Origin of the sequence: Streptomyces prunicolor NBRC 13075 (assembly GCF_000367365.1) — a bacterium.
In the GTDB taxonomy this organism is placed as follows: domain Bacteria; phylum Actinomycetota; class Actinomycetes; order Streptomycetales; family Streptomycetaceae; genus Streptomyces; species Streptomyces prunicolor.
On record NZ_BARF01000096.1, the window covers coordinates 1 to 57,671 of the forward strand.

A 57,671-nucleotide genomic window follows, 5' to 3' on the forward strand; every position below is an offset into this window, starting at 1 on the left:
CGGTCTTCGGCGGCGGCCGTAGGGATGAAGAGAAGGCCCGGGCGAAGGAGCGGGTGTTCTCGTTGCGGGACGAGTTCTCGCAGTGGGACCCGCGTCGGCAACGCCCCGAGCTGTGGAACCTCTACAACGGGCGGCACGCGGCCGGTGAGCACGTCCGGGTGTTCCCGCTGTCCAACTGGACCGAGCTGGACGTCTGGCAGTACATCGCCCGCGAAGGCATCGACCTCCCCCAGATCTACTTCGCGCACGAGCGTGAGGTGTTCGCGCGGGACGGCATGTGGCTGACCGCCGGTGAGTGGGGCGGGCCGAAGGAGACCGAGACGGTCGAGAAGCGGCTCGTCCGGTACCGGACCGTCGGTGACATGTCCTGCACGGGCGCCGTCGACTCCGAGGCGGTGACGCTGGAGCAGGTCATCACCGAGATCGCCGCCTCCCGGCTGACCGAGCGGGGCGCCACGCGCGCCGACGACAAGATGTCCGAGGCCGCGATGGAAGACCGCAAGCGCGAGGGGTACTTCTAACCATGAGCACCATCACGACCGAGGAGCTCTCGGCCACCACGCTGCTGCGGTTCGCCACGGCGGGCTCCGTCGACGACGGCAAGTCCACTTTGGTCGGGCGGCTGTTGCACGACTCCAAGTCGGTCCTCACCGACCAACTCGAAGCCGTACAGCGGGTGTCGGCCGACCGCGGCCAGGACGCACCCGACCTCGCGCTGCTCACCGACGGCCTGCGGGCCGAGCGGGAGCAGGGCATCACGATCGACGTGGCGTACCGCTACTTCGCCACGCCCCGGCGCCGGTTCATCCTCGCCGACACGCCCGGTCATGTGCAGTACACCCGCAACATGGTGACGGGTGCCTCCACGGCCGAGCTGACGGTGATCCTCGTCGACGCCCGCAACGGTGTCGTCGAGCAGACCCGGCGCCACGCGGCGATCGCGGCGCTGCTGCGCGTCCCGCACGTGGTGCTCGCGGTCAACAAGATGGACCTGGTCGAGTACAAGGAGACCGTGTTCGCCGCGATCGCCGAGGAATTCACCGCGTACGCCAGCGAGTTGGGCGTCCCGGAGATCACCGCGATCCCGATCTCGGCGCTGGCCGGCGACAATGTCGTAGAACCGTCCGCGCACATGGACTGGTACGGCGGGCCGACCTTCCTGGAGCACCTGGAGTCGGTGCCGGTCGCCCACGATCTCAGCCACTGCCACGCGCGACTGCCCGTGCAGTACGTGATCCGGCCGCAGAGCGCCGACCTCCCGGACTACCGGGGGTACGCCGGTCAGATCGCGGCCGGTACCTTCCGCGTCGGCGAGGCCGTGACCGTCCTGCCGTCCGGGCGGGCCACGAAGATCTCCGGCATCGACCTGCTCGGCAAGCCGGTCAGGACCGCCTGGACCACACAGTCGGTGACCCTCCTCCTTGAGGACGACATCGACATCTCGCGCGGCGACCTCATCGTGCCCAGCAAGGACGCCCCGGCGACCACGCAGGACGTCGAGGCGACCGTCTGCCATGTCGCCGACGCGCCGCTGACCGTGGGCCACCGGGTACTCCTCAAGCACGGCACCCGCACGGTCAAGGCGATCGTCAAGGACATCCCGTCCCGGCTCACGCTCGACGACCTGTCCCTGCACCCGCATCCGGGACAGCTCGTCGCCAACGACATCGGCCGCGTGAAGATCCGCACCGCGGAGCCACTGCCGGTGGACTCGTACGCCGACTCGCGCCGTACGGGCTCGTTCATCCTGATCGACCCGGCGGACGGCACCACGCTCACCGCCGGCATGGTCGGCGAGTCGTTCGCGGCGCCGGAGCCGGTCAAGGACGCGTCGGACGACGACGGTTGGGACTTCTGACATGACGTCCAGGGACTTCTACTCCACGTTCGCGAAGGAGGGCGGCCGCGTCGGCAGCGGCGCCCTCGGCAGCGGGCAGGGCGGAGTGGCGCGATGTGCGGGCTGACGTACGCGCACCGCTCGCGCGCCCAGTCCCCCCACCCGCCGTCCCGGACACGACGAAGACGAAGACCTGCCGACCTCCCGGCCACGAGCTGAGACCGTGACCGCCGGGCCAACGAGAGGAACACCTCCCGTGCCTGCCAACCGCTCGACATACCTGCGTCGCGGCATCGCCGTGATCGCCGCGCTCCCGCTGCTCACCCTCGCCGCCTGCGGTTACGGGTCGGACTCCAAGAGCACCAACACCAAGGAGAAGGTCGCCGCCGGGTCCTCGAAGATCGAGGGCCTCGACACCGTGAAGATCGGCTACTTCGGCAACCTGACCCACGGGACCGCACTGGTCGGCCGTGAACAGGGCTTCTTCCAGAAGGCGTTGGGCGCCACCAAGGCGTCGTACGCGACCTTCAACGCCGGCCCGTCCGAGATCGAGGCGCTCAACTCGAACTCCATCGACATCGGCTGGATCGGCCCCTCCCCGGCGATCAACGGCTACACCAAGTCCGACGGCAAGAGCCTGAAGATCATCGGCGGTTCGGCTTCGGGCGGGGTGAAGCTGGTCGTCAACCCGAAGAAGATCAAGTCCCTGAAGGACGTCAAGGGCAAGAAGATCGCGACGCCTCAGCTGGGCAACACGCAGGACGTGGCGTTCCTCAACTGGATCGCGGACCAGGGCTGGAAGGTCGACGCGCAGAGCGGCAAGGGTGACGTGACCGTCGTCCGCACCGACAACAAGATCACGCCGGACGCCTTCAAGGCCGGCTCGATCGACGGTGCCTGGGTGCCGGAGCCGACCGCGTCGAAGCTGGTCGCCGAGGGCGGCAAGGTGCTGCTCGACGAGTCGACGCTGTGGCCCGACAAGAAGTTCGTGATCACGAACATCATCGTGTCGCAGAAGTTCCTGAAGGCGCACCCGAAGGTCGTCGAGGCGGTCCTGAAGGGCTCGGTCGCGGCCAACAAGTGGATCAACGCCAACCCGACCGAGGCGAAGGCCGCGGCGAACAAGCAGCTGGAGGCCGACTCCGGCAAGGCGCTGCCCGCCAACGTCCTCGACCCGGCGTGGAGTTCGATCCAGTTCACCAACGACCCGCTGGCCGCCACCCTCAACTCCGAGGCGGAGCACGCGGTGAAGGCGGGTCTGCTGGCGAAGCCCGACCTGAAGGGGATCTACGACCTGACGCTCCTCAACAAGGTCCTCAAGGCGGACGGCGACAGCACGGTCGACGCCGCCGGCCTCGGCACGAGCTGATCGAGGAATCCCGATGACTTCCCAGGAGGTGACGACCATGGCCACGACCCTCGCCAAGGAGACCACCGCGTCGGTCGAGTACGCGACACGCCTTGAGCATGTCTCGAAGTCCTTCGCGACACCCGGTGGGCAGCAGCTCGTCCTGGACGACATCACCATCGATGTCGCGCCGGGCGAGTTCGTCACCCTCCTGGGGGCCTCGGGCTGCGGCAAGTCCACGCTGCTGAACCTGGTGGCGGGGCTCGACAGGCCCACCGCCGGGTCCATCACGACGGACGGCCGCCCGGCACTGATGTTCCAGGAACACGCTCTCTTCCCGTGGCTGACCGCGGGCAAGAACATCGAACTCGCCCTGAAACTCAGGGGAGTTCCGAAGGAGGAGCGGCGCGGCAGGACCGAGGAGCTGCTCGAACTGGTCCGACTGCAGGGCTCGTACGGCAAGCGCGTGCACGAACTGTCCGGCGGGATGCGCCAGCGGGTCGCCATGGCCCGCGCGCTCGCGCAGGAGAGCCGGATCCTGCTGATGGACGAGCCGTTCGCGGCGCTGGACGCCATCACGCGGGACGTCCTGCACGACGAACTGACCCGCATCTGGGGCGAGACGGGACTCTCCGTCCTGTTCGTCACACACAACGTGCGCGAGGCGGTACGGCTCGCGCAGCGGGTCGTCCTGCTGTCCTCCCGGCCCGGCCGGATCGCCCGCGAATGGACGGTCGACATTCCGCAGCCGCGCCGTATCGAGGACGCGCCCGTGGCCGAACTGTCCCTTGAGATCACCGATGTACTGCGTGGGGAGATCCGCCGTCATGGCCAGCAGTGAGACGAAGACGACGGACTCGGTCGGAGGGGCGGCGGCGGGCACCCTCGGGCAGATCATCTCCGTGGAGGCCGGTCTGGACGCCCTGGACCTCGTCGTCACCAGCCGTCCGACCTTCCGGCAGACCTTCGTCAACAAGATCTTCCCGCCGATCGTCGCCCTCGCGGTGGTCATGGTGGTCTGGTTCATCCTGACCCCGATCGTCGACGACCCGACCAAGCTGCCCTCACCGGGCGCCGTGGGCGGCGAGTTCAAGGACGCCTGGCTGCAGGGCAATCTCCTCGGCTACATCTGGACCAGCGTCTCGCGCGGTCTGCTGGGCTTCTTCTTCGCGCTGCTGATCGGTACCCCGCTGGGCCTGGTGGTGGCGCGGGTGAAGTTCATCCGCGCGGCGATCGGCCCGATCCTGTCCGGGCTCCAGTCGCTGCCGTCGGTGGCCTGGGTGCCGCCGGCCGTGATCTGGCTGGGTCTGAACAACTCGATGATGTACACGGTGATCCTGCTCGGCGCGGTCCCCTCGATCGCCAACGGCCTGGTGTCCGGCGTCGACCAGGTGCCGCCGCTGTTCCTGCGGGCGGGCCGCACGATGGGCGCGACCGGCATCAAGGGCATCTGGCACGTCACGCTGCCGGCGGCGCTCCCCGGTTATGTGGCGGGCCTGAAGCAGGGCTGGGCGTTCTCGTGGCGCTCGCTGATGGCGGCGGAGATCATCGCGAACTTCCCCGATCTCGGCGTGGGCCTGGGCCAGTTGCTGGAGAACGGCCGGACCGCCAGCGACATGGCCATGGTGTTCGAGGCCATCGTCCTGATCCTGTTCGTCGGTATCGCCATCGACCTGCTGCTCTTCAGCCCGCTGGAGCGGTGGGTGCTGCGCAGCCGCGGTCTGCTGGTGAAGAGCTGAGCCGAATCGTGCACAGGAAGCCGGTACTCCTCGTCATCGCCCACGGCAGCCGCGATCCGCGGCACGCCGCGACCGTCCACGCCCTCGTACGGCGGGTACGGTCGCGACGGCCCGGGCTGCGCGTGGAGACCGGCTTCCTGGACTTCAACCTCCCTTCCGTGCAAGGGGTCTTGGAGTCACTGGCGGCGGAGGGCGTCCAGGACGTCGTGGCCCTCCCGCTGCTGCTGACCCGCGCGTTCCACGCGAAGGCGGACATCCCCGCGGTCCTCGACGCCGCGCCGGCGCGGCTGCGGATCCGGCAGGCGGAGGTCCTCGGCCCGTCGCCGCTGTTGCTGCGGGCCCTCGAACGGCGGCTCTACGAGACCGGGTTGACGCCCGCCGACAAGTCCTCGACCGGAATCGTGCTGGCCTCGGCGGGGTCCACCGACCCGGAGGCGATCGCCGTGATCGCCGACCTCGCGCGGGCGTGGTGGCGCACCGGCTGGCGTGCCGTGCGGCCCGCGTTCGCGTCGGCGGCCCTGCCCCGCACCGAGGACGCGGTGCGCGAACTGCGGGCCCTGGGCTGCGCACGCGTCGCGGTCGCGCCGTACGTCCTCGCGCCCGGCTTCCTCCCCGACCGCATCGCGCGGGGCGCGGCCGAAGCGGACGTCCTCGCCGATGTGCTGGGCCCGGCACCGGAAGTGGCGCGGGTCCTCCTGGAGCGCTACGACGCGGCCCTCGCCCCGGCCCTCGTGACCGTCGGCGCCTAATACCTTCACGGTTCCTACCTGCCCCGATTCGCGAAAAAAGGTCTCCTCCGGCCCGCGAATCTGCTGGGATGGTTCCTCGCGGAGCTAGCGGGGGAGCAGTACACGTGGCCGGTCGGGACTTCGGGCATCACTTGGGGCTGCCCCGGGCGCTGTCGGGGCTGCCGCTGAGCCCCCTCGTCGCGTCCTACGGCGAGCTCGTCGCCGTCCAACACGGGCTCGGGTTACGGCACTTGGGCGAGGCGCTGCTGCCGCCGGGGGTCGGTGGGCTGGGTGTCCTCGACGGGGTGTACGTGCCGTCCGGGGGGCGTGGTCGCCGGCGGGTGGACGTTCCGTTCCTGGAGGATCTCGCCCGCGCACCGACCCCGACCGCCACACTCCCCGGGCTGTTGGCCGAGGTGCAGCGGCGTGATCCGCAGGCGGTGCGCAGGGTCGTGCTGTATCAGCTGATCGGGCTGTTGCAGGACCGGCCCGTGAAGGAACGCCCGCATACGGCGGCCCAGTTGGGGGTGCACGCCGACGAGGTCGCCGCTCTCGTGGCGGCGGCCCGGGTGCGGCCCGCGCTCGACCGGCGTGAGCGGCAGGCCGCCGAGTCCCTCGCCGGGGCCTGGGAGCAGCACCGGCTGCACCGGGTCCGCACCCTGCTGGAGCGGCTCCCGCACGGCACCGACGACCCGGCGCTACGGTCGCTGCGGACCGAGTCGGCCCGGCGGTTCGCGGTGGTCGACGGGGCGCTGCTCGCGGCACGGCGGGCCGAGGACGACCGGGACGCGGAGACGGCGGGTGCGGAGTATCTGCGCGCGCTGCGTGAAGTCGCCGACGACCGGCGGGCGTTGCGCGGACTGGTGCGGGTGCATCGGCCGCGGGCCGGTGAGCCGGCCGCCCTGGATGCCGAACTCGGCCTGGACCATGTGCGGTTGACGTGGGACGAGGCGGGCTCGGACGCTGACTGGCGGCTCCTGTGTCTGCACCGCGACGAGCGGGGTGCCCCGACCGTGCGTGAAGTCTCCGCGCGCGACGAGGCGTTGGTGCTCGGGAGCACCGTCCGCTATGCCGCCCTCCCCCTGCGCGACGGGCTCGCGGACGGCCCGCCCCTCGTCTCGCACCAGCTGCTCGTCACCCCGGAGGTGGAGGCGCTCACCCTGACGGACGGCCCGGAGCGGATCGAGGGCACCTGGAAGCGGCCCCCGGGCGCCACGGACGTGACCGTCGAGCGCACCGGACCGGACGCCACCGCCGAGCAACTCACCCTCCTTTCCGAGGGGTTCACCCTCACGGGCCTCCCGCCCGGCCGCCACGACATCCGCGTCGTCTGCCACTACCGGGCCCCCGACGGCCGACCGGTCACCTCCCCCGGTGTCCGCGCCACCCGCACCGTCCACCCCTGGCCCTCCCCCGTTCACACCCTCACCGCCCGGCCCGAGGGCGACACCGTCCGGTTCGCCTGGACCGGCGCCGAGGACGCGGACGTACGGCTGGTGGAGTGGCCCGGCGAGGCCCCGGCCCCCGGCGCCGAACTGCACACGCGGGACCTGCCCGCCGGGCTCGGCTGGGCCGAGCGGGACGGGGCGCTGTGTCCGCCGCCCGGCCTGCACGTCCGGGTCGCCGCCGTCGCCGTGCTCGGGGAGCGGGCGCTGGCCGGTCCCGGGGTGGAGGTCGAGGCGCTCCGGCCGGTGACCGGGCTCGCCGCGCGGCGGCTGCCGGGCGGGGAGGCGGAGATCTCCTTGGACTGGCCCGGCGACACCCCTCATCTCAGGGTGAGTTGGGACGCCGGTGAGCGGAGTGTCACCGCGCACGCCTACCGGCGGGGCGGGCTGCGGCTGTCGGTGGGGCAGCGGGCCGTACGGATCCGGGTCGCCGCCGCTGCCCAGGCGCCCGGCGCCGTCGTCGTCGAACCGGGCGCGGCAGAGGTGCTGTTGCCGCCCGACACGGCCATCGGCTATCAACTGGTGCGTGCGCCGCGCCGGTTGCTCGGCCGGGGGCGCCCGCTGCTGCGGGTCACCCTGTCCGCGCCGGAGGGCGAGGACCACGACGGCGCCCCCGAGTTCGTGTGTGTCGCGCGCAGCGGCACACTCCGGCCGCGCAGCGCGGCCGACGGCACGACCCTGCTGCGTATCCCCGGCACCGATCTGCTCCGACTCGGCACGGTGGAGCAGGAGTTGCCGGCCGCGCCCTGCCCGGCGCCGTACACCTTGCGCGGCTTTCTGCTGGGCGAACACGCGGCCTCCGTACGACTCGAAGAACCGTCCCCCGCGACCCTGGTGGTGCGCTGAGCCATGACGACCGTCATCTGCCCCTACTGCTTCGCCCGTACCTCGGCGGCCAAACTGCCCTACCGGTGTCTGATGACCCCGAGCGGGGTGCGCGGCGCCACGCCCTGCGGGCCCGAACGGGACGATGTCTGGGCCGGGTTCGTCGGTCCCGGCATGAATCCGGCGGCCCTGCTGCGGGGGCCGGTGTTCGCCCCGGCGCGCGGGATGGGCGCGCTGGTGTCCGGGCTGCGGGCCGGCTCCGGGAGCAGCGTGCCGTGCCCGGACTGCGGGGTGACCACGACCGTCCGGGTCTGCGCGTCCTGCCACAGCGACCTGCCGAGCGACTACTGCGACCAGGACAGCCGCATCATCGCGCTGGTCGGCGCGAAGGCCTCCGGCAAGAGCACCTATGTGTCCGTGCTGGTCAACGAGTTGAACCAGCGGGTCGGGCAGGCCTATCACGCCTCGCTGGCGGCGATGGGGCAGGCCACGCAGCAGCGGGACAAGGAGATGGCGGAGGACCTGTACGAGCGGCTGCGGCTACCCGACGCGACCCGCCCCGCAGCGCTCGGCTTCAACGACCCGCTGCTGTACCGGCTCAGCGTGCCGCGCCGCGGCAGACTCGGCAGCGGCACCCGGCACACCACGCTGGTCTTCTTCGACGCGGCGGGCGAGGACCTCGCGGGCGCCGAGGCGATGGACCGGTACACGCGCTATCTGAGCGCGGCCGACGGCATCGTCCTGCTGGTCGATCCGCTCCAACTCGGGTCCGTGCGCGACCGGTTGCCGCTCCAGGACGGTCCGCCGCTGCCCATGGTGGAGACACCGCCGCAGCAGATCGCCGCCGATCTGGCCGCCCAGTTGCGCGCCCACGGCAAGCGCGGTTCGCGGGGCCGGGTGAGCACGCCGATCGCGGTCGCGGTGACGAAGACGGACATGCTGAAGCCGCTGCTCGACGCGCACTCGCCGGTGCTGCGCAACGCCCCGCATCCGGAGGGCACGTACGACGAGGACGACCGGCTCGCCGTGCACGAGGAGATCCGCTCCCTGATGGCGGACTGGGACTCGGGGGCCCTGATGCGCCAACTGGAGCTGGACTTCGACCAGTTGTCGATGTTCGGGCTCTCGGCGCTGGGTGCGCCGCCGCCCGCCGACGCACCCGCGGACGTACCGAAGTCGGGGCCGCAGCCGGTGCGGGTGGAGGATCCACTGCTGTGGCTGCTCGCGCTGCGCGGAGTACTGCCGGTCCGTACCGCCGGGAAGGGACGAGCCAAGTGACCCTGGCCCAGCTGCACTACACCTCGGCGCCGCCCGGCCCCGACGGCTCCGGCTTCCGCTTCACCGCGGTCAGCGCGGGCGTTCCGCAGGGGCTGTTGCGGGAGGCCGAGCAGCTCATCGGGTACGAGCCGCCGCGCGACTGCCCCGCCCGGCCCGACGCGGAACAGCTCAAGAGCTTCCCGAAGGCCTTCAGCTTCAGTGAACTCGCGGACGGCGGGCGGCTGTTGAGCCGCTCGGTGTACATCGGCGCCGACTACAGCGGACGCTGGGGCAACTTCCACGCGCACGCCGTCCATCTCCCGTCCGGGACCCGGCTGCCGGACGGTGTGCTGCCCATCACCGCCTGGGAGTCCCCGCGTTGGGCGGACACGACACCCCCGGACGGCAGGCCCACGCCGGTGGACCGTATCGAGCCGTCCGGGCTGCTGCGCAAGGACGCGCTGGTCGCGTTCGCGGTGTCCCGGGCCGGGTGGCTCGCGCCGTTCTTCGCCGATCTGCGGGCGGTCGCCGCGGATCCGGGTGCCGGGCAGATCGTGGTCGTGGAGCACGACAGCGCCGACGTGGCCCAGTGGATCGCGCTCGCCTGCGCGGTCCTGCCCCGCGAACAGGCGCACCGGCTCACCTTCACGACGTACACCCGCCGCCCCCAACAGGCGCGCCAGCAGCTCGTCGGCGCGCTGCCGTCCTCCGAGTCGGTGGCCCACGACCACCGCTACCGCGTCCACGACTGCACCGGCCGGCAACAGCCGTCCGGCCCGGTCGCCGACACCTGGGCCGACCTGTGCGCCCGGATCTGGCGCGCGGGCCGCCCCGACCTGTTTCACAACACCCCCGAAGACCTCGGCCAGTTGGCGGTCACCGCGCTGACCGCGGGCGTCGACCTGCGCTCGGACGCCCGTACGGCGGCGGCCCGTTGGGCGACCGAGCGGGCGGGCGAACTGTCGGACGAGACGCTCACGGCGGTGGTCGCGGGGCTGTGCGCGGTGCCGCCAGCGGGGTCGGGGGCGGCATCGCGGTCGGGCTCGGGGTGGGCGGACGGCTCGAGGTCAGGCTCGGGATGGGCGGACGGCTCGGGGTCAGCGGCAGGGGAACAGGCTGTGCCGCCCACTCCGCGCTCGGCGGGCAGCGCACGGTCCTCGTCGGCCGCCTGGGATTCGGCTCAGGACACACGAACGGGACCGGGCACCCAGGGTTCGGCGGAGTACGGACGGACCGCGCCGGGCGCCCGGAGTTCGACGAACGACGCGCAGACAGGGCCGGGTGGCTACAGCTCGGCGGGCCACGCGCAGAGCGGGCAGGGCGCGTACAACTCCGCGGGCCACGCACAGACGGGGGCGGGCGCCTACAGCTCCGCAGGCCACGCGCAGACGGGGGCTGGCGCCCGCGACTCGGTGGGCCACGGACAGGCGGCACCGTCAGCCCCCGACCCGGCGGGCGACGAACAGGCCGCGCTCGCCGCCCTGTTGGTCCGCTTGGACGGGCAGGTACCGACCCACGTGTCGGCGCCGCTCGCCGCGTGGGTGCTGGCGTCGGCGGTGCTCGGCAAGGGCCCGGTGCCCGTGCTGCGGGCCGGTTCCCTGACTCCGCGCGCCCATGACGAGCTGGCCCGCGATCTCGCACCCGCGCTGCGGGCCGGGCTCGCCGACCCGACGGAACCGCCCGCCGGACGGCCGCTCGCGCTGTTGCGGGTCGCCGACCTGCTCGACATCGACTGCCAGGACCAACTCCCGGAGCTGGCCGGGAGGTTGGCCCGGGATCTGGTGAGCGGAACCCCGGTCGAGCCGGACGGCGACCGAAGCCGGTCACGGGACCTCCGCGCGCCTGGACAGCCGGGCCGGGACCAGCGGGCCCGCACGGGCGCCGATCCCCTGCCCGCCCCACCAACGCACGCCCCGCGCACACCCGGGTCCACCGATCCCTGGCAGGCCGGCACCCGCCCCACCCCACCCGCGCACAGCCCTCACACCCCCGGGCAGCCAGGCCCCACCGACCCCTGGCAGGCCGGCACCCAGCCCGCCCGACCAACGCACGCCCCGCGCACATCCGGGCCCACCGACCCCTGGCAGCCCGGCACCCAGTCCGCCCCACCCGCGCGCGGCCCGCAGCCCCCCGGGCAGCCGAGGCCCGCCGAAGCCCCGGAGGGCAACGCCCGTCCCGCCGGGGGCTGTCCGCCCGCGGTGCTCGACGCGGTGCATGCCCATCCCGGGTTGCGGGTGGCGCTGTTCGGGTCGCTCAACGCGCTCGCCGCCGCCGAACCAGCCGCCGTGGCACAGGCGTTGACGGGGTCCGGGCTGCCCATCGGTCTCCAACCCGGCTTCCCGCATCTGCGGATGTGCGTGACGCCCGTCGGGCCGGGCGACCGGCTCACGCAGTTCCACGAAGTGCACCGCGTCGCGGGTGTCTCGCTGCTCGCCGACCCGGCGGTACTCCGCACCGCCCTGGGGCTCATCTGGTCCGGCGAGCTGCCGACCGGCCTGGAGGCGAGCCTGCTGCTGAACGAGCTGGGGTCCGACGCCCACCGTGCGGCCGGCACCCGGGACCTGCTGATCGACGCGGCCCTCGCCGCACCCCCGGACGACCGTGACGTGCCGGCGCTCGCGGTCGACCTGTTGCGCTGCTTCCACACGGAGCTGCCGCCCGCTCCGCACGCGGCCCTGCTTCTTCTTGAGTTCACGGGGCAGTTGGGCACCGAGGCAGAGAGCGACGAGTGGGTCACGCGGGTACTGAGTCAGCTGGCCCGCGCCGGCGAGTCGGTACCGGACCCGGTCGTCGAGCGCGCCTTCCAGTCCCTCGCCCGGCGGCTTCTCGAAGGACAGGTGCCGCCCAACGAGCTGTACGCACTCGCCCGTTCGGGTGAACCTCGGCTCCTCGCGACGTACGAAAAAGTGGGCCGTTCGGACCGGGTGGGCGACCGGCTGCGGACCGTGCCGTCGTATGTCGCCGACCTGTTCTGCGACTGGACCGCGTTCCCGGAAACCCATCCGGCCTGGAACGAGACCCGGAACACCCTGCTCGGCAAGGTGCTGCGGCCGGTCGTACGGGCACTGCCCGCCGAGGACCAGACCGAGGTCGAGGCGGAGCTCGGCCGGGCGGGCCGGGGCAAGCTCGACGCGTACCGGGCCTGGAACCGACCCGGCGCCCTGGGGCGTCTCGCGGGACGGCTGTCCGGACGTGGACGGCGCGCCGACCAGACCGAGGTCTGGCCCGGCGACGTGGAACCGCCGACCGAGGGAGGCCGCCGATGACCGTCCTGTCACCCGTGACGTTCCTGGCCGTCTGGACCGGGATCATCGCGGTCGGGCTGTGCCTGGGCCGGGTGCTGTGGGCGTTCCTCTGGATCGGCGCGCGGGCCGTGTGGCGCGGCCTCGGACCCTGGCAGCCGGGCCGCACCGACCAGCGGGTGCCGCTGGTCGCCGCGGGCGCCGAACCCGCCCATCTCGGTTACTACTGGCGGCAGTTGTGGGTGGACTCGTGGACGGCCGGACGCTACGGGATGCAGGTCGTGTGGACGGCGTTCCGCGATCCGTGGCTGCACCGGATCGTACGGAACCTGTTCCGCGGCCGGCACCCGTCGGGCCGCCGCGGCCGGGCGCCGATCAACCGCTTCGGGTACGTGGTCCTCGTGGCGCCCGGCACCTTCGTGGGCGCGCTGCTCGGCGCGGTGCTCGCCACCGTCCTGCTCGCCGTGTCCCTCCTGTACTTCGGGCTGCTGGTCGGTCTGGTGTGGCTGGGCTGCGCGACGGCGATCCCGGTGCTGCGCGCGGTGGAGCGCGGCTGGGCGCTGACCCGCGGCATCCGCGTCAAGTGCCCCTACCCGGGCTGCTATCGGCCGGTCCCGCTGGCCGTGCACCGCTGCTCCGGCTGCCAGAAACCGCACAAGTCGCTACGGCCCGGACGGCACGGTGTGCTGGGGCACGGCTGTGTGTGCGGGCACCGGCTGCCCACGACCCGGCTCGCGGGGCGCGGCAAGCTCACCGCGCTGTGCCCGCACTGCGACCGGGTGCTGCCCGAGACGGTCGGCACCACCCGGGTCGTGCACGCGCCTTTGGTCGGCGGCACCTCTTCCGGCAAGACGATGCTCATGGCGGCCATGGTCGAGGGCCTGCACGCCTGGGCCCGGCACGGCGACCTGAGCGTCGAGTACGCCTCCGCCGACGACCGCCGCACGTTCAACGACCTCAACCAGGAGCTGAACAGCACCGGTTGGGCCCACGCGACGACCGGCGGCCAGCCGCGCGCCCTGATGCTGACGGTGGCGCGCGGCCGACGACGCCGACTGCTCTATCTCTACGACCCGATGGGCGAGTCGGTGAGCGAGGCCGAACGGGTGCGTGCCCAGAAGTACTTGGAGCACACGGACGGTGTCGTCCTGGTCGCCGACGTCCTGGCCGACCTCAAGGTGCGCGGACGGCTAGGCACCGAGGACGCCGAACGGGCCGGGGCGGCACGCCCGTCCACGCAGGGCCCGTGGGAGACGTACCAGCGGCTCACCGGTGAGCTCAACGCGCTGACCGGCCGTCGGCGCGGGCGGCTGTCCGTGGCCACCGTCGTCACCAAGCGGGACGTCCTGGACCGGCTCGTCACCCTGCCGGTGCCGGGGGCGCGGGTCGACACCTGGCTGGAGGAGATCGGCCTCGGCGGACTCGTCCGGGCCATCGGGCACGACTTCAAGGAAGCCCGCTACTGGGCGGTGAGCGCCCATGCCGCCACCGGCACCGGTCCGCTGGAGAGCGAGCAACGCCGGGCCGCGGAACCGGTGTTGTGGCTGCTCGCGGCCTCGGGACTGAAGACGCCCGCGCTCAGCGCGCCCCGCGCCGAACCGGAGAAGAGGTACTCCCCGGCATGACGAAGGTGACCCCACCGATCGGACACGGACGACGGCTGCTGGCGGGCCTGTTCGTCGCCTCTCTGGTGCTCACGGCGGCCACCCTGGCCTACTTGACCTATCTGCTCCTGCCTCGATCGTTCTGACCTGTTCCTCCCCAACTCCCAGAAAGGACACGGAGTGAGCGACATTCCCGGCGGGCCCATGGCCAACCGGCCGGTCCACTTCATCTGGCTGCTCGACTGCTCGTACTCGATGCAGGGCGAGAAGATCGGCCAGCTCAACTACGGGATCAGAGAAGCGATCCCGGAGATGCGGTCGGTGGCGCACGACAACCCGGCGGCCCAACTGCTGCTGCGGACCGTCACGTTCTCCACCACGGCCCAGTGGCTTCATCAGACCCCGGTCCCGGTCGACGACTTCACCTGGCAGGACGTCGAGGTGGACGGCATGACCAACCTCGGTGAGGCCCTGCACCTGGTCTCGCGCGAACTACAGAGCCCGCCGATGCCGCAGCGCGCGCTGAAGCCGGTGCTGGCGCTGGTGTCGGACGGGGTGCCCACGGACGACTGGCGGGCGGGCCTGAAGGCCATCGACGCGACACCGTGGGGCCGTAAGGCGGTACGGGTCGCGATCGCGATCGGCACCGACGCGGACCGCAGTGTGCTCCAGGAGTTCCTGGGCAACCCCGAGTTGCAGCCGCTGGACGCCAACAGCCCCAAACAGCTTGCGGCGGCGATCCGTTGGGCGTCGACGGCGGCGGTGAAGGCGGCCTCGCAGCCGGTCGCGGGCGACTCGTCCGGCCTGAACATGACCAAGCAGCCGTACGCGCCGCCGGTCATCGACGACGACGATGACGACGACGTGTGGTGACGCTCGGGGTGCGACGTTGGGAGACGCTGGCCGGGAGCGTGCAGGGCGTCGGGAAGAAGCGCAACCAGGACTGGTTCACCTGTCAGGGCACCGGTTCCGGCGAGGACCCGCTGCTGCTGGCGGTGGCCGACGGACACGGCTCGGCCGCCCACGCCCGCAGCGACCTCGGCGCGCGCTTCGCCGTGGACCGCTTCGTCGGCCGGGCCGAGCTGTTCGCCCGGGCCGCCCGCGACTGCCATGAACCGGGCCGCCTCGCCCGCCTGATGACCTACGCCCGCGACGACTTCCCGCGCGCCCTGGTCCAGGACTGGCGCGAGGAGGCCCTCGGCCACTGGTCCCGCCACCGCCCGATCGCCGACACGGGCACACCGGAACCCCACCAGAGCGAGAAACTCCTCCTCTACGGCACGACGCTGATCGGCGCCGTCCTCACGCCGTGGCTGTTCGTGGCCTGGCAGATCGGCGACGGCGATCTCGCGGTGGTCGAGCACGACGGCACCCTGAGCCGGCCGCTGGCCCCCGCCGAGGAGGATCTCGGCGACGAGACGGAGTCGCTGTGCGGCCGGGAGGCGTGGAGCGCGGTGCGGATGCACTGGGCACCGGTGTTCGACCAGTCCCGCACCCCGCGCCTGGTGGTGCTGTCGACGGACGGCCTGTCGAAGAGCTTCGCCTCGGGCGACGGCTACCGGCAGTTCGTGGCGGGCCTGGACGGCCGGCTCGCGTCGGACGGCAGCGAGGGGGTGCGCGAGGTGCTCCCCCACTGGCTGGAGCAGGCCTCGAAGTACTCGGGCGACGACACGACCCTGGCGGCGGCGCTGCGGCACGCGTCGACGGTGACGGGCGGCGGCCCACCGGACCTCCCGGACGTCTCACCGGCCGCCCCGCCCGACGCCCCGCCCATGGACACGGAACGGAACACGGAGACATAGATGAGCGGCATGCTCGACAGCGGCACGCGGCTGACCGCGCAGAACGGCGAAGAGATCCAGATCGTCGACATGCTGGGCGCGGGCGGCCAGGGCGAGGTGTACCGGGCCAAGACCCCGGGCGGGGACAAGGCCCTCAAGTGGTACTACCCGACCTGCGCGACCCCGGAACAGGACGCGATCGTACGGGAGTTGGTGGACCGGGACTTCGACGACGACCGGTTCCTGTGGCCCGAGGCGTATGTGCCCGCGTACAAGGGGTCGTTCGGGTATCTCATGGGGTTGCGCCCCGACCACTTCAAGGGGCTGCCCGCGCTGTTCCGGCGGCAACTGCGCACCACACCAAGGGCGTTGCTGACGGCGTGCCTGTACACGGTGGAGGCGTACCAGGCGCTGCACTCACGGGGCATCGCCTACCGGGACATCTCCTGGGGCAACATCTTCTTCGACCCGGACACCGGTGACGTGCTGGTCTGCGACAACGACAACGCGGTGGTGGAGGGGGACGTCAGCGGCATCTCCGGGACGATGGAGTTCATGGCCCCGGAACTGGTCCGCGCCGAGCCGGGCGCCCGCCCCGGCACCCAGTCCGACCTGCACTCCCTCGCCGTACTCCTGTTCATGTTCCTGATGAACCATCACCCGCTGAAGGGCAAGCGGGAGTTGGGCATCCACTGCCTCGACGAGGCGGCGGAGCGCAAGCTGTACGGCAAGAGCCCGCTGTTCGTCTTCGACCCGGCCGACGATTCCAACGAGCCCGACCCGATGGAGCACGCGACCGTGCTGGCCACCTGGAGCGCGGCGGCCGGGAAGCTCCAGGACCTGTTCCGGCGCGGATTCACGGTCGGGCTGCACGATCCGGCGGCCCGGGTCCGCGAGTCGGAGTGGCGGGACGCGCTGCGGGCCGTACTGGACTCGGTCGTGGAGTGCGCCTCGTGCGGGCGGCAGAACATGACGGAGCCCGGCGAGAACCCGCCGCCCCGCGCCTGTTGGGGCTGCCGCACCCAACTCGCGCTGCCACCACGCCTGGTGGTGACCACTCCCCCGCCGCGCGCCGAGCACCACATCCGGCTGGGCCGGGCGGCCCGGGTGCAGGCCCACCATCTGCGGCCGGAGCCGACCCGGCACGACTGCTCGGACGCGAGCCTGGTCGCCGAACTGGTCGAACACCCCTCGAAGCCGGGCCGGTTCGGCATCGCCAACCGCTCCCAGCAGACCTGGACGGGGACCCGCTCCGACGGCACCTCGCAGCAGATCGGTCCCGGTCAGACGGTGCCGCTGCGGTCGGGCCTCGAACTGGACCTCGGAGGCGGGGCGCGGGCGGTGGTCAAGGCCAAGTGAGGTGTAGGGGCGCCCTGTTGGTACCGGGCGCCCCTACCGCTTCACAGGCCCAGCGCGTGCTTCAGTTGCTCGGCCAGGGCGAGCCCGCCGCTGCCGGCCCCGACGCCGAGGGTGATGGTCTCCAGCGCGGCCCGGATACGACCCCGGTTGGCGGCCCGGCCCTCCTCACCGGCCTGGACCAACTCGCCCTGGATGACGTGGGCTTGAGGGACGAGGGTCGGGTTCTCGCCGCGCATCCGGTCGACGAGTTGTTCGGCGATGCGCAGGACGGTCGCGGAGTCCGTGCCGTGGTTCACGACGTGACCTTGGTCGCCGATGTGACTGTTGGTGATGTTGCCGCCGTTGAAGTTGAACGTGCTCATTGTCCCGTCCCCGTCCGTGTTCAGGGTTGTGGTGCCCCGCCGTGGCCCGAAGGCCCTTGGCCTTGTGGCCCGTTGTTGCTGACGTGGCCTTGGTTGCCCACGGCACTGTTGTGGATGTCCCCGGAGATGTTGTAGGTCTGCGTGCTGATGTTGGCCTGTGCCTTGTCGAAGGAACTGGTGTCGACGTTGTGGGCCTTGAGGAACTTCTCGGTGGCGACGAGGACACCGCCCTGGAGCCTGAAGAGGAAGTCCTGCGAGTCGATGCGTTCCGCGTAGCCCGCCTCGGCCCAGTCCCCGATCCGTTCGCGCAGGCTGTCGGTCGCACCGACGTCCAGGACGATGTGGTGGTCCAGGATCTCCCGCCGCCGCTCCGCCATGAACTTCTCGCGGGTGCGCCGCACCCTGCGCAGCGCCCGCAACCGCCCGACGGCTCCCCGGAGTTCGGGCCAGGTACGCGAGTTGGCGTACCGGAGCAGGCTCCACCAGCGCTTGGAAGGGGTCACGGGCAGGTGGTCCACCAGGTGGAAACGCCCGCTCAGCGGCGGGATCGCGTACGCGGCGACCTCCCAGGTGAGGCTCGGCCCGCTGAGGATCGCCCGCAGGTACATGGAGACGATGATCCGCCCGCCGTCGCCGACCCGCTCCAGGCACAGATGGGTCCGCATGCCGGCACCCGGGCTCTGCACGCCCGCCTGCACCAGTTGGCTGGGGATCTTCGGCAGCGGGCGGGCGGTGCGGTCGGGCAGCAGTTCCGGAAGCATGTAGGCGTTGCTGCCGAGGACGTAGAGCCGGTTCTTGGTCCGCAGTCCGTCGAGCCCGGAGAGCGCCTCCATCTCCTTGGCCACATAGGTGTGCAGCTCGACGGCGTCGAAGGGGCGGATGGTGAGCTTGCCGCCCTGCGGCGCGTCGGCCGGCTTGCTGACGTCGATCGGCTGCCAGACGACTTCCTTGATCTTTCTGCCGCTGCCGACGAACGGGTTGGTGAGGGCCGCCGCGTCGGCGTACGGCAGCACGTTGGCCCGCTTGTTCGAGTGTTCCTGAAGCCAGGTCTCCGCCGCCGCGTCCACCGGCGGCGCCAGCTTCTCCACCTTGTCGGGGTTGCGGAACACCTCCTGCGCCGTCTCGCGGGCTTGGGCCTCCGCACGGTGGACCAGCCACCACGAGGCGCCGAGGACGATGACGGGTCCGTAGACGCCCACCAGGACGACCGAGCCGAGGCCGTTCGCGAGTCCCCAGACCGCCACCAGCAGCGAGGCGCCGAACGCCGCGCTGAGCCAGGCGAGTTGGCGGTCCAGGGCCGCACGGCGGAGCAGGGCGGCGCGGGCGTGCCGGGCGAGCGCGACGAGGTTGATGCCGAGCGTGAGGCCCAGCGCGTGGAACCGGTCCCCGGTGAGCTCCTCGTCGACCTCGCGGGCGAACGCCTCGTCGAGATGCACCGACGCGCACAGCCGCCGGGTGACCCCGTCCTTGCGGTACTGCGGCAACGACGGTAGGACTCTCCCCGCCACGATGACCTGCCCTTCCGTCCGAACTCGCGCACTTCACCCTAGGGACAACAAGCCTGTTTTGTCCCGGAGTTCGGCGAGTCGGCGGGAACGTCAGCCGCCCATGGCCTGTTGTCCCGGGTTCCGTCCGCTGGCCGCGAGGGCACGGTCGAAGACGGGGGCGTCGTCCGGTACGGGTACCGGGTCGGCGAAGCCGTCGTACTGGCGGTAGAGGTCGCCGTGCTTCTCGACCACGGCGAGGACGAGTCGGGCCGCGCCGTCCGAGACGGTGTACCGCTGGCCGGTGGCGGTGGCGACGTCCCAGCCGTGCACCGCCAGCTCCTTGATGATCATCGAGGCGAGTTCGTCGGCCGGCATCTTCGCCATGCCGAGGTCGACCTCGCCCTCCCACACCGCCGGGTCGGCCCAGGCGGCGACGGCCCGGTCCAGCTGGGCGGCGTACGCCTGTGCCCAGTCCGGATCGGCGGTGAAGTCGCGCGCGGTCAGCTCCTCGGAGAGCTGCTTGCGCAGGGCGCGGTGCTCCATGCCGTGCGAGGTGTAGAGGACCCAGTGGTTGACCATCGCGCGGACGTCCCAGTCGGGGCAGTGCGTGCGGTCGTCGAGTTGGGCCGCGCCGACACCGCGCGCGACACGGGCCGCCTCGGCGGCGCATTCGATCATGTACGGGTGCAGGTCGTGGTTGCTCATGCCCGCCACGCTAGGGAGGGCACCGTCAGGACTCTTGAACAAACGCGACAGCCTCGTCGGCGAGCCGGACCAGCTCGTCGAACGGCAGCGAACCGGGCGCCCTGCGTTCGCGCGCGAACCCGTTCGCGAGCCGTTGCAGCAGGTCGTTGAGCGGTGTCGGTACGCCGTGCAGCCGCCCCAGCAGCGCGATCTCGCCGTTGAGATAGTCGGCCTCGATGGTGCCGGTGCCCCGGTTCAGCGACTGCCAGGAGGAACCGCCGCCGCGCGGGGTGCCGTCGATCTCCACGAGCTGGATCTTGTCGCCGCGTGCCGCCTTCTCCTCCTCGGCGCTCGCGTAGGCGATACCGGCGGCGTCGAGCACGGCGGCGCCCTCGGCCCGTACCCGCCGGTAGAGGGCCAGGCCCTCCTCGCCGCCGTTCGGCCCGGCGACCGCCTCGATCGCGTTGACCAGGTTGCCGAGCAGCTTGGCGTACTGCCAGCGCGTCACGTCCGGTACGACGGGCGCCTCGAACCTCGACTTCTCCAGGTCGGCGGCGATCAGCCGGGCGGTCTCGTCGGTGCCGTGCGGATAGCGGCCGAGGTGCAGGATGCCGGTGAGCGGGGTGCCTTCGGCGGCGACCACACCCGGTTCGACGAAGGTCGCGGGCAGCCAGACGCAGACGCCGTGGACCCGCCGGAAGCGGCGCAGCGCCAGGCGTTGGCTCTCCACGCCGTTCTGCGCGCAGACGATGGGGAGTCGCTCGGCAGCCGTGCCGCCACCGGCGACCGGTGCCGGGCCCCAGACCGCGAGCGCGGCCTCGCTGTCCTGCGTCTTGACCGCGAGCACGAGCACGTCGTCGGGCCTCAACTCGCCCAGTTCCGCGGGCTCTTCGACGACCGGCAGCCGGTACGTCGACTCCCCGTCCGGCACCTTGAGCCGAAGCCCGTGCTCGGCCAGCGCCGCCCGCTGCGTACCCCGGGCGACCAGGACGACCTCGCACCCGGCCCCGGCCAGCCGACCGCCGATGGCCCCGCCGACCGCTCCTGCTCCGATGATGATGTAGCGCATGGGACGAGCCTCGCACAGCACCCGCGGGCCGGCTCATCGGGTCCGGAGTCCGGTCAACTGCCGGTCATCTCCGCCAGTTTGACGACGGTGTTCCAGTTGCGGGTCGTGGCGATCAGGCCCTTGTTCAGCCGCGGCCGGGACAGTCCCACGGCGAGTTTGGAGCGGCCGAGGCCGTCCGGGGCGTAGAGGTACAGGGCGCGGTCCCCGAGGCGGAACTCCTCGGGGAGGTACGCGGACCGGTCCACCTCCGCGAAGCGGTCTTCGCCGGGCTCCGCCGAGTAGTAGGTGACGTGGAGTTGCTTGCCCTCCAACTCGGCGGCCGGGAAAGGGCAGTTGTCGGCGATCGCCTGGAGGTAGGCGTGGTCGCGGACGATGACGTCGACCGTGAATCCGAACCGCTTCTCGATCGCCTGCGCGAGTTCGGCGGCGAGGGACTCCTCGTCGCCGTGGCCGCTCGCGAACACGGCCTGGCCGCTCTGCAGATAGGTGCGGACGTCGTCGTGTCCGAGGCCTTCGAGGAGCGTGCGCAGCTCGGCCATCGGGAGCTTCTTGTTGCCGCCCACGTTGATTCCGCGCAGGAGCGCCGCATACGTCGTCGTCATCCGCACACCATAAAGCGGCCTTCGTGCCCCGTGGGGGTGGGCACGACGGCCGCTCCATGTGGTGTGCGGGTGTGCGGAAACTCTGGCGGATGAGGTGGCTCCGGATCAACACCTTCAGGCACACCTACCGACACCTGTGACTTGTTCAACAAGGTTTCGTAATAACAAAGCGGACCCCGGCCGACGCATCGGACACCCCTGGCACCCGGTCACCCTGATCACCACCCCCGAGCCGCCCGGATAGATGTAGGGGGCCGCCGTCCTCCCCAGTGGTGAGGGCCCGGGGTCCGTGCGGAGGAGCCGCTCGGCCGAGACCTCACCGGTCAGCACGAGGGGACGTTCTTATTCCGCGCATACCTTCGAACCACGAGGTGGCGGCAGGGGGCTGTCACCGTGCGCAAGGGGGCAAGCCCGTCATGGGGAACGGAGATTCGCGGGTACGGGGGCTCGCCGCCCGGGCCGGCGGCTGGAGTGCCCGGCACCGATGGGCCGCGGTCGGCATCTGGATGCTGTTCGTGGTGCTGGCGATGGGGATCGGCTCGGCGGCCGGCCGCGTCGACGTCGACGAGAGCGACCAGCTGAAGGGCGAGACGCACACCGCCGCCACGATCATCGACGACGCCGGGATCAAGGAACCGGCCGGTGAGACCGTCCTGATCCAGTCGAAGGACGCGTCGGTCACCTCCACCGACAGCGAGTTCCGCGCCACGGTCGCCGCCGTCGTCAAGGCCGTCGAGGGGACCGGCCGGGTCACGGACGTCACCTCGCCGTACGACACGAGGACCATCTCCAAGGACGGCCGGAGCGCGCTCGTCCAGTTCGACATGCGGGGCGACGCGGAGACCGCCGGTGACCGGGTGGAGCCGGTACTGAAGGCCGTCGCCGGGGTGCAGGAGGACCATGGCTCGCTGCGGATCGAGGAGATCGGCAGCGCGAGCATGGCGAAGCAGTACAAGGACGCCTTCGGCAACGACTTCAAGAAGGCCGAGTACTCCGCCCTGCCCGTCGCCTTCGGCATCCTGCTGATCGCCTTCGGCGCGCTGGTGGCGGCGCTGCTGCCGGTGGCGCTGGCCATGACCGCGATCATCGCGACGATGGGCCTGATGGGCCTCGTCAGCCACGTCCAGCCGATGAGCGACACCGCCAACTCGGTCATGCTGCTTGTGGGGTTGGCCGTCGGCGTCGACTACTGCCTGTTCTATCTGCGCCGCGAACGCGAGGAGCGCGAGGCCGGCCGCGACGCCGGGGCCGCGCTGCGGATCGCCGCCGCGACCAGTGGCCGCGCCATCATCGTCTCCGGTGTCACGGTGTGCGTGGCGATGGCGGGCATGCTGTTCACCGGGCTCGCCGAGTTCGAGGCGATGGGCCTGGCCTCGCTGATGGTCGTCGCGGTCGCCATGGTCGGCTCGGTGACCGTACTGCCCGCGCTGCTCTCGCTGTTGGGCGAGCGGGTCGAGAAGGGCCGTATCCCGTTCCTGCGCCGACGCAGCCGCCGGGGCAACGGCCAGAGCCGGTTCTGGACCGCCGTCCTGCGCCGCGTGCTCGCCAAGCCGCTGGTCTCCGTCCTCGTGGCGACCGGCGCGCTGCTCGCGATCGCCGCTCCCGCGGTCGGCATGAAGACCGAGAACCTCACCCTGGACCAGGAGTTCGGCAACTCCCTGCCCATCGTGGGGACTTACGACCGCGTCAACGACGCCTTCCCCGGCGGTTCCGAGCCGGCCGAGGTGATCGTCAAGGCGAAGGACATCAACGCACCTGAGATGAAGCAGGCGTTGGCCGACTTCAAGGCGCAGGCGGTCAGTTCGGGTGCCTCGCGTGGACCCGTCGACATCAAGTTGCACGACGCGCAGAACGTCGCCTTCGTCTACGTCCCGCTCGTCGGCGGCTCGGACCAGGACAAGGCCGCGAAGAGCCTGGAGAAACTGCGCGACGAGGTGCGCCCCGCCACCCTCGGCAAGGTCGAGGGCGTCCAGGCACCGATCACCGGACAGGTCGCGGGATCGAAGGACTTCAACGACCAGCTCCTCGGATCGGTCGTCCCGGTCTTCGCGTTCGTCGTGGTCTTCGCCTTCCTGCTGATGCTGCTCTCGTTCCGCTCGCTGACGGTCGCGATCACCTCGATCGTCCTCAACCTCCTTTCCGTGGGCGCCGCTTACGGCATCCTCGTCGCCGTCTTCCAACACGGCTGGGGCGCCTCACTGGTGGGCGCGGAGGGCGTCGGCGCGATCGTCACCTGGCTGCCGCTGTTCCTCTTCGTGATCCTGTTCGGCCTGTCGATGGACTACCACGTGTTCGTCGTCTCCCGTATCCGCGAGGCGCGGCTGCGTGGCCGTACGACACAGGACGCGATCCGGCACGGTGTGGTCACCACGGCGGGCGTCGTCACCAGCGCCGCGGTCATCATGGTCGCCGTCTTCGCGATCTTCGGCACGCTGTCCATGCAGTCCATGAAGCAGATGGGCGTCGGCCTCGCGGCGGCGGTCCTCATCGACGCGACGGTCATCCGGGGCGTCCTGCTCCCCGCGGTGATGGCCCTGCTCGGCGAGCGCAACTGGTACTTCCCGAAGTGGCTCCACCGCCTCCCGGACCTCACCCACGACGAGTCCCCGGAACCGATCACGCCCGCGGTGACGGACGAGGGCGAGCGCGTGCAGGTGTAACTCCCACCGGCTGAGGGCTTGTTGATATCTGCCGGGTAAGACAGAGGGACGTACGACCACCGGGTCCGGCCTGCCCAGACCCGGTGGACCACCAGCGGCAGTTGAGACCTTCGTCCGTCGCAGACGCAGTTACCGCCCTGGACTCGGCGCCCTCGGCGCAGGGGGCCGGTCCAGCAGTGAGTGGGCCCGTTCCAGGCATCCGCCCGGGTCGGGGGACGCCTGAAGGCCGGGGAGCAGCAGCGTCCAGAGGTCGACCACCGCCTGCTCGACGTGTCTGCGGTTGTTCAGGGCGTCGGAGAGGGTGTGGGTGCCGGAGAAGCTGGCGACGACGACGTGTGCGGCACGCTCGACATCGGTACCGGGAGCGAGTTCCCCGTTCTCCTGGGCCGCGGCCAGCAACTGTGTGCACGTGGAGATCCACCCCACGAACGGCTTCGGCAGCTCGGTGGAGATCGACCTGCTCTCGTTCGAGAGCCTGTTGCCCGCCCGGACGATCACGTTGTCGCGGAACTCACGGGCCACGGCCAGGCTCAGGCCCACCAGCCGCTCGAGTACCGGGCCGCCGAGGGAGTTCCATTTCTCCACCAGCCTCGGCCATTCGGCGAAGTGGGCGTCGTAGACCGCCTCGGCCAGTCCCTCCTTGCTGCCGAAGTGGAAGTAGATGGCACCGCTGGTATAGCCGCTCGTGCGCGCCACGTCGCTGATGCTCGTACCGACGTATCCGTGCTGTTCGAACAGCACGGCCGCAGCCGCCAGGACAGCCCGCCGGGTGGCTTCCGCGCGCTCTTGCATGATCCTCAACGCCTCTGCCTCTCTGGCTGAATCGCCTCTCCAGGCGAAATCTAGACGTCAGGGCATCGGCCATCATCGCTGTACCAGAAAATTACGCCTTCTCTTATTTTATGACCGCGGAGGTCACCGGATCAGAGAGAGCTGCGGCGGCCACAGCACGCCGTCGGCCATGAGCAACGACGGTCCGAGGTGAACCGGGCAGACGAGCAGCACGCGCTGCCGGTGGCGGAGTACCTGGAAGCGCGCGGTGGACGAGCAGTCCATCCCGTCGGAGGGGTCGCCGTACGGGCCCAGACACACCGCTTCAGATGTCCCGGGACGCAGGGCGTCGTTTGAGAAATGGCTGTTCATGGCATGCCTCGCCGCTTGTGAGTGTCGGCCTTCAACATAATGATCGATATGTACCTGCTTCAATCCTGTTCACCTTCAGGAACGAACAACGCGAGGGGGTTGACGAAGAGTTCCGTAACACCGGCGCCTACGGCCTGACAGCCGCCCCGCTCCGATACCTCTACGACGTCAGCTCCTCGTGCAGCCGTAGCCAGTGGTCCGGTGACACCTCGCCCACCAGGACACGTGGATCGAGGCGCGCGGCCCGGAACGCGGCGTCCACGCGGCGCCTCGGGTGGGCCCGGCGCAGGGAGGCGTGCAGCGAGCCGCCCACCCCGGAGAAGCCCAGCTCGACCAGGTGCCGCCAATCGCGCAGCGCTGCCGGTTCGAGCAACGGGGTCCGGCGTCGCTCGATCCGTACGATCCCGGCGTCGACGCGCGGTACGGGACTGAACCGGCGCCGGTCGACCCGGCCGACCAGCCGCCACTCGTAGCGAGGCCAGGTGCGCACCGTCAGCAGGGTCCAACTGCCGTAGTCCCCGGTGCGTTTGCGGGCGTATTCGAGCTGGGTGAGGAGGGTGGCGTCGGTGAGGGCCGGGGGCCCGCAGACACCAGTCGACGATGTCGGCGGTGCGGGAGAAGGGCACGTTTCCGGCGACCGAGAACGGGGTGCGTGGGGGCCGGGTGTCCATGAAGTCCCCGGCGACGACGTGCACTTGGGGTGTGGTGGAGAAGCGGGTGCGGAGTTTCGGTACGAGGCGGGGGTCGATCTCGTGGGCGTGGAGTTCGTCGCAGTGGGGGGCGAGTTTCGCGGTCAACGCGCCTTTGCCCGCCCCCACTTCGAGGAGGAGCGGTACCTGTCGTCCCTGCGGGACGGCGAGGCGGGCGACGTATTCGGCGGTGGCGCGGTCGGCGAGGAAGTTCTGCGAGAGCGCGCGGGAAATGTGGGTGGGGCGGGCCATGGCCTGCGGTCCTTGTCTTCCGTGAAGGGCATACGGGCAGACGAAGGCCTTGACCGGAAGAGCGGACGCGGACGCGCGTGGCGGGTCGGCGGGAGTGTCAGCGGGCGTGTGTGCCCGGGCCGGTCAAGGCACCGGGGCTGCGGCGGATGCGGATCGCATGCGTGCAGCTCCGGTTGAGACCGGAGTTGATGATCGCGTTCGCGGCTGACATGTGGGGAACGCTAGGGGGTTCGGGTGGGGTGGGCAACGGGATTTTCTTGGTGGGGAGCGCCATCCGGGGCCGGGGGGGGTGCGGTTGTTCGGCGAGTGCGCGCCTGTGGGGGCTGGTCGCGCAGTTCCCCGCGCCCCTAAAAGACAAAGAAGAAGGGGCATCAGCTCATCAGCGTTGGTATCTCGCCAGTACCAAGTTGCCGTCCCTCTCCAGGCGTTGGCGTAGTTCGGTGAGGGTGATCACTCCGCTGTAGTACTCCTGGAACGCCGGGGTTGCCACCTTGTCCTTCCATTCCGGGTAGCCGCGTACGGACTGTGCCGGTGCAGAGTTGAGGTCTCCGGCCAGGGCCGTACCGGTCGCCCAGTCGTCCTTGGTGGTGTGGAGGGCCGGGGACTTGAGGGCCTGGGTTCCGGTGGGGAGCATCCAGTCGCCCAGGGCCAGGCGGACCATGTTCTTGGGCTGGAGGAGGAAGTCGATGAACTCGGCGGCCTGCTTCTTGTGGGGGCTGTCCTCGGCGATGGACAGGGTCTGCGGGCTGACGCCCTGGGTGAGGCCGTCGGCGCCGGCCGGGGCGGGCAGGACCTGCCAGTCGAAGCCCTTCGGTGCCTGTTGCACGATCTGCTGGCGGTAGGAGATGCCGAGCGGGATCATCGCGTACTTGCCGCCGAAGAACCCGGGGAGCGTGTCCGAGCCGCCACTGCCCAGGGTCGTGGGTGAGGCGCTGTGGTCCACGTCCACCTGGTCGTGGATCGTGCGGGGGACGACCTGGTCGGCCTTATCGAAGCGGATGGTCACCTTGCCGTCCGTACCCCGGTGGAAGAGTTCACCGCCGGCCGACAGCGACAGGTTGAGCGTGGCGGACACCGGCTCCTTGAGCGGCCAGGCCACGCCGTACTTGCCGTCGCCGCTCAGCCGCCGGGTGATGTCCCTGAACTCGGGCCAGCTCCAGGGGTGTTCGGGGGTCGGGATGCGGACGCGGGCCTTCTTCAGCCAGGTGGCGTTGGCGATGAGTACGCGTGGCTCCTGGAGGAAGGGGACGCCGTAGATCCCGTCCCCGAAGGTCGCCGTGTCCCAACTGCGCTGCGGGATGTCGGACTTGAGTCGGGCGGGCAGCAGGTTCCGGAGGTCGGCGAGGTAGCCGCCGTAGGCGAAGTCCGCGAGGTCGTCGGAGGCGTCGTGGATGATGTCCGGCGCCTCGCCGCCCTCGAAGGAGGTGAGGAGTTGGTCGTGGACGCTGTCCCAACTGCCCTGGACGTACTCGACCTTGACGTCCGGGTGGGTCGCGTTCCACTCCTTCACCAGTTCCTTGTTGGCGGTGACGGACTCGTCCTGCCAGGCCAGGGACTGGAAGCGGAGGGTGATCCGGCCGTTCGCCGAGCCGTTTCCGCCGCCGCCCGTGCAGCCGGCGAGGAGCAGGGTCAGGACGAGGGCGAGGATCCAGCGGGTTCGCATCAGTTCTTCACCGCCCCGGTCAACATGCCGCCGGTGAGCCGCCGTTGGATCAGCGCGAAGACGATCAGCGAGGGCAGGGTCGCGAGGAACGCGGCGGCGGCCAGCGGGCCGAGGTCGGCGACGCCCTCCGCGCCGATGAAGTGGGTGAGGACGACCGGGAGGGTCTGTTTCTCCGGGGTCTTGAGGAGGACCAGCGCGAAGAAGAACTCGTTCCACGCGGTGACGAACGCGAACAGCGCCGTCGCCACGATTCCCGGCGCGAGCAGCGGTGCCGTCACCGACACGAGTGTGCGGAGCTTTCCGGCTCCGTCGACCGCTGCCGCCTCCTCCAACTCCGGTGGCACCGCGCGTACATAGCCGACCAGCATCCACAGCGCGAACGGCAGTGACCACACCACGTACACCAGCACCAGCCCGGCCAGGGAGTCGATCAGCCGCAGGTTCTTCAGCACCAGGAACAGCGGGATGATCACCAGCACGAACGGGAACGCCTGGCTCACCACCACCCACCCGGTCGCGGCCCGCGCGAGCAGTGTCCGACGCCGGGCCATGACCCACGCCATCGGTGTCGCGATCACCACGGCGATCAGTGCGGCCCCGAGCGCGGCGAGCAGGGAGTTCAACGCGGAGTGCAGCAGCGGCTGTTCGTCGAAGGCCTGGCGGAAGTTGGCGAGGGTGGGGTGCCTCGGGATCCAGGTGGGGTGCAGACTGCCCAGCTCTCGCGGGGACTTGAACGCGGTGGAGATCAGCCAGAGGAGGGGGAAGGCGAGGAAGACGAGGTAGGCGAGCAGGGCGATGTACTGGCCGGCGCGGGCCCCGGTGCTGGTCTTCATACCCGATGTACCGCTGGTCCTCATGAGTCGTCCCCTCCCCTCAGGCGGCCGACGAGGAAGACGGCCAGGAGCACCGAGATCACCGCGACCATCACGCATCCCATCGCCGCCGCGTAGCCGAACTGGCCGTAGCGGAAGGCCTCTTCATAGGCGAAGAGCATGGGCAGCCGGGTGCGGCCGCCGGGTCCGCCGTTGGTCAGGACGTAGACCAGGGCGAAGGAGTTGAAGTTCCAGATCAGGTTGAGCGCGGTGATCGCCAGCGCCACCGGTCTGAGGGCGGGCCAGGTGACCGTGCGGAAGCGGCGCCAGGCTCCGGCGCCGTCGACCGCCGCGGCCTCGTGGAGTTCGCGCGGAGTGTTCTGCAGTCCGGCGAGGAGGGCGACCGTCGTCTGGGGCATGCCCGCCCAGATGCCGACGACGATGACTGCGGGCAGCGCGGTCGTGAGGCTGCTGAGCCAGTCGCGGCCGTTCCCGAGGCCGAGGTTGCGCAGGGTCTCGTTGAGGATGCCGGCGTCCGGGTTGTAGACGATGCGCCACATGATGCCGACGACGACCTCGGGCATCGCCCACGGGACGATCGCGAGCGCCCGGGCGAGCCAGCGCAGCCGTAGGTCCTGGTTGAGCAGCAGGGCGAGGCCGAGGGCGAGCAGGAACTGCGGGACGGTCACCCCGACCGCCCACACCAGGCCGATGCGGAACGACTCCCAGAACAGCGTGTCGTGCAGCAGATCCCGGAAGTTGAGACCGCCGATCCACTGGGTGGGCGCGGTGCGGCCCGACTGTGAGTCGGTGAAGGCCAGCAGGACGCCGTAGAGGAGGGGGCCGACGCTGAGCACGAGGATCGGGATCAGGGCGGGTAACACCAGGAACCAGGCCGCGTGGTCGGAGCCGCGTTGCTGCCGGTCCCGGCTCGGCGCGCGGTTCGGTGGTCTCCGCGCCTCCGTCACCGATACCCCCGTCACCGATGTCATGGAATCAGCCCCTTTGCACGGCCCGGTCGGGCCCCGTCATGGTCGTGAACACGTCGTGCCGCGTCAAGACACCGCGCATGCCCTCCCACCTGTGCGAATGGGACACTGGCCGTCGGATGGCGGGAACCCGACGCCGTACGCACACGCACAGGGATCACTCGGAGGCGGACGATGGACGAGGCACGGGCGCGGGACGTACTGGCCGCGGCGGACGTACTGCCCGGTCCGGCGCGGGACGCGCGGCTCCTCGCCCTCGGCGAGAACGCGGTGTTCGCCGCGGGTGACCTGGTCGTCAAGGTGGGACGTGACGCCGAACTCCTCGACCGTGCCCGGCGCGAGCTGGATGTCGCGGTGTGGCTGGCCGAGGCGGGCGTCCCGGCGGTGCGGGCTGCCGAGCCGAAGGCGCGCCTGGTCGAGGGGCACCCGGTGACGGTGTGGCACCGGCTGGCCGATTCCGTACGCCCCGCCGACGCCCGGGATTTGGCCGAACTGCTACGGGTCGTCCATGCCCTCCCCTCTCCTCCTTTCGATCTCCCGCCCCGTGAGCTGCTGGGCGGGGTGGAGCGCTGGCTGCGGCTCGCGGGCGCTGCGATCGATCCGGCGGACGCGGCGTATCTGCGGGAGCGGCGCGACGGTTTCGCGGCTGCGGCCGCCGCGCTTACGCCGCACCTGCCGCCGGGCCCTATCCACGGTGACGCGCTGCCTCGCAATGTGCATGTCGGGCCGGACGGGCCGGTGTTGGTCGATCTGGAGACTTTCTCCGCGGATCTGCGTGAGCACGATCTGGTGGTGATGGCTCTGTCCCGCGACCGGTATGCCTTTCCTGCCCGGGCCTACGACTCGTTCACCGAGGCGTACGGGTGGGATGTGCGGGAGTGGGATGGCTGTGGGGTGCTGCGCGGCGCCCGGGAGACGGCCAGCTGCGCGTGGGTTGCCCAGCATGCGCCGAGCAACCCTGAGGCGCTTGTTGAGTTCCGGCGGCGGGTGGCGTCTTTGCGGGACGGGGACGAGACGGTGCGGTGGTTTCCGTTCTGAGCGCCTATTGATGGGGGCCTGTCGGTATTCGGGCGACTGACGGCGCTCTGTGGCTGGTCGCGCAGTTCCCCGCGCCCCTTTGGGGCGCTTCCCCTCAGGGCGCTTTCAGAGCTCGCCGGGTCAGACCGTCTCGTCCTCCAGCTCCCGCAGCGGCCACGTGCCGTCGATCACCGCGTCCTGGTCGCCCTTGCGGCGTAGGAAGCTCTGGAAGTCGGCGGCCCATTCCGCGTACCACTCGATCTGGCGGCGGTGCAGTTCGGCCGGGCCGAGGGCGGCGACCTTGGGGTGGCGGTCGGCTATCGCGCCGGCCAGGCGGGCTGCGGCGAGGGCGTCGGCCGAGGCGTCGTGTGCGGAGTCGAGGACCACGCCGTACTCCAGGCAGACCGCTTCGAGGTTGCGCTTGCCGCGGCGGTAGCGGTCGACGGAGCGGTCGATCGTGTACGGGTCGATGACCGGGGCCGGGTCGGTGCCGCCCAGGCGGTCGCGCAGGGACGGGAGTCCGTGTCGGCGCAGCTCGGCGGAGAGCAGGGTGAGGTCGAAGGCCGCGTTGTAGGCGACGACGGGGACGCCCGTCTTCCAGTACGTCACGAGGACGTCCGCGATCGACTCGGCCACCTCGTCGGCCGGGCGGCCCTCGGCGGTGGCGCGCTCATTGGTGATGCCGTGCACGGCGACGGCGTCCGCCGGGATCTCCACGCCGGGATCCGCCAGCCACTCCCGACGGCCCGCCGGCCGTCCGCCCCTGACCTCTATGACCGCGCCCGTGACGATGCGCGCCTCGCGCGGCTCGGTCCCCGTCGTCTCCAGGTCGAAGCCGATGAGCAGCTCCTGGTGCCAGGCCATGACGGCCCCCCTTCTCGGTGGTGCTTTCCCCCAGTGGTCTCCACGATCGCATGAGCCACTGACAATCCGATGGCCGTGTTCCGCTTAGCGGCGGACCGGCCCCCGGTCCCGGCCTCGGACAGGTCAGGACACCGGTCGCGAATCCGCCCACATCTGCTCGAACTCATCGCGATAGGTGGGGAAAAGTGCGCTGTCATCCATTTCGTCCGACTTGACGAGTCGGCTGCCGTTCCGCAGCACCAGCACCGGTGCTTCCATGCCGCGGCTGCGGCGCAGATAGGACTGCACGACGGCTATGCCGTCCGTGCCGTCGCCGTCGACGAGGTACGCCGTGAAGCGGGGCGTCTCGTCGAAGACCTGGATCTCGAAGGCCCCCGGGTCGCGCAGCCGGGACCGCACCCGGCGCATGTGCAGGATGTTCATCTCGACGGCGCGGCTCAACTCGCCCCGCTTGATGCCGAGTTCACGCTCGCGTCGCTTCACCGCGCTGGAGGCGGGGTTGAGGAAGAGCAGGCGCGCCCGGCAGCCCGACTCGGCGAGGCGGACCAGTCGGCGGCCGGAGAAGTTCTGGACGAGCAGGTTGAGGCCGATGCCGATGGCGTCGACGCGGCGGGCCCCGCCGAAGATGTCCTCGGCCGGGAACTGCCGCATCAGCCGCACCCGGTCGGGGTGCACGGCGACCACGTCCGCGAAGCGGTCGCCGATCAGCTCCTCGACCGCGTCGACGGGCAGCCGGCGCGCCGAGGGCACGTCGCTGCCGGCGCCGAGGGTCTCCAGGAGTTTCGCGGAGGCCCGCTCGGCCTGGTTGAGGACGGCCTCGGACAGGGCGCGGTTGCGGGAGACGACGTTGCGGGTCACTTCCAGTTCGTCCAGGGCGAGTTCGACGTCCCGGCGCTCGTCGAAGTACGGCTCGAAGCACGGCCAGTGCTGCACCATCAGCTCGCGCAGCTGCGGCAAGGTCAGGAAGCTGATGACGTTGTCGTCGGCCGGGTCGAGCAAGTAGCCCTTGCGGCGGCTGACTTCGCGTACGGCGACCGCGCGCTGCACCCACTCCTGGCCGGCCGGACCGGCCGCGGCGACCACCCACTCGTCGCCGTGGACGGGTTCGTAGATGGGACGCAGTACGGCGGCCACGACCGCGCGCAGCCGCTGCTCGACCAGGTTCAGCCAGATGTAGGCGCGGCCGGCTCGCTGGGCGCGCGTACGCACCTCGCGCCAGGCGTCGGCGTCCCACTCCAGCTCCGGACCGATGGATCCAGCCGCGTCCATCGGACGTGCCAGGGACACCGCGCCGGGCGGGACTTCTGCGGAGTTCCCCTCGTGACCCTCGTCACCAGGGGGCAACTCCAGCCCTCCCGAGCCCACCCGTGCACCGCCTTCCGCTCCCCCGAGCTCTCCCCAGTCTCAACGATCAAGGAAGGGTACTCCGGGACCGGTCGGCGGTGCAGCCGGATGGACAGGGTCGTTTCTCAACTTCCGCCGTTCACATTGCCGTTCTGGTTCGCGAGGGCGGGCGGAGTGAGCGGATTCATAGCGGTGACGTCACGCGGGGCGATGGAGAATCCCTGCCAGTGGACCGGCATCGGCTGCTGGTCCTCGTCGCGGGCGATGTGGTGGAAGCCGACGTTCACCCAGACCACGGGGTGCGTGAGGGTCTGTCCGTTGACCCACTTGTCGACCTGCTTCGGGTGCCCCGCACCGCAGTTGGGCAGGTTGTCGCTGGCGAACTGCTCGCACTTGTTGTATTCGGTGAAGTACACGTCGTGCGTGGTGAAGCTGCGGCCCGGGTACTTGGTGGTGGCGCCGGGGACTATCTCGTAGGACCGGGCGTGGTTGTCCTTGTTCTTGCCGGTCGCGCTGACGACGCGCCACCAGCGCATATTCTTTGCGTCGCCCGCGAGTTCCTTGGTGACCTTGGTCAACGTGGTTTTGTTGGTGGGGGTGTTGGCGCCGCGCGGGGTGACCTTGGAGTCGTACTGCTCGACCCGGCCCTTGGAGGAGCCGTCGAGGGCGAAGTCCAACTTCCAGAAGACGTCGTGCTGGTGGCTCGTCGCGTATGCCTTGGCGCCCTTGCCGAGCGGCCAGCCGCGGCCGTCGCCCGCGTCGTAGTCGTAGGGCGAAAGGCTGCCGGTGGCACCGACGTTCATGTTGATGGTGCCGTCGTCCTGGAAGCGCCACTCGGTGATGTACTCGTACCAGCCGACCTGGTTGACCGTGTAGACGAGGAAGTCCTTGCCCTGGGTCTGGAAGACCTTGTTGGCGCTGTCGCCCTGCATCCGGAAGGCGTGACCGCGCGAACGGGTCGTCGTACAGAGGCCCTTGACGTTCGGGTGGGCCGGGTCCTGGGCGTCGGGGACCTTGACGGTCTTGATGGTGCCGCCGGGACATTCGCCGGGCTGCATGTTCATCAGGCCGGTGCCGAAGCCGTACTGGGTGAGGTCGCTGTACTCGTTCTTGCCGTCGTCGTACGGGACATGGATCTGGGCGAGCTTCGCGTCGGCGAGCACCTTGATGGGGGTGGCCTGGCCGGGCGGCTGGTAGGAGATGTTCTCCAGGACGAGGCCGGCCTCGCGCTCGTAGTGCCAGCACATCCGCCAGGTGGTGCCGGTGGAGAGCTTCTGCTCGATGGTGTAGGCGGCGCTGCAGCCGGGTGCGGCGGCGGCCGGGGCGGCCTTCGTCTGGGCGGCGGCCGGGCCCGCGCCGGCCGTGGCACCGGCGGCCAGGGTGGCGAGGGCGAGCCCGACGGCCCCCCGCCTGCGGGCACGGCTGATTCTGTTGACGCGCATGGAGAAGTGACTCCCTTACAGGAGAAGCAAGTTGGGACAGTGGACGAAGAGCGGCGCGATCCGCGCGGACGGCGCGGTCGGTCCAGGCGGGTCAGCCGGTGAGCTTGCCGACCTTGCGGGCGCTCAGGTCGATGACGAAGTCACGGGCGTCGATCCACGGCCCGTTCTTGACCTTCGGGAACAGCCGCACGCAACGGTGTTCGCCGCACTGGTCGAGGTCGCCGGACTGCCTTCCCGGAGTGGCCTTGTAGACCATGGCGGTGAGCAACAGCTGGTCGGGCGAGGTGAGTTCGTTGCCGGTGGCGTCCTTGTAGTCGGCCTTCAGGCCCGCGCCCAGCGGGCTGGCGAGCAGCAGCTCGGCCGCTTCGACGTCCTCGGCGTGGCTGGCCGGCGGCTGCACTCCGTGCTGGGTGCCGGTCTGTTCGACCTTGCCGGTGTCGAGGTTGACGGTCTTGGTGACGACCGTGTCGTCCTTGTAGTCGTAGAACGTCACGTCCGCGCGGCGCGGTGCGTTCGGGTTGTCCAGTTCGCTGGGCCCGGGGTTCGCGAGTTCGATGTCGAGGCGCTGCGGTCCGCGCTTTCCTTCCACGTTCTCACTGGAGTTGAGCAGTTGCTGGTTCACCGCGATCCGCTCGACGCGCTGGGTCTCGTCGTCGGTGAGCGGGTCGCGGCCCTTGCCCTTCTCGCCCTCGGCCGGGGCCTGTTGGACGACACCGGGTGCCGCGCCCTGCCCGTCCGCCGCCTGTTGCTGGGTGGATCCGGCCGCCTTGCCGGTGCCGCCCGACTCATCGGCCCCCGCCGTGCCCGGCAGGGTGATGGCGACCATCGCCGCGGTCCCGGCGACCGCTATGGCCGCACCGGCCACCACCTTGCCGAGGTGGCGGTGCACTGTCCTTCGCACATTTCCCCCTACTACCCCTGGGCCCATCCCCGGACCGTTGGGAGCGGTGTCTGTCGCGCTCGCTTCGGGATACGGCATACGTCGTATCCACTGGTCATTTGGTAAGAGGGACGTAAGTCATAGGTGGTTCCCTCACTTTCGGGGAGACTCAGAAGCAAGGCGCCCCGGCAGCGGGGCCCGGCTGAGAGAGTCGTGACCATGCAGGTCTGGCCTGGAGAGGCATATCCACTCGGTGCCACGTACGACGGCGCCGGGACCAACTTCGCGGTCTTCACGGAGGCCGCGGACCGAGTAGAGCTCTGTCTGCTGCACGACGACGGCTCGGAGACGGCGGTGGAGCTGCGCGAGAGCGACGCGTTCGTGCGGCACGCGTACGTGCCCGGCATCATGCCCGGACAGCGCTACGGCTTCCGCGCGCACGGCCCCTACGCCCCCGAGCGCGGCCAGCGGTGCAACTCCGCGAAGCTGCTGCTCGACCCGTACGCGAAGGCGGTCAGCGGATCGATCGCCTGGGGCGAGGAGGTGTACGGCTACCACTTCGACGCCCCCGACAAGCGCAACGACCTGGACTCCGCCCCGCACACGATGTCGTCGGTCGTGGTCAACCCGTACTTCGACTGGGGCGACGACCGGCTGCCCCGGCACGGATACCACGAGACCGTGCTCTACGAGGCCCACGTCAAGGGCCTGACGATGCAGCACCCGGGGCTGCCGGACGAGCTGCGCGGCACGTACGCGGCGCTCGCGCACCCGGCGGTCATCGAGCACCTGGTGGGCCTGGGGGTGACCGCCCTGGAGCTGATGCCGGTGCACCAGTTCGTGAACGACCACCGGCTGGTCGACATGGGGCTGAACAACTACTGGGGCTACAACACGATCGGTTTCTTCGCCCCGCACAACGCGTACGCCTCCTGGGGCGACCGCGGCCAGCAGGTCCTGGAGTTCAAATCGGCGGTACGGGCGCTGCACGAGGCCGGTATCGAGGTCATCCTGGACGTCGTCTACAACCACACCGCCGAGGGCAACCACCTGGGGCCGACGCTGTCCTTCAGGGGCCTCGACAACCCCTCCTACTACCGGCTGACGGAGGACCCCCGCTACTACATGGACACCACGGGGACGGGCAACTCGCTGCTCATGCGGTCCCCGCACGTGCTCCAGCTGATCATGGACTCACTGCGCTACTGGGTCACCGAGATGCACGTCGACGGCTTCCGCTTCGACCTCGCGGCCACCCTGGCACGGCAGTTCCACGAGGTGGACCGGCTGTCGTCGTTCTTCGACCTCGTGCAGCAGGACCCGGTGGTCTCCCAGGTGAAGCTGATCGCGGAGCCCTGGGACGTCGGCGAGGGCGGCTACCAGGTGGGCAACTTCCCGCCGCTGTGGACCGAGTGGAACGGCAAGTACCGCGACACCGTGCGGGACATGTGGCGGGGCGAGGGGCGCGCGCTCGCGGAGTTCGCGTCCCGGCTGACCGGCTCGTCCGACCTCTACCAGGACGACGGCCGCCGACCCCTGGCCTCCATCAACTTCGTGACCTGCCACGACGGGTTCACACTGAACGACCTGGTGTCGTACAACGACAAGTACAACCAGGCCAACGGCGAGGACAACAGGGACGGTGAGAGCCACAACCGGTCCTGGAACTGCGGTGCCGAGGGCGACACCGACGACCCGGCCGTACTGGAGCTGCGCGAGCGGCAGAAGCGCAACTTCGTGGCCACGCTGATGCTGTCCCAGGGTGTGCCGATGGTCAGCCACGGGGATGAGTTCGCGCGCACCCAGAAGGGCAACAACAACGCGTACTGCCAGGACAGCGAGCTGGCCTGGGTGAAGTGGCCCGAGGGCGACGACGGGTCGTCGGGGTTGCTGGCCTTCACGCGCGCGTTGGTGTGGCTGCGCAAGGAGCATCCCGTGTTCCGGCGCCGGCGCTTCTTCCACGGGCGGCCCGTGGAGGGCACCCACGACGAGCTGTCGGACATCGCCTGGTTCACCCCGGAGGGCAAGGAGATGACGCAGCGGGACTGGGACTCGGCGCAGGCGTCCGCGCTGTCGGTGTTCCTGAACGGCAACGCCATCTCGGAACCCGGCCCGCGCGGGGAGCGCATCGCGGACGACTCCTTCCTGATGATGTTCAACGCCTCTCCGGAGACGCTGGACTTCGTCGTGCCGGTCAACCACGGCCGCCAGTGGGAGGTGGTCGTCGACACGGGCCTCCCGGAGGGGGTGCCGAAGGACACGGGCGCGAAGGTGAAGGCCGGGGACCGGCTGACCCTGGTGGACCGCAGCATGACGGTGCTGAAACGGCCCACCTAGGGGTGAGGGGCGGGCATCCGGTCGGCCGGTCGGCGGACCGGATGCGGGAGTCGATGACACGAAAGACGGCCGGGCGGGTACGTAGGTCTGCATGACACCTGAGCGACCCGACCCGGCAGTGCCCACGGCCACCTACCGGCTGCAGCTGCAGCCCGAGTTCCCGTTCGCGGCGGCGGCGTCGGCCGTGCCCTACCTGGCGTCGCTCGGCGTCTCGCACCTGCACCTGTCCCCCGTCCTGGAGTCCGTGCCGGGTTCGACGCACGGCTACGACGTCGTGGACCACGCGCGCGTACGGGGCGAACTGGGCGGCGAGGACGGCCTGCGGGCCCTCGCACGCACCGCGCGGGAGCACGGTCTCGGTCTCGTGGTGGACATCGTGCCTAACCACATGGCCATGGCCCCGCGCCACAACCACGCCCTGTGGGAGGTGCTCCGGGAGGGCCCCAAGTCGCCGTACGCGCGCTGGTTCGACATCGATTGGGAGGCCCAGGGCGGGCAGCTGCTGCTGCCGGTGCTGGGCGGTCCGGTCGGCGCGGAGATCGACCACCTGGAGGTGGACGGCGACGTCCTGCGCTACTACGACCACGTCTTCCCGCTGCGTGCGGGCACCGCGGAACTGCCGCTGCCGCGGCTCCTGGACGCGCAGTGGTACCGCCCCGTGTGGTGGCGGCTGGCCCGTACCGAGCTCAACTACCGGCGCTTCTTCAGCATCTCGGAGCTGATCGGGGTGCGGGTCGAGGACCCGGAGGTCTTCGACGCCACCCACGCGAAGATGCTGCAACTGCTGGACGAGGGGGTCGTCGACGGACTGCGCGTCGACCACCCCGACGGCCTCGCCGACCCCGACGACTACCTCCGGCGGCTGCACGAGGCGACCGGGGGCCGCTGGACGGTCGTGGAGAAGATCCTCGCGGACGGTGAGCCCCTGCCGGCGTCCTGGCCCGTCGCGGGCACCACCGGCTACGACGCCCTCCGCCAGATCGACGGGCTGTTCACGGACCCGGCGGGCGCCGGTGAACTCCTGGGCCAGTACCGGAGGTTCGCGGCCCCGCAGACCGACCGGGGCGGGCACTGGGAGGCGACGGTACGGCGGGCGGCGTACAAGGTGCTCACGCACGAACTGGTCGCCGAGATGGACCGGCTGACCCGGGTCGCGGCCCGGCTGTGCGCCACGTCCCCGGAGCCCGCGTTGCGCGACCGGGCCCCCTGGGCGCTGCGGACCGCGCTGCTGGAGCTCCTGGTCCGCCTGGAGGTGTACCGGCCGTACACCTCGGGCGACACCGCCGCCGTCGTCACCGAGGAGGCGGCGGCCGAGGCCCGGCAGGCGTTCGTCGTCCCGGAGGAGGCGGGCGCCGTCGACGTCGTACGGGAGCTGCTGCTGGGGCGGTACGGGGACGGGCCCGAGCAGGTGGAGTTCCGGACGCGGTTCGCGCAGACGGCGTCCGCGCTGCGGGCCAAGTCCGTGGAGGACACGGCGTTCTACCGCTATGTGCCGCTGCTGTCGGCGACCGAGGTGGGCGGGAACCCGGGGAGTCCGGCCGTGTCCCCGGAGGACTTCCACGCGTACTGCGCGCGCGTGCAGCGCGACTGGCCCGCGATGGGCACCGTCCTGTCGACCCACGACACCAAGCGCAGCGCCGACGTACGGGCCGCGCTGGCCGTGCTCACCGAGGTGCCGGAGCGCTGGGCGGACGTGCTGGCCGAGGTGACCCGCACCGGCGAGGGCGTGCCGGACGCGCAACTGGCCTGGGCGGCCTGGCAGACGGTGTTCGGGCTCGGCCCTGCGGACGCGGGGCGGGTCCAGGAGGCGCTGCTGAAGCATGTGCGCGAGGCGGGCCTGTACACGAGCTGGACGGAGCAGGAGCCGCCGTACGAGGAGGCGGTGGCGGCGTTCGTCGCGGCGGGCCCGTGCGGGGCTCCCGGCGAGCACGTGGCCGCGTTGCGCACGGCGCTGGAGCCGCACATCCGGGCGAACACGCTGGGCGCCGCCCTGGTCCAGCTGACGATGCCGGGCGTACCGGACCTCTACCAGGGCACGGAGGCCGAGTACCTGGCCCTGGTCGACCCCGACAACCGGCGCCCCGTGCCGTTCCCGCCCCCGCACCCCGGTGACAAGGGCGCGCTGACGGCCGCCGCGCTGCGGCTGCGTGCCCGGCGTCCCGAGGCCTTCGGTGACGCGGCGACGTACGCCCCGTTGACCGCGGAGGGCCCGGCCGCGGCGCACTGTGTGGCGTTCGCGCGCTCGGGGAGTGCGGTCACGGTGGTGACCCGGTTGTCGGCGCGGCTCGCGGAGGCGGGCGGCTGGCGCGACACGGTGCTGGCGCTGCCGCCGGGGCGGTGGGTCGATGTGCTGGCTCCGGAGCGGGAGTTCACGGGGCACGCACGCGTGGAGGACGTTTTCGGTCGGTCGCCGGTGGCGCTGCTGGAACTCGCGGACTAGGTGCGCACGGTGAGGGTCCGGGGCGAACGGCGGACCAGGTCGTCGGGCACGTGCCGGGCGCCCGGTGCGCGGCGCAGGCCCGGCAGGGCGGCCAGGAGTGCTCGCAGGCCGTGTTCGGCCGTGAGGCGAGCGAGCAGGGCGTCGGGGGCGAGCGGTCCGGGGTCCGGGCGGAACGCGTCGTAGCGGTCGGGGTCGGTGAAACGTTCCGGGTCGCGGCCCGCGGCGCCGAGGAGGCAGGCGACGGTCGCTCCGGCGGGGATCGCCCCGACGGGTTCGACGGCCCGGCGCAGCACGATGTGCAGCGGCGGATCGCGGCGCAGGGACTCCGCCCAGGCGCCCGCCGTGAGCTCGGGGCGGGCGCGCAGCACCGCCAACTGGCCCGGGTGGTCGAGGAGGTTGGCGAGGAACGACGCGAGCGCCCGCGCGGTGGTCCCGCCCGCCGCGCCGAGCAGCGCGCCCACCAGCCTCGTGACGGTCTCGTCGGTCCGCGCGGTGCACAGGACCGACAGCAGATCGCCGCCCGGGTGTGCGCGCCGCCGGGCGATCAACGGCCGCAGAAAGGCGCCCAGTTCGGGACGGCCGCCCCCGGGGCGACCGAGTCCCGTGCGGCACCAGCGGTGCACGCGCGCGGTCTCTTCGTACGGCAGCCCGAGCGCCGCCACGGCCGTGGCGGTGGGCAGCCAGTCGCAGAACTCGGCCACCAGGTCGGCCTCTTCACGGGCGGCCAGCCGGTGGGCGAGGACATGGGCGCCGCGTTCGGCGGCAGCGGTCAGAGCGACCAGTGCGGGCCCGCGCAGCGCCCGGTCGAGGAGCCGACCCGCTTCGGCCGGCCCATCACCGGGCAGGGCGACGAGCCGCGGGTCGGCGAGCGCCGCGCGGACATCGTCGTAGCGGCTGATGAGCCAGGCGCCGAAGGGCTCGTCGTACACCAGGGGGTAGTGCGTACGGAGGGTGCGGTAGAGCGGATACGGGTCCCGTACGGCCGTCCGCAGGCTCGGTGGGCCCGGTGGACGGGCCGGGGTGCCCGCGGTCCGCGTGACGAGCACGTCCGTGAGACACAGCACCGCCGTCCGCTCCCGTGGTCGTCGTTCCGCCCCGCGCCGTGGGGCGCGGCGGCCGGTCGTCCGCGCCATGGGCACACGCGGATGCTCCCAGCCGACCACCGCACCGCGCGGGACGCAGCCCTCGTACGGCCGTACGGGTGAGGCGGACGGCCGGTGGTCCTACGGCGTACGCGGTCCCGCCGCACGCCGTAGGACCGTCTCGGCCACCGGCTCGCACCCGCGTGCGGACCCGGGGCGCGGGCCGGGCGGTAGGCGTGCGGTGGCGTGCCGCGATGTCGGTGTTCTCGATGCGGGGGTACGCGCGTGTGCCCGATGGGGACGTCACCGGGAGTGAGCGCCGACGCCCGCGGCACCCCTTGGAGAACCCCGGCCCCCTGCTGGCACCAACGCCCCTACCGGCTGCCGGTAAATGCGCCTGGGCGCCCCCGGTAGCCTCCCCCGCGGTCTTCTTGACACTTCTCAGAGCCCGTGAAGTACTGCGGTTGCGAAGCCGGAGCTGACTAGTCGGGGGTGAGTCTCCTGCCGGAGTTGCGATACCCCAGTGTGACCGAACTGGTCTCGTCCGTCAGGGCGTTGGCCGCGCATCGGCCGGGTCTGTGCACCCTGAGGCAGGTGGGCGCCTCCCGCGCGGGCAGGCCGATTCAGCTGCTGTCCGTGGGGCACGCCCAGCGCGCCGTCCTGGTGGTCGCCGGTGCCCATGCCAACGAGCCGACCGGCGGCTCCACACTCCTCGCGCTGGCCGAACGGGTCGTACGGGACGGGGAGTTGAGGTCGGACACGTCCTGGCACTTCCTGCTCTGCGCGGACCCGGACGGGGCGAGTCTGCATGTCACGCCGGCGCCGCGCAGTCTGCTCGACTACCACTTGGGGTTCTACCGTCCGGCCGGGCCCGAGCAGCCGGAGTGGTCGCCCTCCGTGCTGCCGCCCGACCGGTTGCCGCCCGAGACGCGTGCCCTGATCCGGGTGATCGACGAGGTGCGGCCCTACCTCCAGGTGACCCTGCACGGGACCGATCTGGGCGGCAGCTGGGTGCAGTTGACGAAGGACGTACCGGGGCTGGCCGAGCCGTTCGCCAAGTCGGCGGCGGAGCTGCGCATCCCGGTGGAGACGGGCTCCTCGGACGCGGCGGGCTGGCCCGCTTCGGGGCCCGGGGTGCATGTGATGCCGGCGCCCGGTTCGGACCTGGCGTACCCGAGCATGCCGGACGACGCCCGGCACAGCACCTGGTACCACGCGCACCGCTACGGCGGCCTGACCGCGGTCGTGGAAGTGCCGATGTGGGCCAGCGACCTGGTGGACGACCCGGCACCGCATCCCGCCCCGGCGGCGGCGATACGGCGGCTGGCGCGCCGCCTGCTGCGGGACACCCGGGAGGTGGAGTGGGTGCTCGCCGACGCGCTGCCGCGCCTCCAGGGCGTCGACGGGCCGCTGCTGCGGGCCGCGAAGTGGGCCCTGGAGCTGGTGCCCGGCCTGGCAGCGGACTGGATGCACACGCCGCCCGCCGACACGACGATGGCGTACGTCGGCAGCGTGGACGCGTTCGGGCGCCGGCTGCCGTTACGGGCCGCGGCGATGCTGCTGCGGGTCCTGCGGGAGAACGACGACCGCGCGGCACCCATGCTCGAACACCTCGTGGCCTCCTGGAGCGACGCCTTCGCGGAACGTTTCCGGGCCCGCTGGGTGCCCCTGGAGCACCAGGTCGAGCATCAGTCCCGCACGGTCGTGGCGGCGGCGCTGTACGCGCGCGGACAGGCGGGCGGAATCGGAGACGTCCCCCACGCGCGTGCCCAGCGTTCGGCCTGACCGAGCCCGCGTCCCTCAGGTGTCGAGCGCGAACACGTGTCCTGTCCGGGCCGCCAGGACGCACCCGTTCGAGAAGGTCCTCGTGTAGTCGACCTGGCGGCCCTTCCACTCCCCGCGCGCGTGGGCGGTCACCGGGGCGTAGATCATCGGGCAGAACACGCTCGTGGGCGGGACGGCGTCGATGTCACCGCCCGCCGCGCCCAGTTCGGCACAGGCCTCGGCCGCGTGGGCGTGCCCCTGGGGCGGGTCGCACAGGAGCAGGGTCCCGCGCGTGTCACTGGACCGGCTGTCGCCCCGGGTGACGGTGAGGTAGAGCCAGTCACCCTGGAGGGCTGGTCGGGGCGCGGCCGCCTGGGCCGGTGCCTGACCGGCGGCGAGGAGCACGAGTGTCGCTGCAAGCAGGGCACTACGGAGAACGGTCGCTTTCGACGTGTAGGTCATTCCCGGTGCATCGGCACCGCGGGCTCCGTACCCCAGCCCGGCTCACCCGAACGGGAGCGCACGGGCGCGTGCCGCCGGGCCAGTTCGAACGCGCTGAGCACCACGCGCGACTGGTACTCGACCTGGCGCGCGACCGAGATCCAGCGCGCCCCGCAACCGTCGCGGTAGTCGGCGCACCACTCGTCGATCAGCCGGTCCAACTCCGACAGCACACCGGCCTGATCGTGCCCGGAGGCGATCACGAGCTGGTACAGCAGCCCAGCCGTCCGCAGCGCCAACCGCCGCCCCGCGATCCGCAGGGCGGCCAGGTGGGCGGTGTTGAGCGGTGGCAGCGGGCGGGCGGCGCCGGTGTCGACATCGGGATCCCACGCGTCGGCGAGCCCGGGAATCACCAGTAAATAGTCGTCGACCGGGGCGAGCAGCCGTGCCGCGTCGGGCACGACGAGGGTCCGCGGGCGCGGGTCGGCGGTGTCCCGCGCGGGCGCGCCGACCGGGTCGGCGGCGGGCCGCGGCCAGGCGTCCCGCAGCCCGACGCCCGTCCCCTCCTCCGTGGCGCCTTGCACGAACGGCCGTATCCGCGCGAGGAGTTGTTCCAGGATGCGGCTGTCGTGCCGCAGGGTGTGGCTCACGGTGCGCAGGAACGCGTCGGCGTCGGCGGGCGGCGCGCCGTTCTCGACGCCGGTCACGCCCCACATCGGCGCCTCGACGACCGCGGTGACCGTGCCGTGGCGGTGCGGGTGGTACCAGGTCGACTCGACGGCGGCCTCGGTGATGGCCGCGGCGAGGTCGCCGGGGCGCGGTGGCGGGATGCGGTAGACGGCGGGGCCGAGTCTCGGCCAGTACAGGGTGTCGTAGGGCCCGAGTTCGCGCGGGATGCGGAGGCGGGCCGCGGTGTGGGCGACGCGGCGGGCGAGGCCCGGGAGGTCGCGGGTCAGTTCCACGAAGCCGCCGCCCACGTCGACGCCGTGCAGGGAGCACTGGAGGAACGGTGTCAGTTCGTCCTGGACCTCCAACAGGGCGCGCGTCTCCGGGAGTCGGGCGCCTGCCGCGCCGTCCGGCAGCCACTCGGGCTGTTCCAGGAAGCCGGGCCGGAAGAAGTTCCGGAAGTACCGGCCGAGGCTGTACGGGCCGGGCAGCCAGCCCTCGTTGCGGCGCGAGCCGTCGGGGTCCAGGCACAGCAGCAGGTTCCAGGTGGCGTCGGCGCCCTCGCTCAACCGGGGGTCGGCCAGGACCCGTTCGGCCAGCCGCAGCACCGTCGCGCCGCCCACGGGCTCGTTGGCGTGCGGTCCGGCGACCACGAGGGCCTGACGGCTGCCGTGGCCCACGGAGAGCAGCCACAGGGGCGTACCGGCGCGGGAGGTCCCGACGCGGCGCAGTCGGGCGTCCTGGGGGCGGCGGGCGACGAGTGCGGCGGCCTGGGCGGCCAGCTCGTCCACGGACGGATAGCGGAGGAGTGGCGGCAGGGCGCACCTCCACAAATGTGGTGCCGTCGGTTCACCTGATGTGCATGGTGTACGCACAGTCAGTCACGGCGTGCGGGGTACGTCAACACCGCCGTACGGAAAGGGATTTGACGCACGCCCGCGGTCGCCACATCAGGTAATGCCCAGGCCAGAGGTGAGGTGGGGCTGTGTTCGGGCGGTGGGTCGGACCGTGTTCGGGGTCAGGTGACGGCGAGCCGGAACGCCATCCGGCCGAAGCCGATCTGGTCGCCCTCGCGGACGACGGCCGCCCCGATCACGCGCCGGCCGTTGACCGTCGTGCCGTTGGTCGAACCGAGGTCGCGCAGCACCCACATGCCGCCCTGGCGGCTGAGTTCGGCGTGCACCCGGGACACCGTCTCGTGGGTCAGGCGCAGCCCGTTGGCGGGGTCGCGGCCGATGCGCAGCGGATGTCCGTTGCCCGGGTGGGGCAGCAGCAGCTTGGGGAGCCGCTCGGCCTGCCACGCCCTCCGGAGTCGCACGGTGAAGCCGGAGACGGACTCCACGGTGCCGAACAGCAGCCTGGAGAGGCGGCTTTCGGTGGGCAGGTCGGCGGTGAGCGGCACGAGGTCCTCGGACCGGCGGGCGGCGAGCGCCAGCTCCATGCGCCGGATGAAGGTGTCGTGGGACAACCGCCCCATGGCGACGCCGTCATGGAGAACCTTGAGCGCCTTGTCGCGCTCCGCGTCGGAGATCCGCGCGGGGTACGTGTGGAACTCGAAGGACGACGTCACGCTCGTGATTGTCGGGCAGTGAACCCCGGGTGTCCAGAAGACGCGGAAACGGCACGCACGCGCGTGAAGATGACGACACCTGCGCCAAAGGGGTCGATTCAAAAGCGGATTGATCTCGTTTGAAGCACGATGGACGGGCTACATCCCGGTGAGCAGACGAAGGGGAACCGTCCGTGCAGTTCGAGGTGTGGGCACCAGAGGCAGACCGTGTGACGCTCCATTGCGAGGGCGCCACGCGCGCGTTGGAGCGCGATCCCGAGCGCGTGGGGTGGTGGAGCGGCGAGGCGGAAGCGGAGGACGGCACGCGGTACGGGTTCTCGGTGGACGACGGCCCGCCGCTGCCCGACCCGCGCTCGCGCCGGCAGCCGGACGGCCCGGACGGGCTGAGCGCGGTCGTCGACCACGAGCGCTACGCGTGGCGTGCCGCCGGGTGGCCGGGGCGCCCGCTCCCGGGCGCGGTGCTCTACGAGCTGCACATCGGCACGTACACGCCCGAGGGCACCCTGGACGCGGCGGCCGACCGGCTCGGCCATCTCGTCGAACTGGGCGTCACGCACGTCGAGTTGATGCCCCTGTGCCCGTTCCCCGGCCGGCACGGCTGGGGCTACGAGGGCGTCTCCCTGTGGGCCGTGCACGAGCCCTACGGCGGCCCCGAGGGACTCAAGCGGTTCGTGGACCGCGCCCACGAACTGGGCCTGGGCGTCGTTCTCGACGTGGTGCACAACCACCTCGGCCCGTCCGGGAATTACCTGCCCGCGTTCGGCCCCTACTTCACGGACACGCATCAGACCCCCTGGGGCAGCGCCGTCAACCTGGACGCGCCCGGCTCGGACGAGGTGCGCGCGTTCCTGCTGGGCAGCGCGCTGGCGTGGCTGCGCGAGTACCGGATCGACGGGCTGCGGCTTGACGCGGTGCACGCGCTGCAGGACACGCGCGCGTGCCACTTCCTGGAGGAACTGTCCGCCGCCGTCGACGCGTTGGGCGCCGAGACGGGCCGGCCGCTGTTCCTGGTCGCCGAGTCCGATCTGAACGACCCGCGTGTGGTGACCTCCCGCGCGGAGGGCGGACTCGGGCTGCACGCGCAGTGGAACGACGACTTCCACCACGCCCTGCACACCGCGCTGACCGGTGAATCGCAGGGCTACTACGCGGACTTCGCGCGGGCACCGCTCGGGGCGATCGCCAAGACGCTCACCGACGGCTACTTCCACGACGGCACCTATTCGAGCTTCCGGGACCGTCATCACGGCCGCCGCCTGGACCGCACGCGCGTGGCCGCGCACCGGCTGCTCGGCTACAGCCAGACCCACGACCAGATCGGCAACCGCGCCCAGGGGGACCGCCTTTCGGCGACCCTCTCCCCCGGGCTGCTGGCCTGCGCCGCCGCGCTGACCCTGACCGGGCCCTTCACGCCGATGCTGTTCATGGGCGAGGAGTGGGCGGCGGGCACACCCTGGCAGTTCTTCACCGACCACACCGACCCGGACCTGGCGGATGCCGTACGGCGGGGCAGGCGGCGGGAGTTCGCGGCGCACGGCTGGGCCGAGGAGGACGTACCCGACCCGCAGGACCCGGCGACCCGCGACCGCTCCTGCCTCGACTGGTCCGAGCCGCGGAACGAGCCCCACGCGCGCGTGCTGGCCTGGTACCGCCGACTCATCGCCCTCCGCCACGAACAGCCCGACCTCACCGATCCCGACCTCACCGACACGAAGGTGGCCTACGACGAGGACGCCCGCTGGCTCGCCCTCCGACGCGGAGACGTACGCGTCGCCGTGAACCTCGGCAAGGAACCGGCCGCGATCCCCCTGGGCACCCGCCCGGCGGAGATCCTGGCCGCGTGGGAGCCGGTGGAGGCGCCGGGGGCGGACGGGCTGCTGCGGCTGCCCGGGGAGTCGTGCGTGGTGCTGGCGCAGGCGTAAACGCTTGCGCGAGCGTTTGCGGACGGCCGACGTAAACGCTTGCGTAAACGATTGCGCGAGCGTTTACGTGCTACAACTCCCCCTCCCCGTCCCGCAGTTCCGTCACCCGTTCCAGCAGGATCGCCTCCCAGGTGCGCCGTAGCTGGGTCCTGAGGAGTAGGACGGGCTCGGCGTCGCGGCCCTTGAGGTGGTCGGCGAGGCGGACGACGGTGTCGCAGCGGGCGAGCCAGAGGCCGCGCAGGCAGGGGCGGGCGCCGTAGCCGGCGAGGGTCGCGGCGCGTACGGCGGCGGGGGAACCGACGGCCAGGGCGAGCCCGGCGATGTCCTCGGCGGGGTCGCCGAGGGTCGCGTCGGTCCAGCCCAGGACGCCACGCACCCGGCCGTCGCTGCTCACCACGAGGTGCTCGCCGTTGAGGTCGTGGTGGACGAGGACCGCGGTGCCGGGCTGGGCGGCGAGCTGGATCGCGCCGGGCTGGGTGAGCTGGTGGAGGCGTGCGGCGTCGAACTCGTCGGCTGCGGCGAGGCGTTCGGCGGCCTGCTCGGCGGCGCGGCGCAGGGCCTCCAGGGAGCGCGGTGCGGTGCGCGGGATCCCGAGCGCCTCGGCCTGCCGGACGGGCACCTCGCGCAGCCCGGTGAGCAGCCCGGCCAGGTCGGCCTCGCCGACGGCGGAGACGTCCTGGTCCTCGCCGGAGCGGCCGGGGACCTTGGTGTCGAGCGTGTAGGTGAGCCCGGGCGCCCACTCGCCGTGCGCCACCCTGGTGGGAACCGCGACGGGGAGATACGGCCGTACGAGGTCGCGCAGGCGCAGTTCGCGGCGTTGGCGCACGGTGGCCGCGCGGTTCGGGGCGAGGCGGAGCACATGGCGGGAGCCGACCCACCAGGTGGCGTGCTCGCCGCCCTCGGCGACGGGCCGGATCTCGGGTCCTGCACCGTCGGCCGTACCGTCCTTGAGCAGGGAACGGACCAGTCGGCGGACGGTGTCCGCGGTGGGTGTCGGTGCCTGGGTCATGGTCGCGCCGTCGCCGTTCGGGGTGTCGGGGGCTCCTGGTCGCCGTCAGTCCACGAGAGCCATCTCGCGGGCCGTGTTGTTGAGCCGGCGCCCGCCGTCCTGGGTGACCGTGACGATGTCCTCGATGCGTACACCGAAGCGACCGGGCAGATAGATGCCGGGCTCCACGGAGAAGCACATCCCGGGCACGAGGGGCTGTTCCTCGCCCTCGATCATGTACGGCGGTTCGTGCGTGGTGACGCCGATGCCGTGACCGGTGCGGTGGATGAAGTAGGGGCCGTATCCGGCGTCGTCGATGACCGCGCGGGCGGCGCGGTCGACCTCCTGGCAGGCGACGCCGGGGCGCACCGCGCGGAAGCCGGCCTCCTGGGCCTCGCGGACGAGGTCGTGGACGCGCTGTTCCTCCTCGCTGGGTTCGCCGACGTGGACCGTGCGCGAGGTGTCGGAGCCGTAGCCGTCCTTGAGGCCGCCGAAGTCGAGGACGATCATGTCGCCCCGCTGGATGACGCGGTCGCCGACCTCGTGGTGCGGGTTGGCTCCGTTGGGGCCCGAGGCGACGATCGTGAAGTCGACCTGGGAGTGCCCGAACTGCCGTAGCAGATCGGCGAGATCGGCGCCGACGTCGGACTCGCGGCGGCCGGCGAAGGGAACCTTCCGGATCTCCTCGTACGTTGCGTCGGCGGCCGCTCCTGCGGCCGCCATGAGGTCCAGTTCCGCCGCGTCCTTCACCGCGCGCAGCATCGGCAGTGCGTCGGTGAGGGAGGCGTAGGCGGTGTCGGGCAGCGTCTTCTGCAAACCCAGCAGGTGCATGGACCAGGCGTTGTCGCTGATGCCGAAGCGGCCGGTCGCGTCGAGGAGGGCTGCGGTGGCGGCGTAGGGGTCCTTGCCGTCGGTCCAGTCGCGCAGGGTGAGGGCGTCGGCGCCGGGTGCCTTGGCCGCGTCGGGGGCCTCCAGGGTGGGCACGACGAGGACCGGGGAGCGGCCGGGGGCCAGGACGAGGACGGTGAGCCGTTCGGTGACGGCGGTGGGCGCGTAGCCGGTGAGCCACACCAGGTCCGGTCCCGGAGCGACCAGGAGCCCCGCGAGACCGGCGTCGGCGGCGGCCCGCGCGGCACGGTCCATGCGGGCCCTGTAGTCGGCGGCGGTGAAGGGCACGGGCGGGCTACCGGTCATTCAGGCCTCCGAGGACGGACGAAACGGGGCTGTCGTCAGCATCCTGCCCGCACCCGGAGGGCCACGCGAGCCGATCGGCGGGACTCCCCCGGTCCCGGCGTCACGTCCGGGGCCGTCCCGGCCGACGATCGGCGTCACATCGCGGGCCGCCTCCGGAGGGACGCGCGACGCCGGGTCAGACGACGTACCCGGGGACCAGGGTGAACTGCTGGAAGCCGCCGCTGTGGTGGCGCACCGTGACGGTGACCTCGTCCCCGGGGTGGGCACGCGTGACCGCGCGCGCGAGGTCGGCCGCCGAGTCGACCCGGGCGCCGCCGAACGTGAGCAGGACGTCACCGCGGATCAGACCGGCCGTGTAACCGGGCCCGGGCATGTGGACACCGACGATCAGGGCGCCCGCCTTCTCGGCGTCCACGGCCTCCACGCCGAGCGTCGCGGCGGCGGACGTGGGCGAGGGCGTCGGCGTCGGGCTCGCGGAGGACGCGGGCCGATCGGTGGGACGGGCCGTCGGCGCCGGTTGCCCGGCCGCCTGGCGCTGCATCTCGGCGAGCTTGCTCATGCCGATCACCGTGGCGCCGACCGTGCCCAGCCCGACCCCCGACAGGACCAGGACGGTCCCGACGAACAGGCCGAACAACAGGGTCATGAGCCGTCGGCCGCGGCGCCGCGCGGCATGCGGGCGCCGGCCGGTGCCGGGCTTGGTGCCGCCGCCGGGTTCCTGACCGGGCATCGGCTTGGGACGCAACGCAGTCTGTTCCATGGATCGCCTCCGGCAGATGCTCTACCCGGCGCACCGGCGCCCGACGTGCCACGAACGAGTGAGACTGACCGAGGGTCAGGAGAGGGAAGCGGGACGCGTCACGGCGGCGAGGGCCTGTGCTTGCCGGGTGTGTGCGGTGGGCCGGACCCGTTGTCAGTGGCGGCTGTTACGTTCAGTGACATGACCGATCACGCTCTGCGGCTGCTCCGGCAGCACCCGCACCTGGCCGAACTGGCCGTGTTCCCCTTCGACTTCGACCTGGACCGGGCCGACCACGTCGAGCCGGTCCGGCTGGCCTCGGGCGGCCCGCTGCGTCCGGTCGCGGGCGACGGCACGGGCGGTACGTACTTCGTGTGCGCGGACGGGTCCGTGCTGTACGCCGACTCCGAGGGCTCGGCCGGGATCATCGGCTCGACGGTCGACAAGGCGCTGGAGATCGTGATCGGTCTGCCGGGCTGGCGCGACCATCTGGACCTCTCCCCGGCCGACGGCCCGGAGAAGATCCTGGCCCGGGTCGCGGAGACGGAGGAGGAGTTCCGCGAGGACTACGGCATCGACGAGGCGAGGCCCGAACTCCGCACCGCCCTGGGCCTGCCCGAGCGTTCCCCGGTCGAGCTGATCGCCATGCTGCACACCGCCCTGCTGCGCACCGAGCCCGACTTCCTGCTCCTCAACGCCGAGGAGGGCTGCGCCTACGACCTCCTGGACCGTCATCCCCGTCCCCCTCTGTGGGAGCCGGTGCTCGCCCGGGGGCGGGCGGATCTCGCGGCGCTGCGGACGGGCGACCGCACGGTGTGGGACGCGACGGCCGAGGACCCCGTACGGCGCCGACTCGCCCTGCGGGCCGCGCAGTTCGACCGCGCGGACGGCGATCTGGAGCTGCTGCGGTATCTGCTGCGGTACGAAGCAGAGTCGTCGATGACGGACGAACTGCGGCTCGCCGCCGTGCTGGTGGGGCTGCACGGCCACACCGAGGATCTGCCGCTGCTGCACGGGGTGCGGGAGACGGACTTCGACACCGCGTGCGGGCTGAGCGAGATGCCGGGACCCGACGCGGACGGGGCGGTGCTGCGGGAGTGGGCGCTCGGTCTGGACGAGGTCTTCTTCCGTACGGACCCGACCGACGAGCCGTCGGACACGTGGACCGACCTGGCCGCCGACCAGGGGCTGACCGAGCTGGCCCGGGCCACCCTGATCCGCAGGCTCGACGAGATCACCATGGACCAGGGCGTGCTGCGGCGACCGGGCATGCCGAAGACGCTGGACGCGTCTCCCCTGTCCTCGCTCGCCCGCGACTTCGAGCAACTGGGCGATCTCCCCCAGGCGTTGCGCGCCCAGCGCCTCTACGCCGCCCTCCAGGACACGGCATGGGACCGCGTCTCGGCCCGGCGGACACAGGCCCGCCTGGAGCGCGAGACCAGCCAACTCGCGCAGGCAGGACGGACGTTGGCGGTTCTGCGGGAGATCCTGTCCGCCCCCGGCGACGACTCCCTCCGGCACTGGGAGGGCACGAACCTCGGCCGGTTCATCGCCGAGGAGCACTACGCCCGGGCGCGCGACCTGGCCGACGCGGACCTCCCCGAGGAGGCCCGCACCGCCCTGGTCGCCGCCGACGAGATACGCGGCGAGCTCTCGGGGGCCGCCGCGACGGCCGTACGAGAGCTCGCCGAGGACGTGGCGGAGCGGGTCCAGGACCCCAGGGATCTCGGCTGAGGGGCTGTCAGCCGAACGGCAGCGCCGGCACCCGGTCCGGTACGAAGCCGTGTGAACGCCTCGCCAGGTACGCGGACTTGTAGCGGTCGACCGCGCGGTGCCAGTTCAGGATGCCCGCCATCCAGTGCTGGAGGTCGGTCACATAGCCCTTCATGATCTCGCGTGCCTCGTCCGAGAGGCCGAAGTCGTCGTAGACGATGGGCAGTTCGTTCGCGGCGACGTGCTCGAACTGGCGCATGCGCTGGGTCATCAGGTCGTGGACGACGCCGAGTGCGGTCGGGTAGTCGATGCCGAAGAAGTTCTGCACGACGAGGATCGCGTTGTGGACCTCGCCCTCGTACTCGATCTCCTTCTGGTAGGAGAAGACGTCGTTGAGGAGCATGGCGTAGTCGATGGCCGCGTTCTCCAGGGAGCGCACGGGTCCGGTGCGGTAGACCTCGGGCGGGACCTTCGGGCCGTGGCCCATGCGGCACAGGCTGAGGGTGAGGTCGGAGCCGAAGGTGGCGCGGCGCATCTCCAGGTAGTCGATCGGATCGGGGATGCGGTGCTGGATCTGGTTGACCAGCTCCCAGACCCAGCTCTCGGTCATCTTGTTGATCGCGGCCTTCAGGGTGCGCCGGTCGTCCAGGGGCATCTCGGCGGTCGTGAGGGCCCACAGGTCGATGAGTCCGCGTTCCATGCCGTTGACCGGGACGATGACCGCCGGTCCCTCGACGGGCATGCAGTCCGAGAGGCGTGCCGTGGTGACGCGGGCCGCGGCGAGGTCGCCGCGGAGGCCGTAGACGAGGGGGTAGTAGTCGTCGCCGTAGGTCCCCCAGGCGAGCCAGCGGGAGCTGAGGTCGAGGGCCGCTTCGGTGGCGTCCGGGTCGATGCCCGCGGAGCAGAGCGGGAGGTCGGCGGCGGCGAGTTTCTCCTCGTCCCAGACGCCCTCCTCCAGCATGCCCACAGAGTGCGTCCAGTCGACGAGGCGGACGCGGGCACCGTCCAGGTGCGGGCTCAGTTCGACCTCGAACGGCATGTAGAAGTCGGGGAGTTGGGACGGTCCGACCTTCTGGAAGGGCACGTGCGTGTAGGCGCGCAGCCGTTCGGCGCCGGCCGCGGCGAGCAGGGCGCCGATGTCGGCGGCGGAGGTGCCGATGCCGGTCGGGCCGTTCAACGACGAGTTGTCGAGGGCGCCTTCGTTCATGTAGCGGCTGGAGCGCAGGTGCCATTCGTGGCCGCCGGACTGCCAGTCCTGGAGGCCCTGGGCGTAGGCGGCGACGGCCCTGACCTCGTCCGGGGTGAGACCTTTCTCCAGGGCTACGGCGGGCACTTCGGTGAACGCGGTGTGTTCAAACTGGTGGAGCCGGGAGGTAAGGACGTCGTTGACGGTGTCGGCGGCCTCCTGGGTGGTGCAGCCGAAGAAGGTCTCCAGGACGAGCACGCCGTTGCTCAACTCGCCCTCGTCCTCGACCTCCCGCTGGTAGGAGAACAGGTCGTTGCGCAGGTGGACGCCGTCGGAGAAGGTCTCCATCAGCACCCGCAGCGGCCGCGACTCCGCGACGGCCGCGGGCACTTCGGCGGTCGCGTACTCGACAAGCCCCGCCGACCAGGGCGCGCCGCCCACCTTGCGGCGCATCTCGATGTACTCGACGGGGTTGGCGACCCGCCCCTCGTTGATGTTGGACAGCTCCCACAGGGACTCGTTGAGCAGATGCTCGGTGGCGACGGCGAAGCGGCGGCGCCAGTCGACGGACATCGACGGCACCGTGCGCGCCCACAGGTCGGCGAGCCCGGCCTCGACCGGATTCTCCGGCTCCGGTACGGGAGTTGAGAGGTCCAGCGGCATGAAGAGCGGCAGCCGGTCCAGGTAGGCCTTGCCGCCTGCGCGGTCCTGGCTGCGCTTGAAGGTCTCCAGGAAGTGGTCGTCGAAGAAGAACACCCACACGTACCAGTCGGTGATCAGCGACAGCGCGGGCCCGTCGCAGTCGGGATGGGTGTAGGCGCAGAGCAGGCCGTAGTCGTGCGCGTCGAGGTCGGCCTGCTCCCAGATCCCGGAGCCCTCCAGCATGCCCATCTCGCGGGCCCACACGGAGGAGTGGGCGCGGGCCTCGTCCAGATGCGGGTTGAGGCGCGCGGGATACGGCATGTAGAAGTGCGGGAGTTCGAACGGCTGGGTCATGGCCGGGCCCTACCCGCGGTCCTCAACGGCCATCCCGGGCAGGGGACATGATCACACCATCGCGTGAATCAGGAGTGAACCCATGAGTTTCGCCCGCACCTTGTGACGTTCACTTCTACGCGCGCAGACTACGAGGGCCCGCCCTTCGGGCGGACGACGGGACTTTGCGGACACGACCTAGACCTGGGCGCGGCCCGGCGTGCGCACCGCGCGCCCCACCCGGGTGCGCAGGGCCACGAACTCCGGCAGTCCCCGGGTGCCGATCTGGTCGCGGGGGCAAGGGAGTTCGACCGGTAGATCCAGGGCCACCTTCGCGCCCGGGCCGGGCGTCAGGACGACGACGCGGTCGCCGACGTAGACGCTTTCGTCGATGTCGTGGGTGACGAAGACGATCGTCGTACGGTCCGTGCGGTGCACCTCCAGGAGGAGGTCCTCCAGGTCCTCGCGGGTCTGGGCGTCGAGGGAGCCGAAGGGTTCGTCCATCAGCAGCAGGGAGGGGCGGCAGACCAACGCGCGGGCGATGGCCACGCGTTGCTGCATGCCGCCGGAGAGCTGCCCGGGGTGGCGGCGGGCGGCGCCGGTCAGGCCGACGCGGTCCAGGATGCGGTCCGCCTCGGCGCGCCGCTCGGCCCGGCGCAGGCCCTGGCGGCGCAGGGGCAGCGCCACGTTGTCGCGGACGGTGAGCCAGGGCAGCAGCGAGCGGCCGTAGTCCTGGAAGACCACGGCGAGGCGGTCGGGTACGCCGGTGACGGGTGTGTCGTCGATCGTGATCGTGCCCTCGCGCGCGGGCAGCAGTCCGGCGACGGTGCGCAGCAGGGTGGACTTGCCGCAGCCCGACGGGCCCACCACGCACAGGAGTTGACCGTCCGGCACGGTGAGGCTGAGGTCGTGCAGGACGGGCTGGTCGCCGTAGTGCTGGCTCAGGGAGTCGAGGCGGAGCATCGGGGTCGGTCACCTGTCCCAGGGTTCGGTGTAGAGGGCGCCCTGGCCGGCGGCGACCCGGAGGTGCAGCAGGTGCGGGCCGTCCTCGTCGGGCAAGTGGAGGGTGTGGTCGAGGACTTCGGGGAGTACGGCGGGGTCGTCGACGTAGGTCGCCGGGCAGCCGAAGGACCGGGCCAGGGCGACGAAGTCGACGCCCTCGATGTCGGTGCCGGGGACCGGGGCGATACCGATACGGCGGCCCAGGGCGCGGACGGCCGCGTAGCCGCCGTTGTCGAGGACGACGTAGGTGACCGGCGCCCGGTGTCGGGCCGCGGTCCACAGGGCCTGCACCGAGTAGAGCGCGGAACCGTCCCCGAGCACGCAGACCAGTCGGCGCCGGTCGGCGAGCGCGCGGCCGGCCGCGAGGGGCAGGCCCCAGCCGAGGGCTCCGCTGCCCGTGGTGAGGAAGCCGCCGGAGGTGTCGACGGGCACGCGCGCGTGGAGGGCGTCCCGGTGGCTGGGGGCTTCCTCGACGAGGACGCGGTCGCGGGGCAGCCGGGTGCGGAGGTGGTCGAGGACCAGTTCGGCGGTGAGGCCCGAGCCGGGTTCCGGCGGTGCGGGTGCCGGGCGGGGCGGGGGCGGTTCGCGGTCCGATTGCCCGAGCAGCGCGGTGAGTTGGGCGAGGGCGGGCTTGAGGGTGGTGACGATGCTGGTGCCGGTCGGCAGCCAGGCCGCTTGCGCGGGGTCGCAGTCCAGGTGGTGGAGTTCGGTGCCGGGGTGGAGGGGCGGTCCGCCGTCGTCGAAGTGGTAGGTGAACACGGGCGCGCCGAGGGCGACGACGACGTCGTACGGCCGTAGCCGCGCGGCCAGTTGGCCCGCCACCGGTGGCAGGAAACCCTGGAAGAGGGGGTGGGACTCGGGGAAGCCGGAGCGGCCGGAGAGGGGGCTGATCCAGACGCCCGCGCGGACGCGTTCGGCCAGGGCGCGGACCTCCGGGAGGGCGTCCTCGTCGTCGACACCGGGGCCGACGACCAGGGCGGGGCGGGCGCAGGCGTCCAGCCGGGCCACGAGGGCGGTCAGGGCCTGCGGGTCGGCGGTGAAGCCGGCGTGCACGGTGCGCGGCAGGACGGGGACGGCGGGCTGGTCCCAGTCGTCCTCGGGGACGGAGACAAACACCGGTCCGCGCGGGGGTGTCATCGCGATGCGGTAGGCCTCGGCGAGTACGGCGGGCACGTCGGCGGCGCGTTCGGGCTGGTGGGCGAACTTGACGTAGGGGCGCGGGAATTCGGCCGGCCGGTCGGCGCCGAGGAACGGGCGCAGTTGCAGCAGGGAGCGCGCCTGCTGGCCCGCCAGGATCACCAGCGGGACGCGGTCGCGGTGCGCGTTGAAGACGGCGCCGAGCGCGTGGCCGACGCCGCCGGCCGAGTGCAGGCTGACGAACGCGGCGTGGCGGGTGCCGAGCGCGTGGCCCGCGGCCATGGCGACGGCGGTGGACTCCTGGAGGCCCAGGACGTAGGTGAAGTCCTCGGGCCAGTCGCGGAACATGCGCAGTTCGGTGGAGCCCGGGTTTCCGAAGACCGTGGTCATCCCGGTGTCGCGGAGGAACTGGACGACGGCGTCCAGGACGGTGCCCTTCATGTGGACCTTCCCTTGCGGCTTTCTGTACGGCTGCTTTTGTGGCTTCCTTTGCTCCTTCTTTCGTGGCTTCTCTTGCCGGTGAGTCGCTTCTCGATCGCCAGGAGGCCGGTGTTGAGCAGGTACCCCAGGGCGCCGAGCAGGACCAGCACCGCCCATACGGTCAGCAGGTCGGAGCGCGACTGGGCGTCGGTGAGCGCGAAGCCGATGCCGTTGGCGGTGCCCGGCAGCAGCTCGGAGAAGACCATGAGAATGAGGCAGAGCGAGAGGCTGAGCCGCAGGCCCGCGAAGATGCGGGGCAGCGCGGACGGCAGCAGCAGGAACCACAGGCGTTCGACCGCGGTCAGCCGCAGTACGGCGGCCACGTCGAGGCGGAGCGGGTCGGTGTCGCGGGCGCCCTCCGCGGTGTTGATCAGCACCGGCCAGATCGCGCTGAACACGATCGACGCGAGCTGCATCGGCGTACCGAAGTCGAACACGACGACGAACACGGGCACGAGCGTGGGCGGTGGCAGGGCCCGCGCGAACTGGAGCACCGGGTCGCACAGGGCGTAGGCCCGGGGCGAGCGCCCGACCAGGATACCGAGGCCGACCCCGACGACCGCGGCGAGCACGAACCCCGCGGCCATCCGCCCGAGACTGGGCAGGATGGTGTCGACGGCCGCCGGGGTGAGGAACGCGTGTCCGACGGGGCCCGAGAACCACAGGTCGTAGGCGTGGCGTGCGATGCGGGCGGGGGGCGGGAAGTAGACACTGCCGTGCGCACGGGCGCCCAACTGCCAGGCGGTCAGGGCGAGTACGAGGACCAGCCGGCGCAGGAGAGCGCCGCGGGCGAGGCGTGCGGTGCGGGCCGCCGTTTCGCCGACCAGGTGCGCGGTTCGGGCCGCCGCGCCATGGTCCGTGGGGCGGCGCGACTCGTGGGTCGGTGCCCCGCTCACGTCCGTGCCCCTCTC

General features: G+C 71.5%; 47 protein-coding genes and 1 pseudogene (1 of these 48 running past the window's edge). 21 read left to right on the plus strand and 27 right to left on the minus strand.

What is annotated here, in order from left to right; translation table 11 throughout:
• The 14 genes from cysD to SPR02S_RS40500 all read left to right on the plus strand — a co-directional run.
• Positions 1–521 (plus strand): sulfate adenylyltransferase subunit CysD (cysD, locus tag SPR02S_RS40430; RefSeq protein ID WP_019062729.1); only part of this gene is annotated, 521 nt, incomplete at its 5' end.
• 2 nt (positions 522–523) lie between these two features.
• Positions 524–1,858 carry a sulfate adenylyltransferase subunit 1 gene (locus tag SPR02S_RS40435; RefSeq protein ID WP_019062730.1) on the plus strand — a complete coding sequence of 445 codons (1,335 nt, stop codon included), beginning with the start codon at positions 524–526 and terminating at the stop codon, positions 1,856–1,858.
• 235 nt (positions 1,859–2,093) lie between these two features.
• On the plus strand, positions 2,094–3,206 hold the full coding sequence (locus tag SPR02S_RS40445; protein WP_019062731.1) for an aliphatic sulfonate ABC transporter substrate-binding protein: 1,113 nt from the start codon (positions 2,094–2,096) through the stop codon (positions 3,204–3,206).
• Positions 3,207–3,243: 37 nt separating this feature from the next.
• Positions 3,244–4,026 (plus strand): ABC transporter ATP-binding protein, encoded by a 783-nt coding sequence (locus SPR02S_RS40450; protein WP_026151300.1) that lies wholly within the window; start codon positions 3,244–3,246, stop codon positions 4,024–4,026.
• Positions 4,013–4,924, plus strand: a complete 912-nt coding sequence (locus SPR02S_RS40455; protein ID WP_019062733.1) for an ABC transporter permease — start codon at positions 4,013–4,015, stop codon at positions 4,922–4,924. The genes SPR02S_RS40450 and SPR02S_RS40455 overlap by 14 nt, the downstream gene beginning before the upstream one ends.
• Before the next feature lie 8 nt (positions 4,925–4,932).
• The gene (locus tag SPR02S_RS40460; RefSeq protein WP_019062734.1) at positions 4,933–5,673 is read left to right on the plus strand and encodes a sirohydrochlorin chelatase; all 741 of its coding nucleotides are present in this window, start codon (positions 4,933–4,935) and stop codon (positions 5,671–5,673) included.
• 104 nt (positions 5,674–5,777) lie between these two features.
• On the plus strand, positions 5,778–7,943 hold the full coding sequence (locus tag SPR02S_RS40465) for a hypothetical protein (RefSeq protein ID WP_019062735.1): 2,166 nt from the start codon (positions 5,778–5,780) through the stop codon (positions 7,941–7,943).
• A 3-nt stretch (positions 7,944–7,946) separates the two neighbouring features.
• Positions 7,947–9,200 carry a TRAFAC clade GTPase domain-containing protein gene (locus SPR02S_RS40470; RefSeq protein WP_019062736.1) on the plus strand — a complete coding sequence of 418 codons (1,254 nt, stop codon included), beginning with the start codon at positions 7,947–7,949 and terminating at the stop codon, positions 9,198–9,200.
• Positions 9,197–12,445, plus strand: a complete 3,249-nt coding sequence (locus SPR02S_RS65260; protein WP_019062737.1) for a GTPase-associated protein 1-related protein — start codon at positions 9,197–9,199, stop codon at positions 12,443–12,445. Before SPR02S_RS40470 ends, SPR02S_RS65260 begins: the two co-directional genes overlap by 4 nt.
• Entirely contained in the window at positions 12,442–14,046 is a 1,605-nt protein-coding gene (locus SPR02S_RS40480; RefSeq protein WP_019062738.1) for a TRAFAC clade GTPase domain-containing protein, read from the plus strand. The genes SPR02S_RS65260 and SPR02S_RS40480 overlap by 4 nt, the downstream gene beginning before the upstream one ends.
• On the plus strand, positions 14,043–14,171 hold the full coding sequence (locus tag SPR02S_RS65870) for a hypothetical protein (RefSeq protein ID WP_019062739.1): 129 nt from the start codon (positions 14,043–14,045) through the stop codon (positions 14,169–14,171). The genes SPR02S_RS40480 and SPR02S_RS65870 overlap by 4 nt, the downstream gene beginning before the upstream one ends.
• A 58-nt stretch (positions 14,172–14,229) precedes the next feature.
• On the plus strand, positions 14,230–14,898 hold the full coding sequence (locus tag SPR02S_RS40490) for a vWA domain-containing protein (RefSeq protein WP_019062740.1): 669 nt from the start codon (positions 14,230–14,232) through the stop codon (positions 14,896–14,898).
• Complete coding sequence (locus tag SPR02S_RS40495; RefSeq protein WP_019062741.1) at positions 14,892–15,827, plus strand: protein phosphatase 2C domain-containing protein; 936 nt, start codon at positions 14,892–14,894, stop codon at positions 15,825–15,827. The genes SPR02S_RS40490 and SPR02S_RS40495 overlap by 7 nt, the downstream gene beginning before the upstream one ends.
• Positions 15,828–17,165 carry a protein kinase domain-containing protein gene (locus tag SPR02S_RS40500; RefSeq protein ID WP_019062742.1) on the plus strand — a complete coding sequence of 446 codons (1,338 nt, stop codon included), beginning with the start codon at positions 15,828–15,830 and terminating at the stop codon, positions 17,163–17,165.
• 41 nt (positions 17,166–17,206) lie between these two features.
• Here SPR02S_RS40500 and SPR02S_RS40505 read toward each other — a convergent pair whose 3' ends face one another.
• The 5 genes from SPR02S_RS40505 to SPR02S_RS40525 form a co-directional block, all read right to left on the minus strand.
• Positions 17,207–17,527 (minus strand): hypothetical protein, encoded by a 321-nt coding sequence (locus SPR02S_RS40505; RefSeq protein ID WP_019062743.1) that lies wholly within the window; start codon positions 17,525–17,527, stop codon positions 17,207–17,209.
• A gap of 20 nt (positions 17,528–17,547) precedes the next feature.
• A complete protein-coding gene (locus tag SPR02S_RS40510) occupies positions 17,548–19,035 on the minus strand; it encodes an AbeC-like domain-containing protein (RefSeq protein ID WP_026151301.1) in 1,488 nt (495 codons plus the stop codon).
• Positions 19,036–19,125: 90 nt separating this feature from the next.
• Positions 19,126–19,719 carry a TIGR03086 family metal-binding protein gene (locus SPR02S_RS40515; RefSeq protein WP_026151302.1) on the minus strand — a complete coding sequence of 198 codons (594 nt, stop codon included), beginning with the start codon at positions 19,717–19,719 and terminating at the stop codon, positions 19,126–19,128.
• Between the two features lie 25 nt (positions 19,720–19,744).
• Positions 19,745–20,767: a ketopantoate reductase family protein gene (locus SPR02S_RS40520; RefSeq protein ID WP_019062746.1), complete on the minus strand. Its 1,023-nt coding sequence runs from the start codon at positions 20,765–20,767 to the stop codon at positions 19,745–19,747.
• Between the two features lie 53 nt (positions 20,768–20,820).
• Positions 20,821–21,369 (minus strand): DUF1697 domain-containing protein, encoded by a 549-nt coding sequence (locus tag SPR02S_RS40525; protein WP_019062747.1) that lies wholly within the window; start codon positions 21,367–21,369, stop codon positions 20,821–20,823.
• 416 nt (positions 21,370–21,785) lie between these two features.
• Between SPR02S_RS40525 and SPR02S_RS40530 the strand changes: the two genes are divergently transcribed.
• A complete protein-coding gene (locus tag SPR02S_RS40530; protein ID WP_026151303.1) occupies positions 21,786–24,029 on the plus strand; it encodes an MMPL family transporter in 2,244 nt (747 codons plus the stop codon).
• A gap of 129 nt (positions 24,030–24,158) precedes the next feature.
• Here the strand turns inward: SPR02S_RS40530 and SPR02S_RS40535 are convergent, their stop codons facing one another.
• The 6 genes and pseudogenes from SPR02S_RS40535 to SPR02S_RS40560 form a co-directional block, all read right to left on the minus strand.
• Positions 24,159–24,821 carry a ScbR family autoregulator-binding transcription factor gene (locus tag SPR02S_RS40535; RefSeq protein WP_019062749.1) on the minus strand — a complete coding sequence of 221 codons (663 nt, stop codon included), beginning with the start codon at positions 24,819–24,821 and terminating at the stop codon, positions 24,159–24,161.
• A gap of 123 nt (positions 24,822–24,944) precedes the next feature.
• The gene (locus SPR02S_RS62570; RefSeq protein WP_052347123.1) at positions 24,945–25,172 is read right to left on the minus strand and encodes a hypothetical protein; all 228 of its coding nucleotides are present in this window, start codon (positions 25,170–25,172) and stop codon (positions 24,945–24,947) included.
• Between the two features lie 160 nt (positions 25,173–25,332).
• Positions 25,333–26,113, minus strand: a pseudogene (erm, locus tag SPR02S_RS57415) (ErmE/ErmH/ErmO/ErmR family 23S rRNA (adenine(2058)-N(6))-methyltransferase).
• A gap of 379 nt (positions 26,114–26,492) precedes the next feature.
• Complete coding sequence (locus SPR02S_RS40550) at positions 26,493–27,776, minus strand: ABC transporter substrate-binding protein (protein ID WP_019062752.1); 1,284 nt, start codon at positions 27,774–27,776, stop codon at positions 26,493–26,495.
• Complete coding sequence (locus tag SPR02S_RS40555; protein WP_019062753.1) at positions 27,776–28,609, minus strand: carbohydrate ABC transporter permease; 834 nt, start codon at positions 28,607–28,609, stop codon at positions 27,776–27,778. Before SPR02S_RS40555 ends, SPR02S_RS40550 begins: the two co-directional genes overlap by 1 nt.
• A 20-nt stretch (positions 28,610–28,629) precedes the next feature.
• On the minus strand, positions 28,630–29,580 hold the full coding sequence (locus tag SPR02S_RS40560) for a carbohydrate ABC transporter permease (RefSeq protein ID WP_043258829.1): 951 nt from the start codon (positions 29,578–29,580) through the stop codon (positions 28,630–28,632).
• 171 nt (positions 29,581–29,751) lie between these two features.
• On the opposite strand from SPR02S_RS40560, the gene SPR02S_RS40565 reads away from it, so the two are divergent.
• Positions 29,752–30,615 carry a phosphotransferase enzyme family protein gene (locus tag SPR02S_RS40565; protein WP_019062755.1) on the plus strand — a complete coding sequence of 288 codons (864 nt, stop codon included), beginning with the start codon at positions 29,752–29,754 and terminating at the stop codon, positions 30,613–30,615.
• Positions 30,616–30,735: 120 nt separating this feature from the next.
• On the opposite strand, the gene SPR02S_RS40570 is transcribed toward SPR02S_RS40565, so the two are convergent.
• The 4 genes from SPR02S_RS40570 to SPR02S_RS40585 all read right to left on the minus strand — a co-directional run bounded on the left by SPR02S_RS40570 (position 30,736) and on the right by SPR02S_RS40585 (position 35,145).
• The gene (locus SPR02S_RS40570; protein ID WP_019062756.1) at positions 30,736–31,458 is read right to left on the minus strand and encodes a 3'-5' exonuclease; all 723 of its coding nucleotides are present in this window, start codon (positions 31,456–31,458) and stop codon (positions 30,736–30,738) included.
• Between the two features lie 123 nt (positions 31,459–31,581).
• A complete protein-coding gene (locus tag SPR02S_RS40575) occupies positions 31,582–32,823 on the minus strand; it encodes a DUF5919 domain-containing protein (RefSeq protein WP_026151304.1) in 1,242 nt (413 codons plus the stop codon).
• A gap of 104 nt (positions 32,824–32,927) precedes the next feature.
• The gene (locus SPR02S_RS40580; RefSeq protein WP_019062758.1) at positions 32,928–34,244 is read right to left on the minus strand and encodes a copper amine oxidase; all 1,317 of its coding nucleotides are present in this window, start codon (positions 34,242–34,244) and stop codon (positions 32,928–32,930) included.
• 91 nt (positions 34,245–34,335) lie between these two features.
• Entirely contained in the window at positions 34,336–35,145 is an 810-nt protein-coding gene (locus tag SPR02S_RS40585) for a hypothetical protein (protein WP_026151305.1), read from the minus strand.
• Positions 35,146–35,343: 198 nt separating this feature from the next.
• Here SPR02S_RS40585 and glgX point away from each other — a divergent pair, with 198 nt between their 5' ends.
• Entirely contained in the window at positions 35,344–37,461 is a 2,118-nt protein-coding gene (glgX, locus tag SPR02S_RS40590; RefSeq protein ID WP_026151306.1) for a glycogen debranching protein GlgX, read from the plus strand.
• 91 nt (positions 37,462–37,552) lie between these two features.
• Positions 37,553–39,901, plus strand: coding sequence for a malto-oligosyltrehalose synthase (gene treY, locus SPR02S_RS40595; RefSeq protein WP_026151307.1), 2,349 nt, complete (start codon positions 37,553–37,555; stop codon positions 39,899–39,901).
• Here treY and SPR02S_RS40600 read toward each other — a convergent pair.
• Positions 39,898–40,965 carry a cytochrome P450 family protein gene (locus tag SPR02S_RS40600; RefSeq protein ID WP_019062762.1) on the minus strand — a complete coding sequence of 356 codons (1,068 nt, stop codon included), beginning with the start codon at positions 40,963–40,965 and terminating at the stop codon, positions 39,898–39,900. The two genes, treY and SPR02S_RS40600, sit on opposite strands and share 4 nt — an antisense overlap.
• Before the next feature lie 510 nt (positions 40,966–41,475).
• On the opposite strand from SPR02S_RS40600, the gene SPR02S_RS57420 reads away from it, so the two are divergent.
• Positions 41,476–42,768 (plus strand): M14 family zinc carboxypeptidase, encoded by a 1,293-nt coding sequence (locus SPR02S_RS57420; RefSeq protein ID WP_052347124.1) that lies wholly within the window; start codon positions 41,476–41,478, stop codon positions 42,766–42,768.
• Positions 42,769–42,783: 15 nt separating this feature from the next.
• Here the strand turns inward: SPR02S_RS57420 and SPR02S_RS40610 are convergent, their stop codons facing one another.
• From SPR02S_RS40610 to SPR02S_RS40620, 3 genes are all read right to left on the minus strand, one after another.
• Complete coding sequence (locus SPR02S_RS40610; protein ID WP_019062764.1) at positions 42,784–43,209, minus strand: SSI family serine proteinase inhibitor; 426 nt, start codon at positions 43,207–43,209, stop codon at positions 42,784–42,786.
• On the minus strand, positions 43,206–44,687 hold the full coding sequence (locus SPR02S_RS40615) for a M14 family zinc carboxypeptidase (RefSeq protein ID WP_026151308.1): 1,482 nt from the start codon (positions 44,685–44,687) through the stop codon (positions 43,206–43,208). The genes SPR02S_RS40610 and SPR02S_RS40615 overlap by 4 nt, the downstream gene beginning before the upstream one ends.
• A 185-nt stretch (positions 44,688–44,872) precedes the next feature.
• Positions 44,873–45,424 (minus strand): FHA domain-containing protein, encoded by a 552-nt coding sequence (locus SPR02S_RS40620; protein ID WP_019062766.1) that lies wholly within the window; start codon positions 45,422–45,424, stop codon positions 44,873–44,875.
• A 173-nt stretch (positions 45,425–45,597) separates the two neighbouring features.
• Between SPR02S_RS40620 and treZ the strand changes: the two genes are divergently transcribed.
• A complete protein-coding gene (gene treZ / locus SPR02S_RS40625) occupies positions 45,598–47,346 on the plus strand; it encodes a malto-oligosyltrehalose trehalohydrolase (protein WP_026151309.1) in 1,749 nt (582 codons plus the stop codon).
• Between the two features lie 70 nt (positions 47,347–47,416).
• Here the strand turns inward: treZ and SPR02S_RS40630 are convergent, their stop codons facing one another.
• The 3 genes from SPR02S_RS40630 to SPR02S_RS40640 form a co-directional block, all read right to left on the minus strand.
• Positions 47,417–48,355: a phosphotransferase family protein gene (locus tag SPR02S_RS40630; protein ID WP_019062768.1), complete on the minus strand. Its 939-nt coding sequence runs from the start codon at positions 48,353–48,355 to the stop codon at positions 47,417–47,419.
• A gap of 45 nt (positions 48,356–48,400) precedes the next feature.
• The gene (locus tag SPR02S_RS40635) at positions 48,401–49,528 is read right to left on the minus strand and encodes an aminopeptidase P family protein (protein WP_019062769.1); all 1,128 of its coding nucleotides are present in this window, start codon (positions 49,526–49,528) and stop codon (positions 48,401–48,403) included.
• A 175-nt stretch (positions 49,529–49,703) separates the two neighbouring features.
• Complete coding sequence (locus SPR02S_RS40640) at positions 49,704–50,288, minus strand: PDZ domain-containing protein (protein ID WP_019062770.1); 585 nt, start codon at positions 50,286–50,288, stop codon at positions 49,704–49,706.
• Between the two features lie 180 nt (positions 50,289–50,468).
• Between SPR02S_RS40640 and SPR02S_RS40645 the strand changes: the two genes are divergently transcribed.
• Positions 50,469–52,001 (plus strand): hypothetical protein, encoded by a 1,533-nt coding sequence (locus SPR02S_RS40645; RefSeq protein ID WP_019062771.1) that lies wholly within the window; start codon positions 50,469–50,471, stop codon positions 51,999–52,001.
• Between the two features lie 7 nt (positions 52,002–52,008).
• Here the strand turns inward: SPR02S_RS40645 and cyc2 are convergent, their stop codons facing one another.
• From cyc2 to SPR02S_RS40670, 5 genes are all read right to left on the minus strand, one after another.
• Entirely contained in the window at positions 52,009–54,162 is a 2,154-nt protein-coding gene (cyc2, locus tag SPR02S_RS40650) for a germacradienol/geosmin synthase Cyc2 (protein WP_019062772.1), read from the minus strand.
• Between the two features lie 177 nt (positions 54,163–54,339).
• Positions 54,340–55,104: an ABC transporter ATP-binding protein gene (locus SPR02S_RS40655; RefSeq protein ID WP_019062773.1), complete on the minus strand. Its 765-nt coding sequence runs from the start codon at positions 55,102–55,104 to the stop codon at positions 54,340–54,342.
• A 9-nt stretch (positions 55,105–55,113) separates the two neighbouring features.
• Positions 55,114–56,721 (minus strand): benzoylformate decarboxylase, encoded by a 1,608-nt coding sequence (mdlC, locus tag SPR02S_RS40660; protein WP_019062774.1) that lies wholly within the window; start codon positions 56,719–56,721, stop codon positions 55,114–55,116.
• The gene (locus SPR02S_RS40665; RefSeq protein WP_019062775.1) at positions 56,718–57,656 is read right to left on the minus strand and encodes an ABC transporter permease; all 939 of its coding nucleotides are present in this window, start codon (positions 57,654–57,656) and stop codon (positions 56,718–56,720) included. Before SPR02S_RS40665 ends, mdlC begins: the two co-directional genes overlap by 4 nt.
• Before the next feature lie 13 nt (positions 57,657–57,669).
• A protein-coding gene (locus tag SPR02S_RS40670) for an ABC transporter permease (RefSeq protein WP_019062776.1) crosses the window boundary here: on the minus strand, positions 57,670–57,671 show a 2-nt sliver of it. The gene runs 988 nt beyond the window's last position; only 2 of the gene's 990 nt are visible here; its start codon lies off the right edge, out of view; the stop codon is cut by the window's right edge — 2 of its three bases fall inside, at positions 57,670–57,671.

Bases quoted from the DNA above. Each gene is read 5' to 3' on its own strand.
- SPR02S_RS40525 (WP_019062747.1), bottom strand. From the start codon at position 21,369: ATGACGACGACGTATGCGGCGCTCCTGCGCGGAATCAACGTGGGCGGC.
- SPR02S_RS40455 (WP_019062733.1), top strand. From the start codon at position 4,013: ATGGCCAGCAGTGAGACGAAGACGACGGACTCGGTCGGAGGGGCGGCG.
- SPR02S_RS40450 (WP_026151300.1), top strand. From the start codon at position 3,244: ATGGCCACGACCCTCGCCAAGGAGACCACCGCGTCGGTCGAGTACGCG.
- SPR02S_RS40480 (WP_019062738.1), top strand. From the start codon at position 12,442: ATGACCGTCCTGTCACCCGTGACGTTCCTGGCCGTCTGGACCGGGATC.
- SPR02S_RS40645 (WP_019062771.1), top strand. From the start codon at position 50,469: ATGACCGATCACGCTCTGCGGCTGCTCCGGCAGCACCCGCACCTGGCC.
- SPR02S_RS40570 (WP_019062756.1), bottom strand. From the start codon at position 31,458: ATGGCCTGGCACCAGGAGCTGCTCATCGGCTTCGACCTGGAGACGACG.
- SPR02S_RS40515 (WP_026151302.1), bottom strand. From the start codon at position 19,719: ATGAGCAACCACGACCTGCACCCGTACATGATCGAATGCGCCGCCGAG.
- treY (WP_026151307.1), top strand. From the start codon at position 37,553: ATGACACCTGAGCGACCCGACCCGGCAGTGCCCACGGCCACCTACCGG.
- SPR02S_RS40640 (WP_019062770.1), bottom strand. From the start codon at position 50,288: ATGGAACAGACTGCGTTGCGTCCCAAGCCGATGCCCGGTCAGGAACCC.
- SPR02S_RS40565 (WP_019062755.1), top strand. From the start codon at position 29,752: ATGGACGAGGCACGGGCGCGGGACGTACTGGCCGCGGCGGACGTACTG.
- SPR02S_RS40530 (WP_026151303.1), top strand. From the start codon at position 21,786: ATGGGGAACGGAGATTCGCGGGTACGGGGGCTCGCCGCCCGGGCCGGC.
- glgX (WP_026151306.1), top strand. From the start codon at position 35,344: ATGCAGGTCTGGCCTGGAGAGGCATATCCACTCGGTGCCACGTACGAC.
- SPR02S_RS40560 (WP_043258829.1), bottom strand. From the start codon at position 29,580: ATGACATCGGTGACGGGGGTATCGGTGACGGAGGCGCGGAGACCACCG.
- SPR02S_RS40580 (WP_019062758.1), bottom strand. From the start codon at position 34,244: ATGCGCGTCAACAGAATCAGCCGTGCCCGCAGGCGGGGGGCCGTCGGG.
- SPR02S_RS40435 (WP_019062730.1), top strand. From the start codon at position 524: ATGAGCACCATCACGACCGAGGAGCTCTCGGCCACCACGCTGCTGCGG.
- SPR02S_RS40610 (WP_019062764.1), bottom strand. From the start codon at position 43,209: ATGACCTACACGTCGAAAGCGACCGTTCTCCGTAGTGCCCTGCTTGCA.
- SPR02S_RS40555 (WP_019062753.1), bottom strand. From the start codon at position 28,609: ATGAAGACCAGCACCGGGGCCCGCGCCGGCCAGTACATCGCCCTGCTC.
- SPR02S_RS40535 (WP_019062749.1), bottom strand. From the start codon at position 24,821: ATGCAAGAGCGCGCGGAAGCCACCCGGCGGGCTGTCCTGGCGGCTGCG.
- SPR02S_RS40550 (WP_019062752.1), bottom strand. From the start codon at position 27,776: ATGCGAACCCGCTGGATCCTCGCCCTCGTCCTGACCCTGCTCCTCGCC.
- SPR02S_RS40500 (WP_019062742.1), top strand. From the start codon at position 15,828: ATGAGCGGCATGCTCGACAGCGGCACGCGGCTGACCGCGCAGAACGGC.
- SPR02S_RS65870 (WP_019062739.1), top strand. From the start codon at position 14,043: ATGACGAAGGTGACCCCACCGATCGGACACGGACGACGGCTGCTGGCG.
- SPR02S_RS40635 (WP_019062769.1), bottom strand. From the start codon at position 49,528: ATGACCGGTAGCCCGCCCGTGCCCTTCACCGCCGCCGACTACAGGGCC.
- SPR02S_RS40630 (WP_019062768.1), bottom strand. From the start codon at position 48,355: ATGACCCAGGCACCGACACCCACCGCGGACACCGTCCGCCGACTGGTC.
- SPR02S_RS40655 (WP_019062773.1), bottom strand. From the start codon at position 55,104: ATGCTCCGCCTCGACTCCCTGAGCCAGCACTACGGCGACCAGCCCGTC.
- SPR02S_RS40490 (WP_019062740.1), top strand. From the start codon at position 14,230: ATGGCCAACCGGCCGGTCCACTTCATCTGGCTGCTCGACTGCTCGTAC.
- SPR02S_RS40505 (WP_019062743.1), bottom strand. From the start codon at position 17,527: ATGAGCACGTTCAACTTCAACGGCGGCAACATCACCAACAGTCACATC.
- SPR02S_RS40520 (WP_019062746.1), bottom strand. From the start codon at position 20,767: ATGCGCTACATCATCATCGGAGCAGGAGCGGTCGGCGGGGCCATCGGC.
- SPR02S_RS62570 (WP_052347123.1), bottom strand. From the start codon at position 25,172: ATGAACAGCCATTTCTCAAACGACGCCCTGCGTCCCGGGACATCTGAA.
- cyc2 (WP_019062772.1), bottom strand. From the start codon at position 54,162: ATGACCCAGCCGTTCGAACTCCCGCACTTCTACATGCCGTATCCCGCG.
- SPR02S_RS40470 (WP_019062736.1), top strand. From the start codon at position 7,947: ATGACGACCGTCATCTGCCCCTACTGCTTCGCCCGTACCTCGGCGGCC.
- mdlC (WP_019062774.1), bottom strand. From the start codon at position 56,721: ATGAAGGGCACCGTCCTGGACGCCGTCGTCCAGTTCCTCCGCGACACC.